Origin of the sequence: Sphingobacterium sp. SYP-B4668, from assembly GCF_027627455.1 — a bacterium.
Taxonomy (GTDB): Bacteria; Bacteroidota; Bacteroidia; order Sphingobacteriales; family Sphingobacteriaceae; genus Sphingobacterium.
The window spans coordinates 5,248,101-5,305,771 of the sequence record NZ_CP115483.1; the positions used below are offsets into that span (position 1 = coordinate 5,248,101).

The following is a 57,671-nucleotide window of genomic DNA, read 5'->3' on the forward strand; positions in this document are numbered from 1 at the left end:
GTTCAGATGTCTGTAAAGAACATCCTAGAAAACGCCAGTATGATGGGACAGGGTATTATGTCAAAGTACCGCAACCCGTTAATGCAGAAAAAATCAGTAAACGAAAACATAAACAAATAATAAAGGGAAGCTAAGCTTCCCTTTATTATTTGTTAACCTCTCCAGGCTTTGTATCTATTGATAAGCCCATTTGTAGAAGAATCATGTGTATTTATCTCTTGGCTACTTTCCAATTCTGGAAGTATTTGATTTGCAAGCTGCTTACCCAACTCTACGCCCCATTGATCGAACGAAAAAATATTCCAAATGATTCCTTGAGTAAAAATCTTATGCTCATAAAGTGCTATCAACGTTCCCAATGAACGAGGTGTAACCTCCTTCAATAAAATGGAGTTACTCGGTCTATTCCCTTCGAAGACTTTGAAGTTTTTCAGTCGTTCAATCTCTTCTTCAGATTTACCCACTTTCCTAAACTCAGCGACGACTTCCTCTTCAGATTTACCATTCATCAAAGCCTCGGTTTGGGCAAAGAAGTTAGACAGTAGCATTTGATGATGTTGTCCAATTGGATTATGGGAGATTGCCGGTGCTATAAAATCACAAGGAATCAATTTAGTTCCTTGGTGGATAAGCTGATAGAAGGCATGTTGCCCATTTGTTCCAGGCTCTCCCCAAATAATAGGTCCAGTTTGATAGTCTACGCGCTCGCCGTTTCTATCCACGTATTTTCCATTGCTCTCCATATCTCCTTGCTGAAAGTACGCTGCAAAACGATGTAAATATTGATCATACGGCAATATAGCTTGACTCTCTGCATCAAAGAAATTATTATACCAAATACCCAGTACCGCCAAAATGACTGGAATATTTTCCTCAAAAGGAGCCTGTTGAAAGTGTTGATCCGCTGTGTAAGCACCTTTAAGCAACTCGTTGAAATTGTCGAATCCAATACCTAATGCAATGGACAGCCCTATTGCCGACCATAATGAGTACCGTCCACCTACCCAATCCCAAAACTCAAACATATTTTTCGTGTCAATACCGAAAGCTGAAACAGCTTCAGCATTGGTGCTCAAGGCCACAAAATGCTTTGCAATATCTCCCTCTTTTGCTCCTTGGTCAAGTAGCCAAGCACGTGCAGTGCGGGCATTAGCCATGGTTTCTTGCGTAGTAAAAGTCTTCGAAGCAATTAAAAATAAAGTAGTTTCCGGATTTACGCCCTTTAAAGCTTCCGCAATATGGGTCCCATCCACATTCGATACAAAATGTAGATTCAAATGTGTCTTGTAGGCCTTAAGAGCTTCTGTCACCATCACTGGCCCTAAGTCCGACCCCCCTATGCCAATATTTACAACATCAGTAATGGCCTTCCCGGTAAACCCTTTCCAGTTGCCCGAAAGGATCTCATTTGTAAACTCACGCATATGCTCCAATACGCTCTGAATCTGTGGCATGATATCTTTTCCATCCACAAGAAGTGGATTTCCCCCTTTATTCCGAAGTGCCGTATGGAGTACCTGCCGTCCCTCTGTCTCATTAATTTTCTCCCCCGCAAACATTGCCCGGATAGCATCTTCCAATTTACATTCTTTAGCCAATTGCATCAAGAGCGCCATTGTCTCTTCGTTCACCCTATTTTTGGAGTAATCCAGCAGGATTTCCTCCAAATCGATGGAAAACTTATCAAAGCGTTGCGGATCCGCCTGAAACAACTCTTTTAAGCTGTATTGGTTAATATTGATATAGTGGTCAGTCAAATATCTAAATGCATCTGTCTGTGTAAAATCGATTCTTGGTAACATATTTTTTGTATTTGTTCAAAGATAACAAATTCCATTTTTCTAGCCTTTTTTAATTTGCAGTTTATAGGAATGGCGAAGGGTCGTGGGATTTAATTTTCAATTTTCGCTTTTTAATTTCTACTTTTGACATATGACCAAAGAACAAATTCAAGACTTGAGGGACCGTGTCACGTCCCTGAGGAGGCATCTTTGACATTGATGCCAAAAAAGACGAAATAAACCAAGAACAAGAGCAGACCCTTGCCCCCGACTTTTGGAATGATTCCAAAGCCGCAGAAAAAGTTCTACACGCTATCAAGACTAAGAAAGTTTGGACCGATCAATTCGATTCGGTTGCATCATCTGTAGAAGACACGATTGTATTGTACGATTTTTTTCAAAGCGGTGACGCGTCCGAGCAGGAGCTAGACGAGCAATATCAACTTGCGCGAGAGGGCATCGAAGAATTGGAGTTTAAGAACATGCTCAGTGCTGAAGAAGATCAGCTCGATGCCATTCTTCAAATTACGGCGGGAGCTGGAGGTACAGAAAGCTGCGATTGGGCTGCTATGTTGATGCGAATGTACATCATGTGGGGAGAAAAACACGGCTGTAAAGTTACCGAGCAAGATTCACAGGAAGGAGATGTTGCGGGGATAAAAACGGTTACATTACAATTTTCGGGAAATTTCTCTTATGGTTATTTAAAAGGAGAAAATGGCGTACATCGTCTGGTGCGCATCTCACCATTCGATTCTAACGCCAAAAGACATACTTCCTTTGCTTCCGTATATGTTTATCCGCTCATTGATGATAATATCGAAATTGAAGTAAAAGATTCCGAAATTGAATGGGATACCTTCCGCTCAGGTGGAGCCGGTGGACAAAATGTGAACAAGGTTGAAACAGCTGTGAGATTACACCACAAGCCTACCGGTATCATCATCAAGAACCAAGAATCCCGTTCACAATTACAAAATAAGGAAAATGCTTTTCGTTTGTTAAAATCCCAGCTGTATGAAATCGAGATGCGTAAGCGCCAAGAAGCCTCTGCCGTAATCGAGGGGTCCAAGAAAAAAATAGAGTGGGGATCACAGATTCGAAACTATGTCTTGCATCCATACAAATTGGTTAAAGACTTACGCACAAGCATAGAAACATCCAATACGCAGGCTGTATTAGATGGTGATATCGATTTGTTTTTAAAAGCATACCTTATGGAATTTGGAGGCTAGCTTCCCCAACAAAGATTTACAATCAAAGAGCAAGGAATAAAGATCAATTTTTTAAGTTCTTTACACCTTGCTCTTTTTATCTTCGCTCATTTGCGCCTGTTTGTAAACTCTTTACAAGCATTTTAAACAGGCTCTTCAGTCCTAAATAACTAAAATGAGTTTTTCCACATCATGCTCTCTACAGGACGGACGGTCTTACCGTTGTATTTTGCATTACCTTTTGTATTATAAAAAGTCTCAATATCACCTTCCACTGCAAAATAAATCAATTGTCCTATAGGCATTCCGGCATATATACGGACAGGCTGGGCGACAGAAATTTCTAGGGTCCAGGTATTACAAAAACCTACATCCCCCTTACCTGCAGTCGCGTGGATATCAATCCCCAATCGTCCAGTACTTGATTTCCCTTCCAAGAACGGGACGTGTTGATGCGTCTCTGTATACTCCAATGTCACCCCAAGATAAAGCGTGTTCGGTTCCAACACGTAGCCTTCCGCAGGGATTTCGAAATGTGTAATCTTATTGTGCTGCTTTGCATCCAATACTCGGTCAGTATAGGTTGCAAGATATTTCCCCAGGTGCACATCATAAGAATTTGTGCCTAGGCACCCGCGATCAAACGGCTCGATAACAATCGCTCCTGACTCAATTTCTTCCAGTATTCTTTTGTCCGATAAAATCATGATTTGTAAAAATAGACCAACTATGTTGGTAATTCACACATAGTCAGCCTTCAAAAATACAGTTTTAGCCAATAATTATCGTGAATTATTCCGAATTTATTTAATACCGACAAATTTCCAAACATTCTTCAAATCTGTTTGATTTTAATTTTTCGTCTGTGTAACTTGCATCTATCATACATCCATTATATTATCCCCACTATGCCCTTAGTATACTTACGAGAGTTGGACGAACACACCAAATTTGCAATCTGGAAGATTGAAGAATCTGCGGACGATTTATTGTCAAGTCTGCAATTAGACACCCGTGAGAAGGCAATACTAGATTCATTCGGTAAAGGAAAGCGCATATTACATTGGATGACTACACGCGTGCTATTACGCTATCTACTCCAAACAGACCAATATATTGACTGTCCCTCTGATTCGAATGGGAAGCCATATCTCGTCAACTTTCCCTATAAATTATCTTTAACCCACTCCTTTGACTATGCAGCGGTCATGCTCAGTTCTAAGGGTGAAGTCGGAATTGATCTAGAAATTGTAAAGGATAAAGTAGTACGCATCCAGCATAAATTCTTGAAACCAGAAGAACTGGCCTTCATTCAAGGTGAAAATACCATCGAGCAACTCTATGCATGTTGGTGCGCAAAAGAAGCTGTTTACAAACTCCAAGGCAACAGAGGTGTTTCTTTTTTAGACAACATGACCATTCAGCCATTTGAATATCAGGCACAGGGCGTATTGCAATTGCAATTGACAACCTCGACATACACACATACATACGATGTCCACTTTGAAAAATTTGGCGAGTACATGCTTGGTTATGCAGTAGAATAGCCTTATCGATTAAGCAATAAGGATAGAAAAATAACCGAGCAGTGACTTGAACGTCTTTACACTTTCTTCCTCGCCCATTTGCACCTCACCAGTTAAAATCTGGGTTTTCGCTTTTCCAAAAATGCGGCTACTCCTTCCTCAAAATCCGGAGTTTCAAAGCACTTCCCAAACTCTTCACTCTCCACTACATATCCATTCTTTTGCTTATCGCCATGCGCGTTAACAGCACGAATTGCGGCTGCCACTGCTGTTTTAGACCGTGAAAATATTTGATGGAGAATTTCTTCACATGTTGATATTAGTTCATGGGCAGCGACCACATGATTGACCAAGCCCCAACGATTGGCATCATCTGCTGAAATCATTCCTCCAGTCATAATCATTTCTAGCGCCTTTCCCCTTCCTACCAACTCTGTAAGCCGTTGTGTCCCCCCATAGCCAGGAATCAGTCCTAAAGAGACCTCTGGCAGGCCAACTTTCGCTTCCGCTACTGCTACTCTTAGGTGGCATGAAAGAGCCAATTCAAGCCCTCCCCCTAACGCATAGCCATTAATAGCCGCGATTACCGGCTTTTCAAAGTACTGAATACGATCCATTAGTTTTACACTCCCCAGCTGGGACAATTTCCTTCCTTCCTCTTCACCTAGTGATTGGAATTCTTTGATATCTGCCCCCGCAACAAATGCCTTTGCCCCGCTTCCCGTCACAATTATACCCCAGACGTCTATATCTGAAGCCAAATCAGTTAGGGTCAACATCAACTCTTCTATTGTTTTGGTATTCAATGCATTGAGTTGCTGCTCACGATTTATCGTGACATATGCAATTCGACCTTCCTTTTTGACTAAAATATTTTCAAAAACACTCATAATCAGCTGTTTAAAAATTAAAATGAACCGAAAAACGAACCCTTTCCTTTCGGATATTATCATATTCTCTATAGGAAAGTCGTTTAACGTACTCCACCGTAAAAAATCGGAATACATTCTCTAATCCCACCGTCGCCTCAAGATAGGGCTTTTCGCCGATGGTACGCGTTGCAATCTTACCCTCGTCATCGCGATCAAAATGTACCACCTCATTACTGATATACGGATTATTTTGTGGAGCTAAATCCCCGTAAAACATCCGAAGTCGCCACAATTCACGCCACTTTAACTTCTTAACAAGCGGTATTTTATTCAGGAAAAATCCATTCAATCGATGATCTACCCCGACCTTGACAAATCGATCCGCCACAAACTCCATCTTATTCATCATGAAATAATCAAAAGTATGGCGATCCAAGACAGTTTGCACATTTGGAATTTCCAATAATGGATACGGCAACGTTCCCCAAATCTTGCCTGCGACAGCGGTCATATCCATATAGCCCAACTGGTTTAAAAACCATCTTTTGGAAACCGAGAATCGAAGAGCATCGTAATTATATTCCCCGCCAATAAACCCTTCAATACCTCGATTGTATTGCAATGAAAAGACAGGATGCTGTTCGATAACCGTACTACGAGTCAAATTCCTATAATAGAATTTTTCATTCGGAGCCCAGCGCAGTATCATTTCAGCATCATTGGTAATAATACGAGGTAAAATTTGCCCGGACTGTGTCCCTGTTTTATTGAAAATCAATGTTCCAGCAGTTTCACGTCTGAAATAAGTAAAGCCCGTACTGATGCTAATGTGGTTTCCAAACTCCCAAACATGGTTCAATTTGTACGCATCATTGAACAAAAATTTATCTGGCTTATTACTACTTAACGAGCTGAAGAAACTATCCCCTTTTTTAAAGCCAATGCCTCTACCAGGCTCCATCAAATCATGTTGTACGATAGCCTCTACATAATGTGCTGGAAAAGTTGCGACTGATTCCCCATTCACGGACACCGCCGATCGTCCATAATACTTCATCTGCTGATCCTTGAGGCCATAGGCTACATATCCCTCCAAATAAATTTTATCCGACAGTATATTGGTCGTACGCCCTCCAAAACGGAGACGGTTTCCTTCGACTTCATTAAAACTATAGGTATATTCCAACGGGCCAAATTCCACGGGCCCCGCATTGTAGAAACCCTGTGCCAATAGATATCCCAATGCCATCAAGCGCTTGACACTTTTCATATTATTAAGCGAATCGGTATTGGAATACACCATCTGCTCAACCGTATTTAAAGGAATAGGTCGCTTGCGATTTAAGAATGCGCTATCTTGACTAGCGGTAGTCGTCATTTCTGTAGGAGCTCCTTTAAAGATATCCGAAGACACTGGCGTCTTGAAATCATAGTTAGAATTAAAAGAGACCCGACGACCAAAAAGAGCGTCCTCTTTACGGCCACCAAATAAAATCAATAAATCAGATCGACGCAATAACATAAAGCCATCTTCATTCGGATTATAATGTAGACTAATCAATATATCATTTATCCAGTTAATATTAGCCTCTTTCCCGACAATCAATTCTGCTTGACGGACGGCATATCGTCCATCTACCGTCACCTGTAGCGTTCCGCTAAAAAGTAAGTCTTGTTTATTCTTCGGTTCAAAGGCCAGTTCGATAAACTGTCCCTCGGACGTCTCGATAGTATCTAAGATATAATAACGGTAGAAAGTCTTCGCTTCATCAGCAATAGGACTTAGGAACAGCTTATTGACGACAAAAACATTAGCATCATAGATATCAACGGGCTGAAATTGGTAATTAAGGTATTGCTGGATATTTGCGTTATTGATATATCGAGGATCGAACTCAGTCTTTTTATGCGATCTAATCAATTTCTTAAACTTAGACGGATTTGTCTGCGAGTATACATCTGAAAAATTCTCTTCCATATACATCGGCAATAGTGCTTTCCCTTTGATAGAAGCCGTATCTAGGTTTTTAAAGATAAACCCCGCTTTGCCAAGCCGCTTTTCCATTGTTTTCCGTGGATCCACCAATCCAAATTGCACCTTCTCATATTCTTCAAAATGCACTTGCTCCAAGGATTTCAGCCGATTACCTTTCTTATGTTTGATGACCAGATCTATCAATTCCAATGCGGCGGTATCCCTCTTTGGCTTTCCCTTCTTTGAAATAGTCACCATTTCCAACATGTTGTCCGCATAGTCCAACTCAACAAGAAGTTGCTTGAGCGTATCGGTTGTAACAGGTAAGGTTACCGGACTAAAGCCCATTGCTCTAAAGTTGATCGAGGTATGTTTTGCATTCGCAAGCACCGAAAAGTTACCCGCAGTGTCGGTAGAAGTCCCAACATTCCCAGGGGAAAGCACCACGGTTGCCCTCGGAATTCCATATCCCGTATTCTTATCCACAACCCTTCCTTTGATTGAAAGCTGGCCAAACACAGGATAGGTCATCCACAATAGGTATCCTACAAGTAAAATATAGTTTAGTCGCTTCTGATATATCATACTTAAATCCTGCACATCTCCATAAATATACAATTTGTAACGGGAGAATAAAATAGATAACGAAGCCGAGATGTAAATAATTTCAACACATAGTGCAAATATTATTTACACCAGTCCGCATCGACACCTGATTTAATGAAAAATGCATGGTCTTATACCATGCATCGCAATGTTTTTCGAAAAGTACGTACTGTCTATAGCAATTCGACCGCCCAAATCATTTCAACAATCTTTCTGCCGACAGGTATATACCTCTTCTCTTCAACTCACTAAATCAGTTGGATCAAACAATCTGGATAAATTCCAATAAGAATTGTTAATACGATAGCGACAAAAAAGACCACACTATAATTTAAGGGTACCGAAAGACTAGATATGCTTGTTGATTCTGCCGCTTTAAAATACATAGCGATTACCACGCGTAGGTAATAAAAGACCCCTATTACCGCATTTATTGCCGCTAGGACAAGCAACGTAATATGGTAGTCATTCATAGCAATAGTAAACATCATGAACTTGCCGACAAACCCAGCTGTCAGGGGAATTCCGGCCAAAGACAGCATCGCAACAGTAATGGTCAATGCTAGCCAAGGATTACTTTTCCCTAACCCATTAAAAGAGCTGAAATGATCGGTACCATCCTGGCGTTTGACTAGAATCAAGGCCCCAAAAGCGACAACCGATGATAGGGAATACGCCACGACATACAAGAGCACGGCACTCGCAGACTGTGTACCTACTGAAACTATTGCAAACAACATATAGCCTGCATGAGCAATACTTGAATAAGCCAACATCCTTTTAAATGAATGCTGCATCATAGCGGAGATATTACCAATGAATAGGGTGATAATAGCGATGGTTAATAAAATCGGTGTCCAAAAATCATTTAACGGCACCAAAACGGTACTGAACAAGCGTAGCATACCTGCGAAGGAAGCAGCTTTCACAACAGTACTCATATAAGAGGTAATCAAAATCGGGGCCCCATCATACACATCTGGTGTCCAAAAGTGAAAAGGTGCCGCACCGACCTTGAAGCAAAGTCCAACAATTAAAAATAAAATTCCTGCATAAAACATCGGCGATATATCATGAGGATGTGCAATCACATATTCCTTAATAACCTCCAGATCAAAAGAAGCCGACGCCCCGTAAAGCAACGCAATCCCAAATAAAAGAAAGCCGGTAGAGAAAGCCCCCATCAAAAAGTATTTTAATGAGGCCTCATTAGATGCAAAATCCTTCTTACGGATACCTACCAGAATGTAAAGAGCAACGGACATAATCTCGATACCCATAAATAGCATGGCAAAGTTATGATACGAATTGACCAACAATGCCCCCGTAAGAGAAAATAGGATTAACGAATAATACTCCGCTACATGCTCACTTATAGCACCAAAATAGGCCCTCGAAAGCAATAGCACCAATGCGGTGATCACCACGCATAGCACAGAAAACGCCACCGAAAAATGATCAAAAATAATCATGCCGCTGTAGAGTGGCTCTGCTTCGGTATTCCATTCCATTAGGAGAAAGGCCAATACTCCACCCAGGCCCAATAAAGCCACGGGGAGAATAGCCTTTTTTGCTTTATAAAGGCCCAAATACAAAACTAATATTGCTAATAAAGACAGCGTGATAATCGCACCCATAATAAAACCGATCTAATATTTTTTCGCTATAATTCTAAAACTTTACCACATCAATCAACTGTTGGATTGACGCTTCCGACAAGCCTAACAGTCCATTGGGAGTAACACCAATATAAATAATTGCTATCGCAACAATGCTCAACAGCAACACCTCATGTCCGCTAATATCAGACACCATTGCATACTGCTCTTTCAAAGGCCCAAGCATCGACTTTTGAAAAAGTCTCAACATGTATACAGCCCCTAGTATCAAAGTCAAACCTGCAAACACAGCATACCAAAAACCATATTCGTAAACCCCAATCAAGAGTAAGAATTCACCAACAAATCCATTTGTCAATGGCAAACCTACAGCCCCCATAACAATGATTAGAAAAAACACCGCCAGATTAGGCATACGCTTAGCTAAGCCTCCCAAGTCAGCCAATGAGCGAGTTCCAGTTCTTGAACTGATGATGTCCAATACATAAAATAGGCCGATGACCGATATCCCGTGATTAATCATCTGAATCATAGCCCCTTGCAACCCCTGTAAGTTCCAAGAGAAGACACCCGCACTGATTAAGCCAACGTGAGCAATAGAAGAGTATGCGACCAATCTTTTGATATCCTTTTGTTGGATAGCAATGATAGAAGCATACACAATGCCTATTACTGAAAGAACCATGGCCAATTGTCCATAAGCGGCTACCCCCAAAGGAGCCACTGGAATGAGCCATCGGATCAATCCATACACGCCCATTTTTAACATAATCCCCGCCAGTAACATAGTACCCACTGTCGGTGCATTCGTATACGTATTAGGTTGCCAAGTATGGAACGGGAATAACGGAATCTTGATTGCAAATGCCAAAAAGAACGCCCAGAAGACCCACCTTTGAGCAGCATCCGACATTTGTAATCCGACAAATGAGGTCCATTCAAAATCCTTGGAGGCGGTCTGTTGTTGCAGATAAATAATTGCCACCAACATGAAAATACTTCCCAGAAAGGTATAAACAAAGAATTTGAGATTGACCTTAATACGATCGCCCTCTCCCCATAATGTACAAATAAAATAAATCGGAATCAAGGCAATTTCCCACCCAACGTAGAAAGTAAAGGCATCCAAAGCCAAGAAAACCAAAAGAAGGCCTGTCTGCATAAATGCAAGTAAAGCATATAGGTTGCCCTTGAACCCTTTTGAAAAAGTAGCTAAGATAATCAATGGCATCAAGCCATTTGTAAGCAATACCAAGGGAAGGCTAATTCCATCCAACCCGATATGAAAGTGGATTCCTAAGCTTTGGATCCAAACATAATTTTGCTCAAACTGTACCAGTGCGTTCGGTACGAATTGACACAGAAAAGGAATTGTAAAAGCCAACTGCACCAACGAAAGAACAAGTGCTATTCCCTTAGCAGTTTGAGATTTCTTGACGAATGCTAAGACAAAAGCACTGACCAGCGGTAATAAAAGCAGTATACAAAGATTAGTCATCTATACAATTATTTTTTTTTCTAAAAGCTGAAAACTCCATACACAAATAAGACAATTACGGCCACTACCATCATGAAGATATAGAATCCGACTTGGCCATTCTGCAACTGTCGAATCCCTTTACCTGACGTCACAAAAAATTGGGCTACCCCTTCGACTATACCATCTATTCCAGACCGATCCACTATCTTATATAAAAACTTAGAAAACGAATTGAGAGGCTTGACAATCACGCTATCATAAAGCTCGTCAACATACAATTTTTGGTAGGATAGACGGTGTAGACCATTATCCTCCAATGCATCCGATTTTGGTATGTACCCCTTCTTCACATATCTGATATAAGTGACAACCGCCATGATAATAGCTGCCAATGCGGATACCACCATTAGAACAATCTCTGTTTGATGATCGATGTGGATGGTTCCCTTGATCGATTGTCCCTCTGAGAATACAGGTGCAAGGAAGTTTGCCAGCTTATGCCCTCCACCAATCGCCTCTGGCACATTCATTACCCCACCGATAGCGGCTAGTATAGCCAATACAATTAGCGGGAATGTCATCGTGAGAGGAGACTCATGTAGATGTTCCTTTTGTTTTTGGCTGCCTCTGAATGTTCCAAAGAAAGTCAGATATAACAACCTGAACATATAGAAAGCAGTAAACAATGCGGCAATAAAACCAAATGTCCACAACAATTTATTTTCAGCAAAGGCAAAGGCCAAAATTTCATCTTTTGAGAAAAACCCAGATAATGGGGGTATTCCCGCAATGGCTATCGTTCCGATCAACATCGTGACATAGGTAATTGGCAGCTTCTTCTTGAGTCCACCCATTTTTCGCATATCCTGTTCATCACTCATGGCATGGATCACAGATCCTGCCCCTAAGAAAAGTAAGGCTTTAAAGAAGGCATGGGTAAGTACATGGAAGAAGGCTCCGGTAAATGCGCCGACACCCAATCCCAAGAACATGTATCCAAGCTGTGACACCGTAGAATAAGCCAACACCTTCTTAATATCATTTTGCGTCAATGCAATAAATGCGGCTATCACTGCAGTCGCCACACCCACAATTGCGATAATCTGCATAGTAAGTGGTGATAAGGTAAACATGATATTGGATCGAGCAATCATATAAATACCTGCCGTTACCATCGTCGCCGCATGGATTAGAGCCGATACAGGCGTTGGGCCAGCCATAGCATCTGGCAACCAGGTAAACAAGGGAATTTGAGCCGATTTACCAGTAGCTGCAATAAATAACAGAATGGTAATAACGGTCAATGTCATATCACCCACAGCAAATTCTTTCACCTGTGGGAATACGGTTGCGAACTCAAAGGACCCGAATGTATAGAAAATAAAAAAGATAGCTAAAAGAAAGCCCAAATCTCCAATTCTATTCATTACAAATGCTTTCTTAGCTGCAGAGGCATACGAATCATTGGTATACCAAAATCCGATAAGCAAATACGAGCATAAGCCAACTCCCTCCCAACCAATGAACATGACCAAAAAGTTGGATCCAAGCACCAATAACAACATGAAGAAGATAAAGAGATTCAGATAAGCGAAGAATTTACCAAATCCGCTATCTTTATGCATATATCCTATCGAGTAGAGGTGAATCAAAAATCCAATCCCAGTCACAATCAATAGCATGATTGCGCTGAGGGGATCTACTAAGAAGGACAAGGCAACGTTTAATTTACCAACTTGGATCCAATTGAAGATCTCTTGCGTAAATACACCGTTAGCACCCGCAGCCCGAGCATCGTATACCTCGCAGAACACGAAGCAACTCACCACAAAAGCCCCTAGTACAACACCACTTCCGATTATCCCGATAATCGACTTAGGAAGAATATGTTGCCCTATACCGTTTATTAAGAACCCGATCAGCGGGAGTAAAGGAATCAACCAAATTAATTCAATCATAATTTTCTATGCCTTAATCTTCAAAATATTACCAACGTAAGCGACTTAAAGACGCGATATCCACGGACTTGGTATTTCGGTATACCATAATAATGATGGCCAAACCTACTGCCACTTCCGCCGCCGCCAAAGCCATAATAAAAAAGACGAATACTTGTCCGCCTGGATCCCCATGATGAGAAGAAAATGCCGCCAAGAGCAAATTGACCGCATTTAACATCAATTCTATTGACATCATGATGATGATCACATTCCGTCTAATCAGTACCCCAATCACCCCTATTGCAAATATGATACTGCAAAAAATTAAATAATGATTTAAGGGTACTCCCTGTATCTGTTGAACAATATTATCCATCTGTACGCTGTGTATCTTTTTTAGCCAATAAAACTGCACCCACCATTGCGGTTAACAACAAGATGGAAGCAATCTCAAAAGGCAATAAAAATTTGTCAAATAATACCTTTCCTAACTCCTTCACCAACCCTATGGTTGGCTGAGCAAGCACTTGCCCATTATCAACTTCTAACACCCGTAGAGAGCCCAAGACGACAACAATCAGACACATACCAGCGATTGTCCCCATAATCTTGACGAGATGTGACCGCATAGGCTCCGTTTCCTTATTGAGATTCAAGAGCATCAATACAAAAAGAAACAATACCATAATGGCCCCCATGTAGACGATAAAGTTTACAATGGCCAAGAATTGGGCATTTAATAAAATATAATGTACTGTAAATGTAAAAAAAGTAATAACCAAGTACAGCACACTATGTACTGGATTCTTTGTGAAAATGGTCATTAACGCAAAGAAAATAGACAAAAAGGCTATAAAATAAAATATCGTCATCTGCTAATTAGGTTATGCTTTTTGGTGTATTGGATAGCTTTGTTATATCAAATTTAGGTTCCACCAACTTATCTTTGCCGTAGATGAAATCCTTTCGTACATAGTCCGCAGTCACATGAGGACCGTCCAAGTAAATCGCTTCCTTAGGACATGCCTCCTCACATAATCCGCAAAAAATACACCGGAGCATATTGATTTCATATACTGCAGCATATTTCTCCTCCCTATAAAGCCCTTCTTCTCCTTTTTTTCGTTCTGCCGACGTCATTGTAATGGCCTCCGCTGGACAAGATAGCGCACAAAGACCACATGCCGTGCATCGTTCCCTTCCTTGTTCATCACGTTTCAGAGAGTGTTGTCCTCTAAAATTTTTAGAATAAGGACGAATTTGCTCTGGATATTTAATCGTCGGTATCTTCCTAAAAAAGTGCTTCAATGTAATGGATAGCCCTTTAGCAATAGCAGGGAGATACATGCGCTCCCATATATTCATTGGCTTTTGTTCCAGTACTTTTTTTCTATTTGATAATGATTGCATAGCTTCTTCTTTTATTGTCACGTCGTGCGCTTGTTACCTTTCTGCTCTCTTCACTTAATAACGTTAACTCCATACCCCTAGCTCCACCACGTATCTTTTGCAATAGTGATAATACCTGTCAACACAATGTTGGCTATAGCCAATGGAATCAATACTTTCCAACCCAGATTCATCAACTGATCATAGCGAAAGCGCGGCAATGTCCAACGTATCCACATAAAGAAAAAGATGAATGCAAATATCTTGATAAAGAATACAATCACCCCGATGATAGTAATCCAATTTTGTGAAAGTCCAAGGTCATCCATAAATGGAAAATTATACCCACCGAAGTACAACGATGCCATCAATGCAGAAGACACAAACATATTGATATACTCAGAGAACATATATAGTCCAAGCTTCATAGATGAGTATTCCGTATGATATCCCCCGACCAATTCGGTCTCACATTCTGGCAAATCAAATGGCACTCGATTACATTCCGCAAACGAGCATACCATAAACAATAAGAAGCCCAGTGGTTGTACCCAAATGTTCCAATTGACAAAGCCGTGCTGTTGTGCAACGATATCACCCAATTTAAGCGACCCAGTGACCATCAGTAGTGCAATTAGCGACAAACCTAACGCGAGTTCATAACTAATACTCTGTGATGCGGCACGAATAGCTCCCATTAGGGAAAATTTATTGTTTGAAGCCCAGCCTCCCAACATAATACCGTAGACCCCCAACGCCACCACTCCAAAGATATAAAGCACCCCAACGTTAATATCGGCGACTTGTAGTATAATCGCCCTATCTCCGATTGTTAATGTTTGTCCCCAAGGAATTACTGCTGACGTAATACAAGCCGTGATAATAGCGATAGTAGGACCTAGGATAAAAAGCGTCTTATGTGCTCCCGCAGGAATAATTTCTTCTTTGAAGAAAAACTTACCGCCATCACACAATGGTTGAAGTAAGCCGTATAGTCCCGCTCGGTCAGGGCCATAACGGTCTTGCATAAATCCGGCAACTTTTCGCTCCGCCAATGTTGAATACATCGCAATCACAAGCGTGACAACGAAAATAATAACAACTAAAACTGATTTTTCTATAATGAAAGCTGTTTCCATGCTTATATCTTATACTATTTTAATCTTTCTGTACGCGCCAATTGTTCTTGATTTGCTTCCTGCAATTCCAAATCTTCCTTAATAACTGCTGGAGGATTGAAATCCAGGTAGTGATTCGCGCCAATGACCGAATCTTTATCGATCAAAGTTGGCTCATCCAATACCCAATCATCTGTATGTTTCTTATCGAATCGGCAAGTATTACAAATGAATTCCTCCACCTCTCCGTATTCGTCTTTACGAGCTGTTACACGCAATACTTCAGTCCCCTTATACCATAAAGTGACCTTACCTGCGCAGGTAGGACAATCCCGATGAGCATCTACAGGTTTAGTGAACCACACTCGATTCTTGAATCTGAATGTTTTATCAGTCAATGCACCGACCGGACAAACGTCGATCACGTTTCCTGAAAAATCATTATCCACAGCCTTTTGTATATATGTGGAAATCTCTGCATGATCGCCTCTGTTTACGATACCGTGAACACGTTTTTCAGTAAGTTGATCGGCAACGAATACACAACGATAACACAATATACAACGGTTCATATGCAACTGTATCTTATCGCCAATATCAATCCGTTCGAATGTACGTCGCTCAAACTCGTACCGCGTAGCCTCACTCCCATGTTCGTATCCCAAATCTTGAAGTTTACATTCTCCCGCCTGATCACAAATTGGGCAATCCAGCGGATGATTGATCAAGAGCATCTCCACGACACCCTTACGTGCCTCTACAACCTCTGGGGAAGTAATATTCAACACTTCCATCCCATCCATGACTGTCGTCCGACAAGATGCAACAAGCTTAGGCATCGGACGAGGGTCCTTCTCGGAGCCCTTACTGACTTTTACAAGACAGGTTCGGCATTTCCCGCCAGAACCCTCTAACTTGGAATAATAGCACATCGCTGGAGGAACAATATCTCCACCAATTTGACGGGCAGCATTCAAAATTGTCGTTCCTGGAACTACTTCTACAGGAATCCCATCTATGCTTACCTTGATTTTTACATCCTCTGCCATTTTTCTACTCTCTTTTAGTACGTTAATTAAACAACCGGTGTTAATGGATCCGCATAATGTGCAAGACCGAAGTTACGGCTTAATGCTTCATTGGGATGGGTGATGTGCCATTCAAATTCATCCCTAAAATGTCTTATTGCAGCTGCTACTGGCCATGCGGCGGCATCTCCCAAAGGACAGATGGTATTTCCTTCAATCTTACGCTGTATATCCCAAAGCAAATCTACGTCCTCCATCGAACCCTTTCCAGATTCAATCTTATGGAGGACTTTTTCCATCCATCCAGTCCCCTCCCGACATGGAGAACATTGTCCACAGCTCTCATGATGATAAAACCGCGTGAAATTCCACGTATTCCGAACAATACATTGATCTTCATCAAAGGCAACGAACCCACCCGACCCCAGCATTGTTCCAGTGGCAAAACCACCATCCGCAAGCGATTCATATGTCATCAGGCGACTTGCACCATTGATGGTCTTCGTAATCAAATTGGCAGGTAGGATAGGAACAGATGATCCCCCGGCAACTACCGCTTTTAATTTCTTTCCGTTCGCTATTCCGCCGCAATATTCATCTGAGTATATAAATTCCTCTACAGGAAGTCCCAATTCAATTTCATAAACACCTGGCTTTGCCAAATTCCCACCTGCCGAAATCAGTTTTGTACCGGTACTCCGGTCAATACCAATCTTAGCGTATTCTTCACCTCCGTCATTAATGATAGGCACTGTCGCAGCAATGGATTCCACATTATTCACGACTGTAGGACAGCCGTACAATCCTGCAACGGCAGGAAAGGGAGGTTTAATCCGCGGATTACCTCGTTTTCCTTCCAAAGACTCTAACAACGCGGTCTCTTCGCCACAGATGTAGGCTCCCCCTCCGGGTTGAACGTAAATCTCGAGATCATACCCAGTTCCCATAATATTCTTGCCTAAAAAGCCAGCATGCTTGGCTTCTAAGATAGCCTTCTCCAAAATGCGAATTTGTGGCATCATCTCACCCCGAACATAAATATAGGAGGTATGGGCACCTAAAGCATAGCTAGACACAATCATTCCCTCAATTAAGGCATGGGGAATATGTGTCATCAAGAAACGGTCTTTAAACGTACCAGGCTCAGATTCGTCTGCATTACACACCAAGTAACGAGATACACCTTCTGGTTTAGCCAGAAAACTCCATTTCATCCCAGTGGGGAAACCTGCTCCACCCCTTCCGCGGAGACCTGATTTTTTCACTTCCTCGACGACATCATCGGGAGACATGGTCTTCAACGCCTTTTCTACCGCACGGTAACCTCCGCGTTCACGATAGACATCGTAGGTGTTGATTCCCGGAACATTGATATGTGTTAGTAATAACTTACGAGCCATTTTTTATTCTTCTTGCAAGGTGATTTACTGTTTTTCTCGGAGATCCTGTATGAGTCGGTCCACACTTTCCTCGGTCAGGTTCTCATAAAATGTATACTCGGGTCCAATCTGCAATACAGGGCCATAGCCACAGGCAGCCACGCACTCGACTCCTCTCCAAGAGAAAAGACCGTCGGCGGTCACTTCTCCCTCTTTGACGCCCAATTTATTTTCAATATGTGTCATGATTCTCTCTGCTCCAACTAGACAGCATGGTCCGGTGCGACACACCTCCAACACATACTTCCCTTTGGGCGCTAAAAAATACATGGTATAAAAAGAGGCGACCTCATACACCTCTATGGGTTGAATGTCAAGGTAAGCGGCAACCTTATCCATCGCTTCTACACTTAGCCAGCCAAACTCGGCTTGCACTAGGTGTAAGATGGGCAATAGGGCCGATTTTTGCCTTCCTTCTGGATATCTTGATACCACTTCCGCAAACTTTTGTAAAAGCTCGGAAGAAAACTCTACGGGTTGACTGTCTCTTACACTAAGCATCTAACTCTCCTGCAATAACGTTTAAACTACTCATATTAATAATCGCATCAGATAGCAACATTCCACTGCTCATGGGTGCAAACATCTGATAATTGATAAATGACGGTCTTCTAAAATGTAGACGATAAGGCGTACGCCCTCCGTCATGGATGAGATAGAAACCCAATTCACCATTCCCCCCCTCGACAGCGTGATACACTTCGGATTTAGGGGTATCCCACTCACCCATCACAATCTTAAAATGATAGATAAGTGCTTCCATATTCGTATAGACCTGCTCTTTCGGCGGGAGGTAAAACTCAGGAACATCTGCATGGAATACACCCGCAGGCTCCTTCACTATTTTGTCGAGCGCCTGCTCTATAATACGCATAGATTGCCACATTTCTGCATTACGCACCATGAAACGGTCGTACACATCCCCAGTAGTACCTACAGGTATTTCAAAGTCGAACTCCTCGTAAGAGCAATACGGTTCTTGCGCCCGTACGTCGTAATCAACACCCGTAGCGCGCAGTATAGGTCCGGACCAACTATAGCTCAAAGCTTGCTCTGGGGTGACAGCAGCTACACCCGAGGTTCGCTCTATAAAAATCCTATTACGGACAAACAATTCTTCAAATTCTTTCAGCACAGGAGGAAACCGCTCTAAGAACTCGCGAATCTTAGCAAATGCAATCTCATTAAAATCTCGCTCAAAACCGCCGATACGACCGATATTGGTCGTTAAACGGGCACCACATATTTCTTCAAAGATTTCATAGATGAATTCCCGCTCTTGCATGACATATAGGAAGCCCGAAAAAGCACCTGTATCCACTCCTAAGATACCATTACAGATAATGTGATCAGCGATTCGCGCCAGTTCCATTACGATGACGCGCATGTACTGCACGCGCTTTGGAACCTCAATCTCCAAGAGCTTTTCAACAGTCATGTGCCACCCCATATTGTTAATCGGAGAGGAACAATAGTTTAGACGGTCTGTGAGCGTGGTAATTTGATAAAACGGACGATGCTCTGCAATTTTCTCAAATGCACGATGGATATAACCAATGGTAGAAACCCCACTAACGATACGCTCCCCATCAATCTGTATAACATTTTGAAAAACACCATGCGTAGCTGGGTGCGTAGGTCCAAGATTTAGGGTTATCAGTTCATCCTGCGGATCATTGTCCGAAAAAACAGGCTTATTTGGGGTTATCTTGGTTATGAAATCGCTCATCTTAAATATTAGTTATCGGCCAAAATAAAGGTCTTTTTTATCGATACGGTTTGGATCTTCCAGTGGATATTCCCTACGCATGGGGAACACTTCCATATCATCCACATTTAAAATCCGACGAAGATCGGGATGTCCTTCAAATTGAATCCCAAAGAAATCATATGTTTCTCTTTCCATCCAATTCGCCCCGTTCCAAAGAACAGTAGCCGAAGGGATAGTGGGCGTCTCGCCTCCTATAAAAACCTTGATTCGGATACGGACGTTGTGCACAAGGCTATGCACATGATAAACAATAGCAAAGGGCAATTCCTGATTTGGATAGTGCACTGCCGTAATATCGGTCAAGTAAGTAAACTGTAAGAGGGTATCGTCCTTGAGAAAAGACAACACATCTAAGATATGCTCTTTAGCTGTATGGAGGGTTAAAAGTCCATAAGGCTCCGACGCATTTTTGAGCTTGTCTCCAAACTGCGTCTGCAATCGCTCCCATAATTGTATATTAGTCAACTTATCCATTATCTGTAACTATTCCGTACCGTTCTAACAGGGCTTTATATTCAGGTGTATTTCTTCTATTCAGGGATTCATTCTTGACAATGTCCTGAAGACGCATCACGCCATCTAAAATAGCTTCTGGCCTAGGAGGACAACCAGGGACATAAACATCGACTGGGATAATTTCATCTATACCTTGAAGCACCGAATAGGTATCAAAAATCCCCCCACTAGAGGCACACGCACCTACTGCAATCACCCACCGTGGCTCAGCCATCTGTATATATACCTGCTTCAATACGGGTGCCATCTTTTTGGCGATAGTACCCATTACCAGCAACATATCTGCTTGCCTAGGCGAGAAACTAGGCCGTTCGGCACCAAATCGCGCCAAATCATAGGTCGAACCCATTGTCGCCATAAACTCAATACCACAGCATGACGTTGCAAAGGGTAATGGCCACAATGAATTTGCTCGAGCCAACCCAATCGCTTTATCTAAAGTAGTCGCAAAAAATCCGGATCCTTCTACTCCCGGGGGAGCCTCAGCCAACTTGACATTACTCATGATTTAGTCCTTATTGTTTATATTGATGTATTCTACATACTAAGAATACTCCTTAAAAATACTGTTATTTCCTGTCGTTATTACCGCAAAAAAACTATTTAGAATTATTCTAATCCCAATCCAGTGCCTTCTTCTTGATAATGTAGATGAAGCCCAAAAGCAATATGCCCATGAAAACAAACATCTCTATTAATCCTTGCATCCCAAATTCCCTAAAATTGACCGCCCAAGGGTACATAAAGATGACTTCGATATCGAAAATTACGAACAAGATTGCCACAACGAAGTACTTAATCGAAAAAGGTTGACGTGCATTCCCCTTGACCTCGACTCCCGATTCAAATGAAGAGAGCTTATTTTCAGTCTTAACTTTAGGTCCAATCATGTGTGTGATGATAATGGTACCAACACCAAATCCCACTGCCACAACAAGTTGGATCAATATGGGTAAATAGTCAATCGGAGCATTTGCGAGGTTTACAGTTTCCATGCGTTTATTTTTGGTTATTTACGCCCTAAACTTAAGCATTTATCCGCTAAAATACAAGGCTGTAGCAGTCTCAGTGATGTATTATCTACACTTACCCAAGACGCAGATGCGCAAGAGCATCATCGTGACTTTTACCCATTCAAATTTTTACACAAAAAAAGACGGCCGATAAAAAATCGGCCGTCTCTATCAATATGATTTTGTAAGAATTACAAAGCTTCAATATAAGACTTTGCAAACTCATCTTCTGGATTGATGCTCAACGTCGCTTGGAAATGCTCCTTTGCTTTAGCATTGTCACCTTTTGCGTAGTTGTAGTAACCAAGGTAGTTGTTTGCGTCTACCAAATATTCATTATATTTTGCATCAGCTGGCTTTGCCTTGATCACTTCAATCAACTTAGTAAATGAAGGAACAAATAATCCCTGTATTTTTTCAGGCTCAGCAATGTTGTCTAAACCTAATTGCGCAAATCCTCTGTAGTAAAGTGCTGGAATCAAATACTTATCTACAACTTCTTGTTTCGTAGCTGCAACAACAACTCCAAATCCTTTGTCCGCTTTATCAAAGTAAACTTTACCATCTTCTTCAGCAGCAACTTTTTTCTGTCCTAAATTATAGTTGATTTCGCCGATGTAGTAGTTCGCATCATAGTAGTACTCTGACTCTGGCATGGAAGCAGGAATCTCAAAAATCATAGCAGCAGCTGCCATATCTTGATCCTGGTACTTTGCAAATGCCGTTTCAGCAACTTCTGGCAACAACTCATCTTTATCCATCTCTATAGCTTTTTTCAAAAGCTCTATTCCTTTATCTCTATTTGCCACAGAAGCACCTGTAGTATCAGCTGCTGCTACACCAATATTAGCCAATCCAGCGAACAAGTAGTCACGGGAAATGATACGCTCTGGCTTCATTTTAGCAAATAGGGAGTTCAAATACTCCAATGATTTTGCATAGTCTTTATCCTGGTTATAAGCGCCATAACCTAAGTAACGATAGATTTTTGGATCTACATCAGGGTTTTGTGCCAATTCTTCAGAAACTTTTTTCAACTCCGCGTACTCACGTGCATATACCAAGAAATCCGCATATCTAATTTTGGCCTCTAAAGATTTATCTCCTGTAAGGTCCAAGTATTTTTTATATGCATCTACCCCCTGCTTGTTGATTGCTTTATATTTCTCCTCATCGTCTTCTTTTAAAGAAGATGCACGATACGTTTCCGCCAATTCACGGAAAGTCGGTGCATAGGCAGCAAACTCCTGTGTCAACGCATTTAATTGCTCAATAGCCACATCGTAAGCTTGTGCTCTACGTGTAATAACAGCCTGTCCGATTTTGGCCCGTAACAAACCTTCATCTAATGTAAGGGCATCACGATATTGAACATAAGCCAAGCTTGACTCATTCATGCCCGCATATGCATCACCTAGTGCTAAAGGAACCAATGCATCCTTTGCATTCTTGGCTTTGGCCTGAGTCAAGTATTCCAATGCTTTAGCAAAATCTGGCTTCGGAGCATCGATCAATGCACGACCTGAAAAATATAATGGGAGGTAGTCCTTCTTGCCTAAATCAGAAGTCGCTGTCGTGAATTTTTGTTCGGCTGCCGCTTGATTATTGTTCTTCAAATCAACAATTCCCAAACCAACTGTATTCAATTGAATGTTTTTCGGGTCATTTGTCAATCCATTGTTGAAGATAATAGCAGCAGAATCAACCCGATCATTCACAAGATAAATCTGACCTAAATAAAAATAATTCTCTCCATCCTTTGGTTTCTTTTGCACCAAATTCTCCAACATCACTTTTGCTTTATCATATTGCTCGGCCTCCATCGCTGCCTGAGCATCTTTCAAGCTCTGTGCACTTGCTGTTCCAACAGCTCCTGCAAATAATAGACTTAAAAATAATTTGCTTTTTGTCATAATCTATTTGTGTTCTATTTATATTTTCTAATTAACGAATTATTCCACTTTATCCCTAATAATAATTTCTCTTCCTGGCATTGTTGCCGGGACCAAATCTGCTTTAAGCATAATGCGTTGTCCACGATCTCCAGTTACGAAGGCGGAGAATCCCAGCCCAAGTCCCATGTCAGGTTGATAGTTCAAAATATACACTGGACGACTTAATGCATACAAACCTGCTGCCAAATTTGACTGATTAGGACGGTAAAATTTACCATCGCCATCTTTAGTCAGTGAATTTTGAACGCTTAAGGTACGAATTTTCTCTATATTTTTAAAAGATCGTTTTGCATTTAACCATTGATTGTATCCTATAACGCCTATACCGTCCGTATGTTGTGCGATATAAGAAAGCACTTCATCGCCATTTTCCATTGCTTTCACATACTGGGATGAAATCTTTTCCACCTTACCAATCTCTTTCAACTGCCTTAATGTACTAGAGTTTACATTATCCAATATTAACGAATAATCAGCGCCTATATTTTCCCCCTTTAAGATTCTTAACACGCTTTCTACGCTAATACTCGTGTCGGGACGGCTATCATTCACTACAAAAACTACAGCATCTGTTGCAATCTGAAATATTTTTGGAGTGACAGACTTCTTTTTAAAATAATCTTCTTCTACTTCGTTCAATGTCCGGGTCATAATAGCTGTCTTTGCGCGTCCCTGCAACATCAAATTGATACCCTTTACCTCCGGCGCGCCAATAAGCTGAATTTTTGATTCCTTATATGAATTTTGAAAAACATCAACCTGTTCCTTGACAATAGGTATCAAAGTCTCATCGACAATAACGGGTAGCTGCCCCTTCAATATATCGCCATGCTTTGCGTCATCCTCGTCTGCCGTTTTGCGATTAGCGCACGATGTACTGACTGTGACGAACAATATTAAAGACAAAATAATCTGAAAATTAATTTTACGTATCATATCGACTTATGACTATAGATTTAGTAAAAAGATTAAACAGGAATATTAATTCCTAAAGTTGTTCTGCCACAACCTTGCAAACCGCATGAAAGAATAAACGATCAGTAAGATTCCGAAGAACGTGCGATAAGTTGGGTTTATATCCAATGGAAACTTATTCCAAAAGATAATCAACAGGCCCAATGTAAAATAAAGGCCGAACATAAATAGTCCTAAAATGGACAGAAATCGCTTTAGAGGCGATTTCTGTCTATAATTTGAACTGTTAAAATTACTATTTGTCACCAAATTATTAATTAACAATATTTAATCGAATTGGTAGTGTGTAGGCCACACGCACCGGGCGTCCATTCTGGATGCCTGGAGACCATTTCTTTGCCTTTTTCAACAAAGTAACAGCAGCCTGTCCTGTACCGTACTGCAAGTCACGAATCACCTTGATATCTGTAAGGCTACCGTCTTTCTCCACGACAAATGAAACTTGTACCACACCATTTACACCTTGCTCCGTTGCCGCAGCTGGGTATTGGTAATTGTCACCAATCCACTTCATGAAGGACTTCATTCCACCTGGTGGCTCAGGGTTGACCTCTACCGCAGTAAAGATTTCATTTGTACCTGCTCCGTCAGGAGTTCCTTTCTCTGTACCTGTCACAGCACCATCAACTTTCTTAGGACCAAATTCTCCGGTTGGGACACCAGAAGCTCCTTTAGTACCTTTCAAAGTAAGGCGTGCAGGGGTCTTCTTGTCATCCTTGAATTCTTCCTGAGCAGCAACCTCTTCCTTTACTTGGTTTTTAGGTACTACCTTCGGCTCCGGGAAACGTATAAGGTCTTCCGCTGGTGGCTCCTGAGCGATACGCTGAGGCTGTTCTTCCACCGGAAGAGGCTCTTCTTCCTCTTCTGGCTCCGGAATCACCAAGTCTTCCAATGTCACTTCTGTGATCACAGGAGGTGGTTCGACCGGCTTATCAGGAATCAACTTGATGTTGAAAATCTTTGGAATACTCAAGAGAATAACCACTCCAATTACGATTACTAAACCAATGTTAGTAGCTCTTGGCGCCAGTTTACGTAGCTGGTAAGCTCCGTACTCTCTATTTCTATTCGCAAAAACAACGTCTAGCCATTCCTTTTTGAATAAATCTAATTTTGAACCAAACATAATTTCTTATTTTTTTGCGTTTAAGTATCTATAATACTAATCGTTATACAAATTCTCACGCTTTAACAAATCTATTTCCTCTGGAGTGATTTTAGAAATCATATAGCGTTTGATATCTACAATTTTCATCTCGTCCAATACATCGACTAGATTACGTTGTACAGATTTCTCACTTGGTCTGATTACTACGATCAAATCCTTTCCTCCAGCGGCAGCCGGAACTTTTGCTTTCATTTCAGTAATGACTTTACGCAATCCCTCTGTGCTATAATCTATAGCTGTCGGAGGTGTTATCGGACTTTTTAATTGTCCGTAATACCATAAAATCTTATTATCTGAACCCAATAGTAAGGTAATAGAACGATTATCCGCAATCTCTAAATTGTCGGAAGCATCCATCTTATTCTTATCAGGCATCGCAACGTCCATCGCTTGAGGCTTGTTTAAAGACGTGGTCAACATGAAGAAGGTAATCAATAAAAACGCAAGATCTACCATGGCGGTCAAATCGACCTTACCACCGGATTTCTTACTTCTTACTTTGCCACCTTTCCCCTTTTTACCGGAGTCTTGATTTAATTCTGCCATTTTTCTTTTATCTATTTAATGAGACCCCGATTATTCATTACCTTTCAACCCAGTTACAAAACTGAATTTATTTTGTTTCTGATTACGAAGTGTCTCAATGACTAAATTAACGGATGGATATTTTTCATTAGCATCTGCTTTGATTGCAATCTTCATCGGTCCTGGATCAACGAAATTCTTTTCGCCTTCCTTTTCCTTTGTGATTTCAGCAGTAGCTAGTCTTGCTGACTGTACCCAATGATACAATTCGTTCGTATTATTCTCCGTGCTATCTACAGGAATTCCCGTTTGCACGCCCGGTAGTACTCGTTGACTCGACTCAAGGGTCAACAACTGACGCAGATTCTTAATTGGAACACCGAAATCTTCGCTAAGCTCAAATTTCTCGTAATCCTCTGCAGAGAACTGGACATTGTATTTTGCGGACATTCTTTCCAACATCCTTTTGCGGACTTCACGTTCCTTTACTCCGAAGAATACTTTACCTTCCCCACCGATTGTGATAACTCCAAGATTGGTATCTGGTAATTTATCTTTTGTAGTGGAAGCAGGAGTATCAACAGGGAACGCTTCTGGTTGACGCGCTGTAGATGTCAATACGAAGAATGTAAGAAGCAAGAACGATACGTCACACATCGCCGTCATGTCGATGGACGTACTTGATCTTTTTACTTTTGCTTTTCCCATTTTTCTTTACTTCTAAAATTAATTACTCAATCCTTTGACTATATGATGCTTTTAGTTTTCAGATTCCATAAAGAATCTGAAAAAAAGCAAATCTTATTTGTGGTTAGCAGCGTACGTTTGTACGATTGAGAAACCAGCCTCGTCAATTGAGTAAGTTAATTTGTCGATTTTTGCAGTCAAGATGTTGTACATAACGATTGCAAAAGTTGAAGTTGCGATACCTGTTGCTGTATTGATAAGGGCCTCAGAGATACCGTTTGCTAATTTAGCTGAATCTGGAGCACCACCTGTTGCCAAAGCTGAGAAGGCCTTGATCATACCTGTTACTGTACCCAATAGACCTGTCAATGTACCAATAGAAACTAATGTAGCGATAACGTTCAAGTTTTTCTCTAACATTGGCATTTCCAATGCTGTAGTCTCTTCAATTTCTTTTTGGATAGCTACAGCTGATTTTTCAGCATCTAATCCTGTGTTTGCAGATACATCTTTGTATTTCAACAATCCTGCTTTGATTACGTTCGCTACTGAACCTTTTTGTTTGTCACATTCCGCAATAGCTGTGTCAATATTACCACCGTTGATTAATACTTGTACTTTTCTTACGAAGTTTCCAACATTACCAGTACCTGAAGCTTTGTTGATAACGATAAAGCGTTCGATAGAGAATACCCAAACCATCAAGAACAACCCGATCAGAACCGGTACTACTGCTCCTGCGTGGTAAACCATTCCTAAGTAATTTCCTTGTAGTGGTTGATTTTCTGGGTTTCCTTCTTGGAAGTTAGATGGAGCTCCCATCACATATTTCCATACGATGAAACCAACAATGAAACAAATGATGATTGCTAAACTTGCAAATAGGGAACCTGAATTTCCGCTCTCTTGCTTTGCAGGACTAGTTGTTTTTGGTGCGTTTGCCATTTTTACTAAATTTTAGATTTTTTACTGTTGTTTAATATAATGTTTAATTCAATTATGTGCAATTCAATTCTCTATTTGTTGTCCATATGAGAAACAAATATAGCATTTTGTAGTAAAAACAAAATTAATGCTGCATTAAAATACAATTTATTAAATTCTGCATTTAACTTTGAACTCTAATTACGAACAATCCATCAGCAGAATCATTGTCCATCAGTCTTATCATGTCAAAGCCATGCGTAATGCTGTAATATTTTACAATGAAAACCATTTTTTTTTTGATATCCAAATTAATAAATCATTAAGTGTTAAAAATAAGTAAGTGGTTACTCACACCAATCTTTCAAATACCAAGTGTTTTTTTAACGTCAAATTATGTGTTATATTATATCAAGGCCGTTACAAATACCAACAAACAAACGAAGAACCAAGGCTAAACCACTATCCACCAACCACTTTGACTTTATATCCTTCTGCGTTCAATAATTCAACTATTTTTTGTTTAAAATCTCCTTGTACCATTATTTCACCATTCTTAGCTGTACCCCCTACTCCACATTTTTGTTTGAGCTTCTTGCCTAGAATTTCCAAATCGGACTCAGCACCGATGAAACCAGCAACAATTGTAACAACTTTACCCTTTCTCATCTTCTTATCCAGCATCACTTTGAGCTGCTGTTTGTTTGGGGGCAATGTATCAGCCTCCTCGGCCAACTCTCCCCCTAGATACTCAAAGTCATCAGAGGTAGAATATACTATTCCTTCAAATCGTTGTTTCTTTTGTTTACTCATAATACTAATTTAGCAAATTATTCGAAGTGACTTAGGTAAAATTTTGATATCCAATTTTTTTCCTAGTTCAAAAGGCTCACCATCTACATGCGCCGCACCATCCTGCTCGCGCTCGATATAAATCTCCTTTCCGGGAATAATCTCGACATATTCAGATTGATCGGCAGATTTATTGAAAAGGTGAAAAACCATCATTGGCAATGTATAAAGTGGGAATTTATGCACAATACAGACATCCAGCAATCCGTCATTAACCGACGCTTGTGGAGCAATATAAGCGTTATTGCCATATTGCGGAGAATTGGCCACACTAATCATAAAAGCCTCACGTTCATATGGCACTCCGTCAATGGTGAGCTTGTATGTGCAGGGCTTATAATTTGTCAATACGTTGATAACGGATTTTAAATAGCCGATTGGCCCTCTGATATTTTCATTTGCAAATCTATCGCTAACGGATGCATCAAAACCAATTCCTGCAATATTGAAAAAATTCCGACCATTAATAATTCCAGAATCCACTTCGACTGATTCAAATCGATTCAACCTCCTCAGTGCCGCACTTTCATTCATAGGAATTCCCAAATAAAGGGCAAGGCCATTCCCAGAGCCTTCGGGAATAATCCCTAATGGGATCCCAGAACCGACCAATGCTGACCCCAGCTCATTGATGGTGCCGTCCCCTCCGACAGCAACTACCGCATCATAGCCCTCTTGAATGGCTTTCAAACCCAATTCATATGCGTGATTGGGGTGATTTGTCTGTTGAAAAGTAGGATTAAACTTCTCTAAATCTAAAACTTCCAACACCTGCTTATTGAATGCAGTCTTCCTTCGTCCTCCGGAGATAGGGTTGATTACAAATAATATTCGCTTTCTTTCGGCCATACAGGTGTCTCTTAAACTTTTACCGGATAAAGATAGACAAAAGCCCCTATATTAGGCGAAAGGATGTACAATATCAAGTCACTTTCATATCTATTTGATTCGTTCTCCAATTGCGACAGACCCTACTTGATTTGTGAGATGGAATATCAAACGATTTTTCATTCGTGTTTGTGTAATCTATACTATAGGGGTATTTCAAGTGTTCACGCCATTCGAAAAAGAATATTCAAATCCTTGCTTTAGACTAACGGTTTCATTTTGACTTGCTGACTACAAAATTGAATTTTAAAATTCGGTAAAGAGTCGTAGATTTGCGCAACAATTTGTGGATTGATTTGCGTCAATGGATAATATTCCATGACTGGAGATTGCAACCACAGTAAAAAAGTGCTAAGACCTATCAACTTCTGTGTTTTTCACTTATCTGTGATTTTTTTCCCTTGCCGAATCATCTTACATTAATTAAGATACTTATGGCTTATTTATTTACTTCAGAATCGGTCTCAGAAGGACACCCAGACAAAGTTGCCGATCAAATTTCAGATGCTTTAATAGACAACTTTCTTGCTTGGGATGAGGATGCGCGTGTTGCCATCGAGACACTTGTGACTACAGGTCAAGTGGTACTTGCCGGCGAAGTTAAATCCAAGATATATTTAGATGTGCAGAAAATCGCCCGCAATGTAATCGAAAAGATAGGTTACACCAAGTCCGCGTACATGTTTGAAGCGAATTCCTGTGGCGTATTATCTGCTATCCATGAGCAGTCTGCAGATATTAACCAAGGAGTGGACCGCAAGTCAAAACAAGACCAAGGAGCTGGAGATCAAGGAATCATGTTCGGATATGCGACCAACGAAACGGAGAACTACATGCCTCTAGCGCTTGACCTATCTCATCGATTGTTGTATGAACTTGCGGCCTTGCGCCGAGAGAACGAAGAAATTACATATTTACGTCCCGATGCAAAATCTCAGGTGACCTTAGAATATGACAGTCACCACAAACCTGTCCGCATCGATACAATCGTCATTTCGACTCAACATGACGACTTCGACGAAGAGTCTGCAATGTTGAAAAAAATCACGGAAGATATCAAAGCGATATTGATCCCTCGAGTGAAAGAACAGCTCAAACCCGAGTTACAACTTTTATTTGATGACAACATCAAGTTTCATATCAATCCTACAGGCAAATTTGTCATTGGAGGCCCACATGGTGATACGGGCTTGACAGGAAGAAAAATTATTGTAGATACCTACGGTGGTAAAGGGGCGCATGGTGGAGGCGCTTTTTCCGGAAAAGACCCATCCAAAGTAGATCGTTCAGCAGCATACGCCACACGTCACATTGCCAAAAACCTAGTAGCTGCTGGGGTAGCAGAAGAAATCCTCGTGCAGGTGTCCTATGCTATTGGAGTAAAAGATCCAATGGGAATCTATGTCAACACGTATGGAACAAGCAAAGTGAATTTATCAGATGGACAGATTGCGCAAGAAATAGCAAATCTATTCGATATGACGCCATACGGTATTGAAACTAGGCTCGGGCTTCGCAACCCAATATACTCGGAGACGGCAGCATACGGTCACATGGGTAGAACGCCACTGACCGTCACCAAGACGTTTGAAAATAGCAATGGTGAGCAGAAAGTTGTCGAAGTCAACCTGTTCACTTGGGAAAAATTAGATTACGTAGATAAAATAAAAGAAGCTTTCAAGCTTTGATAACACGATACCGAAAAAAGAAGCCTCCAAGATAGGCTTCTTTTTTTGATATAATTCCTCTTTTATCCCTATCTTTATTGTATACAGCAAAACCTTCAAAACGATGAAAAGAAGAACATTTATCCAATCTACCGCTAGTTTAATCGGCACTACGGCATTGACCACTACGGTATCTGCGGATAGCAATAACGTCGTCAAATCTCAAATCGTACATTCGGTATATTTTTGGTTGAAAGAAGGGTCAACAGAAAAAGAAATCACCGCCTTCGCAGCTTTTTTCGAAGCGCTCAAAACAATACCCGATGTCGTAAGTTTAAAATATGGCCGACCGGCTCCTACCAATCCTAGGCCTGTGGTGGATCAAACTTGGACATACAATTTAATTGTTGTATTTGACCATATGGACCATATCAACACCTATGAAAATCATCCTATACACTTAAAGGCTATAAAAGATTATAGTAGCAATTGGACTAAAGTAGTCGTATATGATACGTTATTAGATTAATCCTCGAGCTTTAATCTCCAAATATTTGTTAATCGAATTAATCGTCAACTGCTCAGGAGCCGTATAAATGGTCTGAATCCCGTGGCGGTGTAGTTCCTGTATAATCAGGCTCTTCTCGTAAACGAATTTTTCGGCTATAATTTGGTTGTATATATCAATCGTACGGTGTCCAGCCTCCTTGGCCATTTGAATCAATTCTGTATTCTTAAAGACGACAACAACGATGATGTGTGTCTTATTCAACATCTTTAGATAGGCTATCTGTCTATTAAGGCTATCCTGTGTTTCAAAATTCGTGTAGACAAAGATAAGTGACCGCTTATTGATATGCTTGTTGGCAAAGGCATACAGATTCCCAAATTCAGACTCTTCAAATAGCGTATTGATACCATAAAGAGCCTCTGAAATCTTTTGCATTTGTTTATTCCGCTTCTCTGGGGGAATATGATTACCCACCTGCTTTGAAAAGGTCAACATTCCCGCCCTGTCCTCTTTGAGAATCGCGGCATTAGAGAGCACCAATGTCGCATTTATCGCATAATCCAATAAAGTCATCTCTTCAAAAGGCATACGCATCACCCTCCCCACATCGATGAAAGCGTAGATGGGTTGTGATTTCTCTTCTTGATACTGATTGACCATGAGCTTCTTATGCTTTGCAGAAGCTTTCCAATTCATAAATCTATACTCATCGCCCCGCACATATTCGCGAACATGGTCAAACTCCAGGGTAGACCCAATCTTTCTGATGCGTTTCACACCCAATTCTTTCAACCGATCGGTGGTAGCCATCAATTGATATTTACGCATCTGTATAAACGAAGGGTAACAAGGAATGGAAAGCGGCTGCTCTAACACAAACTTTCTTTCAAAAAAACCCAAATGCCTGATCAGTGCATGGCAACGGTTGAAAATGTATATCCCCCGTGTTGTTGGGCGAAGTTGGTAAGTAAGGTGTTTGTGCAATTGGGGGCGAAGGGAAAAACTAAATTCATTTTTCCGAACTTGCAATTGTATGGGATATTCCTCCAGTACCCGAACACGCACAGTAATGGGGTAAGTGCTGAAAACCTCCAACTCGAAGGTATTTAAGTCCCCATTGGACAGTTTTTCTGGATATTTACGCGTTAGAAAAACACTATTCTTACCAAAATGTAGAAACAGAATATCCCAGATACAGGCTACAAAAAGCAACCAAAATACAGCTGTAGCGCCCCATATAAAAAGGGGCATAAAAAAAGAAGCGGCAAACAGGAAAGCCATTCCCAAAAGGGAGTAGAAAAACTGGTTGGTAAAATAGAGTCTTCTTATAAATGTTATCATCGTGGAATTTCTACACCATCAACAATTTGCTTAATCATATATTCAGTCGTAAATCCCTCCATCTCCTTCTCTGGCGTTAGCATGACCCGATGACCTAAGATTGCAGGCGCTACATATTTTACATCGTCTGGTGTAATAAAGTCTCGCCCCAAAAGAGCGGCAGAAGATTTTGACGCCTCGAGAATAGCAATCGAGGCCCGAGGGGAGGCGCCCAATGTAAGGTTAGGATTGACCCTCGTTTGCACGATAATCTGGGCAATATAATTCAATACCTCTTCATGGGCGTACACTGCCTTTACGATATTTTGAAAAGCGATAATCTCATCACCGGTAACAACGGGATGTACCAGGGCCTCTTTATCGCCTGCTTTCTGCGCTTGATGTTCCTGTAAGATTCTCAATTCATGGCTGAACTCCGGATAATTGATGACAATCTTAAAAAGAAAACGATCTAACTGAGCTTCGGGAAGACGATAAGTACCTTCATGCTCAATAGGATTTTGTGTCGCAAATACAAGAAAAGGGCTAGGCATGCGGTACGTATGTCCGTCTACAGTGACCTGCTGCTCAGACATACACTCGAATAATGAGGCCTGTGTCTTAGCTGGAGCGCGATTAATCTCGTCGATTAGAATGATGTTGCCAAAAATCGGTCCACGCTTAAATTCAAATTCATTGGACTTGAGGTCCAATATGGAGGAACCCGTTACATCCGAGGGCATCAAATCAGGGGTAAATTGAATACGTTTGAACTCACTTTGGATGCTTTTGGCAATCAATTTTGCGGTAAGGGTCTTCGCAACCCCAGGCAAGCCCTCGATCAATGAATGGCCAGATGCCAAAATCGACATCAACAACATATTGATGACTTGATCCTGTCCTACGATTACCTTTTTAACTTCACGCTTCACGCCTTCCATTTTTTCCTGTAGCCCAGATAGGTCTAAGCGACTTTCAAAATCAGGCATATATCTTTCCAATCCATTCATATCATATTTGATTTGGTTTTAAACTCTTCTATTTTATAATGTAATGTCTTTAAATCATCTAATGTAAGACCACGTCGGGTACGATAGCTTGAAATTAAGGCCATCAGCTCTTGGGTATCTTCAAGAGGCACTCCGGACTTAAGTGCCAAACTTCTGACGAATTTTTCGTCCTCCATATCCATGGTGTCTAAGTGAAAAGACCGTCTCACGTCGAATAAAAAATAATCAATTTTCTTATCCACCATATTTCCAGGCTCGCCATTCTCATAATACAGCGTTGCAATGGTTTTGGCAAACTCCTTGGAAAGATTTGGCTCAGGTTCTACAATTTCAACGGCTTGTTGCTCACGCTTACTCTTAAACACTAAAAATAATAACAAGCCAAATAACAATAAGTACCAAGCTTCTCTCAACCCTTGATGTGAAAGAATCATCCGTAGAGGGGTGTCTGCTTGTCCTTCCTGATAATGACTATCGTACCAGATAATATCTTTTGCAGTCAACGTTTTTAACGCTGCTGAGGCATACTCATAATTATTCCGTTTGAGCATGTAATAATTAGTAAACACTTCAGGCTCTAGATGCAGATATACCTTCCCTTTGCCCCAGGAAATCTGCACAAAATTGGGCATGGCATGCTGCTGTACAGACGCAGTACCGACGATGCTAATATTCGTACTATCGATTAAATCAAAGATATTGGTATATTCTATTTTGTCATATCTTAATCTTTTGCCCTTATAGCCAAGCGAAAAACTTACATCTTCGAAAAGCAAATTGGATGATATTTTGAACGCGTCTAGATTCGTAGCCGAAAGCTTCAATGTATCCAACAGCTCGGCATCAAAGTCTTTGCTTGAAATAAAAACCTCTCCGCCACTGGCCGCAAATTCCAAAAGTTTTTTGGCAGCCGTGGCACCCACATGAAAATAATCGTCAATGTAAATAAATGCCGTTTGGTCATTTACAAGTGTATCCTCCTCCAAGAGTTCATATATAGATTTTTTGGTATCAGTGATACTGACCTTATTCCCCAAGATATGAGCAAGCTCTTCTCGTGCAACATACAATCCGTACGGAATCTTGTCCCGCTGATTATAGGTTTTGGCCCAATCAATAGGTTTTTTACTGATGGCGTCAATGATACCAATCGTGAGCAAGACCAACAGGACTATCCATATACCGAATTTGCTATTATTTGTCATGCCCATTTCATTTGAAATTCACGGAATAAAACGGTATACTTTTCATACTCAGCTTTCGATATTGGAAAACTGCCAAACCAAACGTGATTAAACAAATTGCTGCATAGCTCAAAATCTCTTCTCAACTCGACGTTTTCCATCGCTGCCATAAGCTCTATGGAACTCTTGGTGTGACTCCATTCAATTAAACCCTTATTAGCCAAAAGTTGGATATTAAGCAAATTTTGATAGCGGATAGCCAAAGCATAATCTTCATCACGAAGAGCTTGATCTATAAAAGTCTTCACGTCCACTCGCAAAAGATTGCGCTCTACAAATTCGACACCCGTCATATCCTCATGCTCTTCAGTATGCTTGATGTAAACCTTTCGACCAGTAAAGATTAATCGATAGATAATCAATACGAGCAATAAAACGCCAACAGCTCCTAGAACCTTATAGAACCAGTCAGGATTACGAAAATAAAAATCAGGAAATAGGGAGTTCAGAAAGTTGCTAACCCGTCGCTTTAGCCGATCCCAAAACCCAATTTTATCGGATATTTTTTCGATATAAAGAAAATCATCCGTTTGGTAGTGCGCAAAGGCAGTGTCAAATTCATGCGGTTGCACCTTGTGGATATGTGGCACATAAGGCACGGCATCGTAGTGACCCTTTTCCCAATAGGGGTGGGTATTATAGTTAACAATCGTGGTATCTGTCTCTGGGTCCAGCACTAAGTCCTCCAGCACAACCTCTTCACTACTTTCGGTTTGGGCACTATCAGTGGTCTGCGCACAACCAATCCAAGGTAGGCCGAGCATCAACAATGTAAGTACACCTATATACATCTCCCTAATGACCATCTACGCCCTTCCCGATATTAGCAATGGTCTCATAAATATTTTCACCAAAGCGAAGTTCTTTTGCCGATTCATATATCAATCCAGAGATTAGCACGGAAAACATATAACTAGCAATCATAATCATGGCAAAAATAGTCCCACCAAGGGATGCAATCAATTTACCGTAAAACGTATCGAAAAAACGTTCATCAAAACCAATCGTATTATAAGCGATCAATCCTAGAACAAGTACAGGGACTAAGCTCATCATCATCAATAAAATTTGAAAGATTGCACTCACGATATAAGAAGAGACGCCATAGTCAAATATCTTCTTTCTCAGCATATCAAAAGCCGAAGTAAAAGAATCGGCAAGTGTGTAATATCCTTCCCTATACAGCATAAACGCGCAGAAAAACCAGACACTTACACAGGACGTCAAAATACCAGCAGCAAAACTGCCTATAATGGGAATAAAAGAAGCAATAGCAAATGCAATGAATAGCGGAATGGAGATAATGGCCGTCGCAATAATCGCAGCTCCAAAGAACCGAAGGTAGGTCCCAATATGTGCCTTAAAGCTAGACCAGACCTCAGCCGAGCCAAATTTAGTATTGTTGTGATTGCGAAGCAAAATAAAGTACTCGATGGCTATTCCGAAAAAAACAAGTACCAAAATCATCAGTACACCTAATATCCCAAAAAATAATCCCCAAATGCCAAACTCATCGGTCGCGCTAAAATCGCCGCTGAAACTTACCTTCGTGGTCAGATAATAAAATAAAAGGAGCATAATCGCGAGGGGCACCACCGCAAGTCTAAACAAGGTCACGCAGAAATGACGAATGACCATTTTCAGCAGGTCTACAAAATCTTGAACGAACTCCCCGAGCTTACGTTCTTTCTTGAACTCAAAGTTTAACTCCATCCAAATCTTCGCGCTAATTGATAAGGTCTTAAAACATAAAAATAAAGAATCGCTAGCAAGGATAAAACAATAATCATCACACACATAGCGACAGAAGATTGATAGTATCGGGTCACAAAGCCCTCAAGCGTACCTGCCACAATAAAAAAGGGGACAGTGCTGATCAACACTTTACTGGCTCGCTTTGCGGCTTGCTTAAATGATTCTAGGCGAGTATACGATTTTGGAAAAAGGATACTATTGCCCAATGTGAGCCCACAGGCTCCCGCAATAATAATGACAGCAATCTCAATAGTACCGTGTATCCAAATAGCTGACATCGCCTCTGTCATAACACCATACTTGAAAAACATATAGTGAAAAGCGCCTAGCATGATACCATTCGAAAAAAGGATATAACCTGTACCAATGCTGTAAAAAATTCCAAAAATAAATGCGTTGAATGCCACCTTAATATTGTTGATGGTAATGGCAATAGCTGAACCCATCATCCCTCCTTCATCGTAGATGGCTGCCGGATCTCCCTGTTTAATTTTTTCAATCGTGAAATCAACATAGGAATGACCCAGTATCAGACGGACAAATTGGTCATCATAATGAGCGGATAGGAATCCTATCGCTACAGCTAAACAAAAAATAAGAAGCGAATAGAGCATCTGCTTCCTGATCTGCCAAATAGCTAACGGGATATCGTAATTAAGGAAGTGAAAAAATTGATTGTTGGAAGATTTTTGATCCTTATATATTTTTTGGTGGGCAAGCAATGAAAGCCCATTTAGATATTCCTTTGTTTTACTTTGTGGATAAAATGTTTGGGCATATGCCAAATCATTTGTAAGTTCGATATAGTTTGAAGCTAACTCATCGGGGTCGACCTGGCTTTTATTTGCTAGATTCTGCTCGATAGAGACCCATTTTTCCTTATTTCGTTCGATAAATGAAGCTTCTCTCATAATTAATTTATCACCTTTGACACTCAAATATATGAATAAGCTGTTAATAAATACCCCACAAAACGTAAAATTTGAATATAATTTAGCGACTCTTGGGGCTCGAATCTTGGCATTCGGAATTGATCAGCTTATCATTATATCCTATATGCTACTCATGCTATTCTTATTGCTTTATAGCGGGGTATTTAACCTTAGTGACAGCTGGACTACATTTGGATTATATAGCCTTTTCAGCCTCCCTGCGCTTTTCTATCCTCTTATATTGGAAACCTTTCTCTCTGGGCAGACACTGGGAAAGAAATTAATGCATCTAAAAGTCGTCAAAATAGACGGTACCCGAGCGACTGCCTATCAATACTTTATCAGATGGGTATGCTCAATTATTGACGTTTTCCTATGCTTTGGCGCGATAGGGCTAAGTAGCATCATATTATCAAAAAAGGGCCAGCGCATTGGAGATCTGGCAGCTGAAACAACAGTAATCAGCACGAAGGTAAATACAACCTTAAATCACACCTTATTTGCCGAGATTACAACTGAGCGTAGTCTTACCTATCCACAAGTGATTAAATTAAGTGATTTCGATGCAAATGCCATTAAGGATATATTCGACAAAGGATATAAACGAAAGGATTATAATATTATCCTAGCTTTAGCTACTAGGATTGAAGAACTACTCGGTGTCAAACGTGAAAAAAGTCCAGAAGAATTTATTGATACAGTTATCAAGGATCACTACGCCCTATTCAGAGACAAATAGACTGTACTTCTCCCAAGGAGCTAAGCGATTTACATATGATAACCAACTAATTAACGAGACTCCTTCACAAAAAAAGGCCGTATCACAATAAAACTTTTCTCGCAATGATGTTTTTATGATACAGCCTTTCGAAAGATACGTTATTAGTACGGCAACTAGGCGACCGTAGCTGCTGAAGTCGGCATTTGACGATCGACTTTCTTAACCAGTCCTTGCAATACATTTCCTGGACCTACTTCAACAAATCCCTCAACACCATCAGCAATTATTTGTTGAACGGTTTGCGTCCAGCGAACAGCACCAGTCAACTGGGCTATTAAATTTTCCTTGATCACTTCGGGAGCTGTCTGAGGTTGCGCATTGATATTCTGATAAATCGGACATATGGGGCTCTGAATTTCAACGGCTTCTATCGCTGCTTGAAGCTCCAATCGTGCTGGCTCCATTAAAGGAGAATGGAAAGCACCACCCACGTTTAATTTCAACGCGCGCTTTGCCCCAGCTTCCAACAACAATTCACATGCTTTGTCTACCCCTGCTACAGTGCCGGAGATAACGACTTGCCCTGGGCAATTGTAGTTTGCAGCGACAACAGTGTCTTCTACTTTAGCACAAATTTCCTCAACGATGCCATCTTCTAATCCCAGGATCGCTGCCATGGTAGAAGGCTCCAATTCGGTAGCTTTTTGCATAGCGTTAGCGCGTTTGGCGACAAGCTTCAACCCATCTTCAAAGGACAGTGCTCCTGCTGATACAAGTGCCGAAAACTCTCCAAGTGAATGTCCCGCAACCATACTGGGTTGAAAACTATCGCCTAAAGCTTTGGCCAATATAACGGAGTGTAAGAAAATCGCAGGCTGAGTGACTTTGGTCTGTTTCAACTCTTCGTCTGTACCCGAAAACATAATATCTGTAATGCGAAATCCAAGGATATCATTTGCTTGCTCGAATAGCGCCTTTGTATCATCGTTCAAATTGTATAAATCTTGGCCCATACCCACAAATTGAGCTCCCTGACCCGGAAAAACGTAAGCTGTTTTCATCATTATTATCTTTTTTTTAATTTGTTGATGAGAGCTCTTCCGACAAGCGGACTCGGTTTCATCATTATTATCTTTTTTTTAATTTGTTGATGAGTGCTCTTCCCATAAATGGATTAGACAGCACTGTTCTGTTGAGCAAATTTACATTAACTTTTTGAATTCTAAACTTGAACGTAAAAATCAACCAATCATCTAAAATAGAGCCAGCAGATAGGAGATAACTGGGATATAAGTGGGTATCAACTTAAATATTAATCGGTAGTTTAATCGTTTTTTAAACGTATTAAAATCGGATATTATTCGCTTTTATCCGAATGAAGTCCGTATAAAGTCCGCATTATATCCGTATTAAATCCCTATTTATATGCCTATTAAACCCAAGTTGTACCCTATCATGTGCAAATCAGCCACACAATGGATTAAAGGATTAATTCGAAAAGAAATAGATTTTAGGACTCGTCCGTAGGTATAAAACTCAAGGAACACATCTTATCAGGGTCAAAAATATCTGCACAAATCTCCTGTGCTTGCAACAATGTCACTTGATCTATTTTGTAAAAGACTTCCTCCAAAGGCACCACACGATCATAGTCCAGTACATTTTTAGCGACGGCGATAATCATGCTCATGCGATTCTCTTCGGCGAGGGCAATCTGTCCCTTGAATTTATCCTTAGACTTTTGCAGCTGACTTGCAGAGAGCGCCCTACTACGAAGCTTGTGCAGTTCCTTAAAAACAAGGGATTTCGCTTTTTTCACCTTCTCTTCATCTGTCCCTAAATAAATAGAAAATATACCGGTATCCGAAAACATAGTGTAGTTGGACTCGATGGTATAGGCAATCCCATGTTTCTCGCGTATGGAGAGATTCAATATCGAGCTCATTCCCAATCCGCCCAACATATTATTGAGTAATAGCAAGCCTGTCTTTCGTTCGTCACGAATGCTGTAGGCCTGCCTACCTAACATATAATGCACTTGATTGATAGGCTTTGCCGATACTAGATGCTGTGTATTTTCAGTGTATAATCCCTCCCGTTGACGTACTCCTTTTGTAGAAGCAATGTTCCCGAATAGACGTTCGACCATTCGTTCTATAGATGTTCGCGTATAGTCACCTGTGATTCCAATAACAATCTCGTGGGTACTGTAATTGCGTTGGATGAACTGTCTGATATCTTCTATATTCAATCCTACCAATTGCTCTTCTACTCCCAAAATATTATGCCCAAGGCCAGAGCCTGCGAACATCAAATCTTCAAAATCATCGATTATAGCATCTTCGGGACTGTCCAAATAAGAGGCCATTTCATCCTGGATGACGCCCTTTTCCTTTTCCATTTCCACTTCGGGAAAGGTAGAATGAAAAATTAAATCTTCGAATAAATCTAATGCTCGACTTAAATAAGGATTTAATATGGACGCATGGATACATGTATATTCTTTTGTAGTATAGGCATTCAAATCTCCCCCCACTGCCTCAAGGCGGTTAAGAATCTGAGTGGTATTCCGCCTCTCTGTCTGCTTGAAAAGTAGATGTTCAATAAAATGCGCGACGCCAAACTTACCCTCCTCCTCATCCCGTGACCCTGCATTTACAATCAAACAAGTATGCGTAATGGGTGTGGACTGGGGGTATAATACCACCCTTATACCATTTGATAAACGAATAATCTCATATTCCATTTGCTGTATTCAATTTGTGTTGGGCGAGTACACTATCTATCTCAGGAATAGTGTTCATTAGTAATAAAGATGCAAAGCTACGTAATATAAAACAAAACGGTTGCGGTGTATCCTACCGCAACCGTTTTGTAGCGAACTTATTTGCGACTACATGCGAGGTCTACGCATTCCACCAGGGAAACCGCTATCCTCCTGCGGAGCTACTCCACCTGCAAATTTGGACAGTTTGTACGTAAACATCAGAATGAAATAGCGCCCTAATCTATTGGTGCGACTATCAGTAATCTGAATATCGTTGATGGTTCGCGAAATATTAGTCTGTTCATTCAGCAAATCATAGGCCTGCAACCTTAGCGTTGCCCGATTGGCCTTCAAAAATTTCTTCTCGACGTAGGTATTGATAATAAAGGGATTTTCACTATAAGCGTTCCCGTCGTTAAAGGTCTTAGAAAGATCCGCACCAAAAATTAGAGTTGGCGAAATATTGACGGACCCTATCAAGGTCGGGGCATAAGACTGCATCACGACAGTACGATTGTTAAGGGTATTGTTGTTGTGATTTAAAGAGTATCTAAAACCAGGGCCAATTTCCAGGTTTTCAGAAGGGTTATATCGAAACATTACGCCTTGGTTCAACGTCCAGTTTTTAGCAAGATTTAATTCGCCGTCGGTATAGGAAGGGTTGTTGTTATATCCAATGCCACCCATAAAATTTAGATTGTAGGTCTTACTCTTAAAGGAACGTCCATAATGATAGAAACTGTTTAAACTAAATGCGCCATCTTCATTTAAATAATTTATCTCTTGTATGATACCCAGTTCTGGATCCCTCGCTCTTAGATTATTGGAAACAATCTTATCCTGTGTCAATGTACCATTTAGCATGACGAAAAACGTCTTTCCTTTCTGGAAATCTGAAGCATTGTACCGAAACCTCAGATTGTGGCGAAATTCGGCAGCCAAATCGGGGTTACCGGTGACGATACTTGTGGGATTGGAATTGTCTGTAAAGGGTTGTATCTGTGTAATGGAAGGTTCATTTGAATTTCCAGAGTAGTTGATTTGAAGATTTTTTTGACGATTGAATTTGTATTCAAAACGAGCTATTGGGATAAAATTGAATCCTTTGCGGTTGATATTGATAGTATTACCATCGACTTGCGCTTCTCCATCGAGAATAGAAGGTTGGACGGAGGCACCAATAGCATACTTAATCTTGTCGTTGTTAAAATTGTAATTGGCACCGAAGCGGTGGGTACTGAACGAATAGTCATAAACGCGCTCGAAGGTATAAATATCATCTTCCAAAGAAGACCCATCTTCATTAAAGGCTTCCTGAGTACGATTGTTGTCATACGTATTAACGTTGTAATCATAAGAAACCTCAATCTTTCCAAATTGACTTACTGGCTCGATATAGGATAGGCTTGCGCCTCCATTCCAACTTTTATTGTCAAGCTCCAATAATGTCTTTCGATACAAGCTATCCATCGTCATATTGGCATTGTTGGGATCACCGACCAATGTTTCAATAATACGATCTTGATCTTGCTTCGTTCCTGATGAATTGATATTCATATTGAAGAAGATATTCCGCCCCTTATCATTTAATTTCCTATTGTAAAGGCCACTGAACCCTAGATTAGGATTCTTTGCAATACTGTTGGAAGTATTGGCTTCGGTATTATAGAGGACATCGTTCAGCAAATTTTCATTATAGCTGTAGCCATCCGTCGTTGTCCTGCCATAGGACAATTGGGGAGTGATCTTAATATAATCGTTTTGTGTAGGTTTCCACTCTAGATTGGCTTCCAATCTGTGCGAATTACCTATTGTATTAGTGGTCGACTCCGTATTCCTATTCAGCACGGAGTCTGGATAAGTGAATTTGTTTAAACTAGAAGATATCACATCGTTATCGTCATGACTAAAGCTATAACTACCGTATACGGTCACTTTATCATTGAAATCCTGACGGTAGTTCAAACCGAAGGACCGTGTATTGGTGATTCCGTTAGATCCGCCAAACATACCACCACCTCGAGACCCACCACCACCTTGGCGTCTTCGAGCACCGCCTCCCTGTGTGTTGAAATCAAAAAGCGGAGCATTGATATTATTCAAGTTACCAATAGCAGAAATCTGCATGCCTTCTTTCATTTTCATAAACATTCCCGTAGCTTGATACCGATCGTCAGTACCATAACCCATCCGCAACATGGTGGTATATCCATTGTTTTTCTCGGGATCGATCTGGATATTCAAGATTTTCTCCGCATCTCCGGTTTTATTACCTGTCAGATTAGCCATATCACCATAATCATCGATTACTTGAATCTTCTCGATGATATCAGCGGGTAAATTTTGAGTAGCCGTCTTGACATCTCCACCAAAAAAGTCCTTACCATTGATTCGGATACGCTTAATCTGCTCGCCTTGCGCGGTCACCGTGCCATCTTTATCCACTTCGACACCTTCCAGTTTTTTCAATGCGTCTTCTACTAATGCCCCATCTCTCAGTTTAAGATTGCGCGTGGTGTATTCCAACGTGTCAGTCTTGACTACCACCGTTGGGACCCCATCGACCACTACTTCTTCGAGCATGGTACTCATCGGAATCAATTCGAAACTGGGAATAGTCAAATTGGATTGACCTGTCGTGAACGTGTACTCGTTTTCAAAAGGTTCATAGCCGATACTGCTGACCTTAATCCTAAATTTTTCGCCCTTGATATTGTTAAAAGAATATAGACCTGCCATCGACGAACTCGTCGAGACGGAGTCTTTATCCGACACGAGGGTCACCGATGCACCAGCGACTACCCGAGATTTTTTGTCCCGTAAAAATCCCTGAACGGTCTTATTCGTCTGTCCGAAAGTGGTCAAAATCGTGAAGCAAAAGAGAATAAAAATGGATGAACAATGTTTAAGCATATGAAGTGTGATAAGTATTAGTCCAGGTATTATAAAGAAGTCAATATCCAGACTTCGGTTTGTATTTTATTATTTTTCTTAGCCTGCTGTTGCCCTCCATAGGGTCTAGCGACAGCATTGGTCCGTTGGCGCACCTTTTTATCGAGCAGCGACCACATGTCATTTACACGCAGTTGAATCGCGACAACCCCACTCTGATCGGAATTCCAGTTAAGTTGCTTTAGAGGTATCGCAGCTTCATAGCATAGGTTGTCCTGTGCATCGACTTCCATGCGGGCAATGATTCCATAACTATTTTGAAAAGATAGATTACCATCCACTACGGTTGGAAAACCTTTTACATGATACCCTTTGGCGGTATTGATTAAAAGTTTGCGGGTATCTTTCCCTTTGTGCTCTCCCGTCTGTGCAAATTCACGTATATCCTCTCTATCGGCAAGGGGATAGATTAACATGGCCTCTTCTTTCTTTTTTCCAGTCAAGTTTACACCAAATGTAAGGCCCAGCCGAACAGCTTCTCGTTGCAGATTTTTGTCCTTAATACGTATACTGGTATAAAGATGGGTTTCATCGCGAGCGACTGCATAACTCCAAGAGGAATCAGGATCCACGGGTTGAAGTCTATTGTTCCAATCGCTTAAGTCAGCATCCAGCACCAATCCGCTAACACGTGGGATAGGAAGGATAACATCCTTAGACTTTTTCTGCGCATGAACGATTGTTGAAGTCAGACAGATTAGGGATAGCAACAGGACACTTCTCATATAGTTTATTCTGTAATGGATATGGTATGGACGAAAACAAACAGCGAAGGTTTGATAAGTCCTCATATTTGTTACAAAACAACAGATAAGAAGTGTTAATAAGTGTAAATGCATGTTAATCACAGAGAAGTTACACGAGGAAAACGGTATGAAAACCCATATCTCGAGATGTCAGAGTTGCGGAGAAAAGCTATCCTTACGTATTTATTTTCGCTTAGATACTCGTGAATACAAGGCATTTTATCTAAGTTTGAGGCAAAATTTGGAGCAAAGACGGAAGGATTTGGAGGAAAGGGACGAAATAATTGTACACACGTCTTAGCCCTTAATTCACGTAATAACGAAGTCTTTGACCCTTAATCTAAATAAAATGTTATTATCTACTTTTCAGGATCTCTTAGTGGAGGCAGGGTGCGATGAGGCTGGAAGGGGCTGCCTAGCAGGTCCAGTATTTGCTGCTGCGGTCATTTTTCCTAAAAACTATCACCATGAATTGCTCAATGATTCCAAAAAATTGAGCGAAAAAAAAAGAATGGCTTTGCGCCCAATCATTGAAAAAGAGGCTCTTGCATATGCTGTGGCTAGCGTATCTGCGGAGGAAATTGACAAAATCAATATCCACAATGCCTCGTACTTGGCCATGCATAGAGCGCTTGACCAATTAGAGATCAAAGCGGAGTACATTATTGTGGATGGTAATCGATTCATTCCCTACCCAGACCTTGCGCATACGTGTATTATCAAAGGGGACGGGAAGTATTTATCTATTGCGGCGGCATCAATCTTAGCAAAGACCTATAGGGACGAATACATGATGAATATAGCGGCGGAATATCCAACGTATGATTGGCTACAAAACAAAGGCTACCCGACAGTGAAGCACCGCAACGCGGTCTTGGAACACGGGCTGACCCCACATCACAGAAAAACCTTTAGAATAACCGATCCGCAGCTCAAGTTATTCTAAAGGTCTTCCGATATTATTTGTACAAATGAGTCCTTTAAATACTTATTTGGTCTTTATATTCTTCTTTTTTTGATTGTTGACTGCAATCCATACGGCGCCAAGTAATCCCAATACCAAAATTACCGAGGCTATCGCGGAAAGAAGATTGGTGACTTGAACCGATTGTGGAGCGAAGATAAATTCAATCTTATGATTACCACCCGGTACTTGCAATGCTCTTAAGATGTAATCTGCACGAATGATGGGCACTTCTTTTCCATCAATATATGCCTTCCATCCTTTTTCATAAAACACTTCTGAGAACACGGCAAGTGCATCATTTGGAGCGGAGTACTCATACTTCAAGGTATCTGGATGATAAGAGGTCAATGCTATGGTTGAATTGGTTGGCCTTCCTAAGCGACTAGCATCTATCCTATCCTTAAATTCTTGATTGATAAAAGCTTCTTTTTTAGGATCAAAGCTACCAATAGCTTGCATCTCTTCGGCATTGTCTTTGACAAACGTGACCTTCTCCACAAACCAAGCATTGCCTGGTGCTGTGCTTCTCCGCACCACCTTTTGCGACCCATTGGAAGGGTCTGCTGTAATCAAATAACGTACATTAAACATGTCGAGAACATCTTCGTTTAACGCTCCATTGAATTGATGTTCTAGAATTTCCTGAAACCGCATCATTTTGGCAGCGTGATATCCACCTAAATTCTTATGAAAGTAAGAGGCAGTGGCATCCGAAAATGCACTGGTCGTCAAATCTAATACACGATAGCTTGGATCTGCATCCAAACGGATGAGCTGATCAACTTCTCGCTCAGCAATACGAGCTGTAGATGGATTTGAAAAGGAATCGTCATTTAAATAACGCTTATCGACCGACCAAAGATCTGTCAAAAACACAATTCCTAAGCCTGCTACAAGAACTGCATAACTAAGTTTTTTCTTTAAAAAGAACCAGACTAGACCAAACGTAATGGCGACAATAAATAAAGAACGCCATGCATCTTTACTAGCGAGAGCCGCACGATCCTTCACAATAGCAGTAACAGTCTCATTGGCAAGGGCGCGATCACCAATCTCCCGTGTCAGCCCATCCACTAGTGCTTGATGGTTCGAATTGCGGAGGGCTAAAAACATATCAGGCATCAAGGCAACCAATAGACAAAGTCCACCAATTCCTATAAAAGTATATAAGGTTTTTTTCTGTATGCTTTTATCCTCAGCTGTCTGATTAAGTAATTCATTTACACACAAAATAGCTAATACAGGAATCAACAAAGCAGCTATGACCAGAATGGATTCTACGGCTCTAAACTTGTTATACATCGGAAAGTAATCGAAGAATAAATCCGATATAAATGGTAGATGGCGTCCAAAGGACAAGAAAATAATAAGTACGGTAGCACTGAATATCCACCATTTTATCCGCCCCTTAACAACGAAGAGCCCCAATATAAAGAGGAATAATACTCCAGCCCCGAAATACCATGGTCCAGCGGTAATCCGCTTTTCGCCCCAATATGACGGCATTTGACGCGCTATCTGGGCAGCCTGTACTGTGGGGGTTCCTTTAGATTCGAAAAGCTTAGCGACATTGGATTTTTCGTCGAAGACACCTTGTGTACGACCTCCATAAGCATTTGGAATCAAAAAGGTCATAGTCTCACCGACACCCTGGCTCCAATCATAAGCATAACTGCGATCTAGGCCTTTCTGCTCATTGGTCTCATCGACTTTAATTATATTCGCCTTTCCTCGAGTCGAATATTTGCTATATTCATAGGTGGGATACAAAACCGAAGCATTGACCAAAATAGCCAAGGCTACAGCAATGACTTGTACGCCGGTAGCTTGTAGAAATCCTTTTATTCGCTTTTCTTTGATAGCATGATACAATTCGATGCCAACCAAGATTAAAAGCGCTATGAAAAGATAGTAAGTGACCTGAATGTGATTGACCCGTATCTCTAAAGCCATGGTCAGCGCCAAAATAGACCCACCGAGTAAATACTTACCTCGATAACAGAGAATAATAGCACCTATAATGGGAGCCATATAGGCAATGGCATAGGCTTTATTGACGTGCCCTGCTTCAATATAAATGAAATTATAGGACGTAAATGCTACGGCTATGGCTCCGACCGCAGCCAACCATGGCCTAACACGGAGTACGGAAAAGAGAAAATATGCCCCGAAAAGATACAGCAACACCACATCAATGGGGGTAGGAAAGACCGTCTTGAGCGCTCTGGAAATATATGTCCCGACATTGCTACTGTGTTCGGCCCAAATCTGATATGTCGGCATACCGCCAAACATGGAATTTGTCCAATTAGGGGCATGGCCATCTTTTGCCCTATAATCAAAAAGCTCCTTCTGACTTGCCTCTGCTTGTAGCACATCGTGCTGCGCCAAGGTCTTCCCTTGCCAGATCGGTGTGAAATAAAAAAACACCAGGACGATGAATATTCCAATAATCGCAAAGTGTACCGCGTTTTCCTTAAACCAATTTTTCATCCGTATAAATTTGTCTTTAGTAGGTGCTGAAGCTATCAGATGTATTCTGCCACTATGTGGTTTGAAAAATCATGATCGTTTCATTTGTTCTTTAAATAGGTTGTATTTAATGATTAAGGCTCAAAAATATACAAATCATTTTAAAATTCGCTAGAATTAAAAAAAGGATTTAGGCGATATGTCTGCCTAAATCCTCTTTTCGCAAATATAAACGCTCTAGGTGTCTATTATTCTCCTTTTTGAATCAGTTTTTTGATATTTGAAAACTCGCCAAATAGCACCAATATATCAGCCTCTCTGAGCAAAGTATCAGATTTTGCAATGCCCGTAGCTTCTTTTACCAACACCGTCTTGCCTTTTTCATTGACCTCGTTTTGGCTGACTGTTGTCAGAACAATAACGCCATAAGTATTGGTCAAGTTGGCTTCTTGCAATGTCATGCCAACATATTTGGGTGGTACCTTCGTCTCGACGATGCTATATTTGTCCGAAATTTTGAAAGAATCCACGATATCCACATTGTCCAGCCTCATCGCCAAACGTTCTGCAGCCTCTTCTTCTGGCATAATGTATTCATCAATAGCCATGGCTTCCATCACGGTTTTTTGAAGATCCGAAACGACTCGTCCAATGATGCGTTTCACGTGAAGCTGCTTCAAAAGTGCGGTGGTCAACATGGAGGCTCCCTCGTCTTCGCCAATCGCTACAATAACGGCATGGCTATCCCGCAACGGTAAAGAGCTAACGGACTCTCGATCGGTCGTATCCATACAAACGGTGTGTGTGACTCGATCTTTGAGTTGCTCGACAATGGCAATATTTCGATCAGCACCGATTACTTCGTGCCCCAGTTCAGTAAGATGAATGGCTAATGACCGTCCAAAGTGTCCCAATCCCAATACTATATATTTCATCTAATTATTTGTTTTTTAGTTGTTGATGAGAGCTCGAGTCAATAATATTGTCCTTCGTGTCAATATTATTCACTTCTCGGTTTCATCTAATTATTTGTTTTTTAGTTGTTGATGAGAGCTCTCATCTCTAAATGATATTATTTTGTCCGCAACTGCTAATAGGATGTCTTCCTAAACACTAAAATAGAATTTTTTCGCTCGGATATACATAATTCCGATTTCGGATATTTTTAATAAAGGCCACAAGTAAGGTGAGCGTGCCCACACGTCCAACAAACATGGTGGTAATGATAATGATTTTACTTGCTGGACTTAAAGATGGGGTCACGCCCAAAGAAAGTCCACAAGTGGTATAGGCAGAAACGGCTTCGAAAAGCAGCTCCTTCATACTCCTACTTGGGTCAGAAAAATTAAGTAACACAAAAGATAATCCAATTGTCAAAACAGAAAGTAGAATGATAGCAAAAGCCTTATTAACAGATTCCGGAATAATGCGCCGTCTAAATAAATCGATAGAATCCTTACCTCTGGCTAAGGAGAAAATATTGAGAATAGCGATGGCAACTGTCGTTACCTTGACTCCCCCTCCTGTCGAACCAGGAGAAGCTCCAATCCACATCAGAGAGGTGATCATAATCAAGGTGGGGCCGCTTAAAAAATTAAGGTCTATACTGTTGAACCCTGCCGATCTGGAGGCATTTGTCATAAAAAAAGCGGATACCATCTTCCCATATAGATTATGATCTTGATTCAAGGTCTTGGTGTACTCAAATAAAAAGTAGGAACTCGTCGCAAGGACTACTACAACTAAGTTACAGATAAGAATAAACTTCGAATTGAAGCTAAATGTCCAAGGCTTGTGGACAAAATTACGTTTAAGAACAATCTTATAGAATAGTGCCTGGAGCTTGGTCTTGGTGTAGGTATAAAAATTATAAACAGTCCCAAACCCTAACCCGCCAAAAACAAAAATCATCGCCAAAGCTAGTTGAAAGTTATAATTATAGCGATAGTCCGTATGTTGAATACCGTTCTCCAAAATAGAAAATCCTGCATTACAAAACGAAGATACGGCATGAAAAACGGAGAAAAAAATCTGCTCGCCGACAGAATCGAATAGCCGAGCATCTAGGGTGAAGTAAATAGAAATGGCTCCAATAAATTCAAAAAGTAACGTAATGAAGATAATGGTAAGCAAAGTGCTAATCACCGAATTGAGCTTATTCTCTTCAAGAATCTCACCAAACATCAATTGGTTCTTAAAGGAAAATCCACCTGAGAAAAAATAACCAAAAAAACCTGTAAATGTCATGATGCCAAGCCCTCCGACCTGAATCAGAACAAGAACAACGGTCTGCCCAAACATCGAAAAATTGGTCGAAATATCGGTGACAGACAACCCGGTGATACATACGGCGCTCGTCGCCATGAATAAGGCGTCAATAAAGGAGAGGGGGGCTACAAGTGTGGTTCGGGGCAACATCAAAAGCAACGTGCCTATCAGAATGAAAACTAAAAAACTGATGACAAATAAAATGGTAGGGTTGAAATAGAAATTATCAAAGAAGAGACTATTCTTGGATAAAGCGGACAAAAATATAAGATAAATGCCGAGATATACCCATTCTTCCTGCCTTAGATAGGATAAGGACTCACTACCAGAAAGTCTAGCAATGATGATGACAAAGAAATAAACGATAATTGTCAATCCAGCGATATGTTGAATTTTGACTTTCTTTTGGACCAAAATAGAGGACAAGGTCTGAAAGGTCTCTAATGTAAAAAGACCATAAAACATGGCATGTATGACATTCTCGAAAATGTTGGCAAGCTTGGCGTCAGTAATATATCCCACGTGGAGAATAACGGCAAAAGCACAAATCATGCTCACGTAAAACATGATGATATCTACAACCCGATTATTATACTTGAAAATAAACTTTAAGAAACTTAACATCCTCTACTTCTTATCTTTTTCTTTATCCTTCTTCTTAAATAGCTTGTTAAAGAATGTTTTGGTCTTGCTTACAGTGCCTGTAGCCTTCTCCGCTGTGCCCATTAATTTGGCCTCCCGTTCAGGACTCATCCCTACACACTCCTTAATACCTGCAAGCAAGCTTTGCCAAAGGGTCTTGAAAAATGTGTGCTGCGCTACACGTTTATAGTTGACATGTCCCACATGATAGATCTTATTCGCATCGGGATTGCTGTCATTCAGCAGAATATTATTGACGAGAAAGGAAACGGCCAACTTGGTCGAAGCTTTTTTCTCGGCCAATTCAATCAAATTAATCTTCAAATGATTATAATCAAACTTAAATGTACCCCAATTGCGATGGTCATTGGCTTGAAAATCAAATTCAATCTTTTGAATATTGCCTGAGGCAATTTCTACGTTGAGGAGTGGTCTTAAAATTCGGTTGAATGCTGTTGCATTCATTGCTCCAAGACTACCACTATAGGTGTGCTCACCATTTTTACTTAGCATATCGAACCCAAACTTGACATGTAAGACCCCTCTATCCATCACTTTGGCAAAGAGATCTGCCCGCATCCATTTATTCTTGACAAGAGCCACAGAATCGTTGGTCACATTTGTCAAATATCCTCGGGCCTGATTGAAGGAAATGGAGCCTTCACGCATATATTTTTTACTAAATTCGGAATAGGTCACGTCAACATGCTCTAAAAAAACAGTATCTAGTCGAATCAAACTTTTCATCTGCAGAATGCGCTGATGAGGGGCCTGTCCGATTTTACTTGTCGGAGGTCCTGGAAATCTTTTGTCCGCAGCAATGCGTACGGAACCATTCTTTACTTGCATACGCCTTGCAATAACCTGCTTATTACGCATGAGACTTTTAAAATCCAACTGCTCCAACCGTAAGGTATCAAATTGAATGGTGCTGATGCTTCCGCCTTTTCCTTTCTTTTGATAGAAAGCTTCTTTTTTGAGTGCTGGAGCATAAGAGACCTTGGTCAACAATATATTTTGCTCTTCGGTATTGATCTTCAATTTTTCAAACTTGGCCTTATAAAGTCCGCCGGGGAGGGTATATTCAAACTCAGGAATCTCCAAATCTATCATCTTGGTATGATAGAATCGAGCGGAATCATCTATCGATGTCGAGTCAATGAGGACATCACGCACTTTAAGATTGACCTTCTTGATTTCCATGTTGGTCGATTTTCCTTTATCGAGTTGACTATATTTAAAGTCGATATCAGCCACTTCGACCCCGCCGACCTGTATAGCATTTAAGAATTTCTTGACACTTTCGTAAAGTGTTTTCTGAGGCTTAGTGGACAGGGTATCATTATAGGCATGGAACTCATTCATGAGATGTATCTTTGGGCTCTCAAATGCTATTGTCTTTATTTTTAACTTCTTATTAACCAATATTTCGCGAATACTAAAATTGAGTATCTTAATCTTGGAGACCTTGATATGCACCCTATTATTAGGGGCTTCTTTTCGGAGGTCCATTTCTTTGTAGATTGTTGAGTCAGGAATGAGCTCAGCATTGGTAACGATTACATTCCCCAATCCTAAGCTGATATCTAAATCATCATACTTTAATGTATAAAGACTATCGCTAGCATTTTTGATGGCCTCTTTAAGTTGATCTTCAACGATAGGTTTCCAGCGTGTACTGAGGTACCACGTAGCACTCATCAACCCAATGATGATAAACGCAACTATTCCTATAACCCATTTCCAAACTGGTCTCATTGTTCTGAACAATTTAAGTTAATCTGATATAAAAACAACGGCGCTAATATTATGTTTTGTTACTAAGTACTATTTTTGTGCTTGTTAAGGTAAATATCTTAATTTTATGCAATAATGAGTTATACCCTTCTCCGAAATTATCTGTCCTTTGCTATTATATTGTTGGTCACACTGACGGGATGTCAACGACACCATAAAGAAACCTCGTTTTACTACTGGAAAACAACGTACGCATCAGACTCCCTCCTGCAAACGAATATACAACATTTGGGTGTTAAAAAACTCTATATGCGTATCATGGACATAGATATGGACATGATGGGGCGAGAAGCCGTGCCAATTTCGCCGATAAGCTTTACAGATACATTACCTCCAGACGTAGGCATGGTACCAGTAGTATTTATCAACACGAAGATATTTCAACACATGGACAGCCTAGGCATCAGGAGCTTAGCGCATAAAATCGTTCCGTTTGTTCGTGAAAAGGTCAAACAAAGCGGGGCAAATTCCTTTAACGAACTGCAGCTGGACTGTGACTGGACGACTTCTTCTAGAGATAAGTTTTTCTACCTCATCGAATTCATGAAGACTTTTCCCGAATTGGCCAATGTGGAGGTAACTTCGACTTTAAGACTTCATCAAATCAAGAACATCAAAAGCAGTGGGATACCGCCAGTATCTCGAGCCACCTTAATGTGCTACAATATGGGCAATCTCCGAAAGTTTGGTCCACAAAACTCAATATTAAACCAAGAGGACCTCCACCTGTATCTCAAAGATCATCTCGGCAACTATCCTTTAAAACTGGATGTGGCGCTTCCGCTATTTGAGTGGTTTGTGGTATTTCGCAATCAGGAATATGCTGGGATTTCCAAAAGAATAGACCGTGAGGACCTCGAAAACAAAGCTTTATTCGCTCATAATCCAAATACCAACCTATATGTACTACGAGAGGATTTTCCGGAAAAGGGTTTATTGAAAAATGATATTATCCGATATGAAACCATTAGTCAGCAAGAGTTGATGAAAACGGCGTCATTTTTGAAGAGAGAATTGAAAAATGAAGATCGGAAGATTATATTCTACCATTTAGATAAAACAATAATAACAAGCTATCCTAATGATGTCCTACAAAAAATCGTTGATATTCTTTAGTCTTTTTCTCGCGGCTTATTTCGGCGAAATAGCTGTCAATATAGCCTGCGGTCCTGAAATAGACCCGTATGACAACCAAACGACTTATTTTCTACCTAATATTGAGACTGGTAGCTATTCTGCCTTTCAATATATACCTTACAAATTCCTTTATACTGAAAATGAACCGCAAAGTGAAGCGGCAATCAACTTGGACGAGTGGAGAGACTACTTGGGGAAAAGAGTGAAAAAAGAGGATATCCAATTCTTGATGTATCAAGCTGATAGTCTTACCATCGCGACATTGAACCAAGCAATCGGAGTTGAACACCTAGCAGACTCGGTGGCTCAAAATACTTTTGCCCAGACGTTATTAAAGAAAAAATATTCGAACGCAAAAGCATATTTTTTATTTACAAAAAAGGCTGAGTATCTCACTTTCATACCCTATAATTATTGGGACCCTTCGCCAGTAAATTATTCGGAAATCTTATCATTAGCGGAAGAAGCGGAGGAAAAAATAGGAACAGTGCAGGGGGACCGTTTCTTAAAACTGCGATATGCCTATCAAGCGGCCAGACTATACTTGTATGCAAAGGAATATGAGAAGTCGATGAGCATCTATGAACATTACATCGCTCCTACTCACTCTAAAAGTGCAGTAATGGGCTGGGCAATGTCCAACTATGCTGGTGCAAAGCGATGGAATGGACAGCTAGCAGAGGCGGCTTTCTTGTATGCTAAAGTCTTCAGCTCGAATCCCGAAAGAAGGGTACTGGCCTATAAAAACTTTAACTATATAGACGTCCCGATAGATGAAGTCGAATCACTCACGACGACGAATGCTGACCGAATCAGCTTGGCTGCAATTCTAGGCTTCTCCACGTCTGACATGACGATGGAGTACTTACAGACTTGCTTCGACTTGGATAAACGAAATGAAGCGATAGGCATGCTTCTAACCCGCGAAATCAATAAAATCGAGGGACAGCTGATTACGCCCTATTCCCTGAGCTGGCCAAACTATAACCTCTATATTCAACAAGAAGATAAGGATAGGGTGACTCAACATGCTGAAGAGGTTAAAAATTTTGCATTAAAACTCTCTGGCAAGCAGAAAGGGCTAGGCGTACTATCGGCAAGTTATATCAGTTGGTTACAGGGAAATAATGATGAGGCAAAAGTACTACTCAAACGGATTGATATCAACAAACTGGCATCCCCACAATCGGACCAATATCAAGTCAACAAAATGTTGACCCAATTAACGGATTGGCAAAAAGATGCCACTGTCCATCAAGAAGGTCTAGTCGAGACCTTGGCATGGCTATCCGAAAAATCGAAGACTGAAGCTACGGGGAAAGATAATCCCCGAGATTACTATTCGGCATACTTTGCGGATGCACCATACAGTCTCATTGGAAAGAATATCTTAAGTAATATACTCGTGCCGCAATATCTGGCCAAGGGGGACACGGCAATGGCAAGCTTATCTGCACTAAAAGCGGATGTATTTAGTAATCACGGTATTGTTCAAGATACGTTAGAAAAGAATTTTTCGTATGGTACGGAGCTTTTTTGGAAGAAATACCTGAGTCCAAAATCTATCTTAGAGATACGAGACTATCTAGAAAGCCCGGAAAAACAACAGGGCGTCACAAAGTATATATTAGACGGAATTACCAAGACTGACCAGAATGCCCTCACGGAGCTCCTAGGGACGGCTTATCTTCGAATACATGATTACGCGAATGCAGTAAAGAGTCTTAAGCAACTGCCCAAAACGTATGTATACCAGTCTTTCAACGACTACTATGCTGACCAAGAGGTGTACGCTAAGCCTTTTATAACGATGAACAATGATTACCCTAAAGATAGGGGCAGTCAGCCATACTATAAATTGGACTTCGCCAAGCAGATGCTCCAACTGCAGGAGAAAGCAAATGCGGAAAAGGATCTTGACAAATTGGCAAATATCTTCTTTATGATGGCCAATGGAGTCTATCAAACCTCTACTTTTGGAAATTCATGGATGATGGTGAGCTATGAGTGGAGCAGTACGGACGCGCACAGCAAACCTGAATTGGGTTGGGAGTATGACTATCTACAAGCTAGACAGGCCAAGGTTTGGTATGAGAAGGCACGATCTTTAAGTAAGAACCAAGAATTTAGGGCGAGGTGTACATTTATGCTGGCAAAATGCGAACAGAAAGAATTCGTATACCCACAGGAAGGAAGGTGGGCATACTACGAAATATTCTCTCAATCACCTTTCTACCAATATAGTGTGCACAACAAATACTTTGCGGAATTACAAAAGGGATATGCTCAAACAGAATTCTATCAATCAGCTATGCGGGCTTGCTCATATTTAAGAGACTTTATCAACTAATTTAATTTCGACTATTCTCGTTACGGTAGACGCTGAGGTAGCTGTCGTAACGGGATGATTCAATCTGCCCCAATTCAACGGCCTCCATGACTGCACAGCCCGGTTCATTGATATGCCTACAGTTATTGAACCTACATTGATTCAATAATGCTCGCATCTCTGGGAAGAAATGAGAAAGTTCATTTGCTTGTATATCGACGATCCCGAGCTCTCGAATACCAGGGGTGTCAATCAGCTTGCCCCCAAAGGGTAAATCTAGCATTTCTGCAAAAGTAGTCGTGTGCTTTCCTTTATCGGACCAGTCGGAAATACTTCCCGTCTTGAGATAGGCATCGGGAATCAGCGCATTGATCAGTGTGGACTTGCCGACACCTGAATGACCTGAGACAAGCGTTACTTTATCTTTTAAGAGTTCCTTTAGTTGGTCAACATTGATATTTTCCAAAGCAGAAACTTCATAACACGGGTAACCAATGGACTCGTATATATGTTCGTATTCTTTAAGTATATCGAGTCCTTCGTCACTGAATAAATCCAGTTTATTAAAAACCAAAACTGCAGGAATACCGTAGGCCTCTGCCGTAATCAGAAAACGATCGATAAAACCTAAGGATGTCGGTGGTGATGCGAGGGTGACTACTAAGACTGCTTGATCCAAGTTTGCTCCAATAATCTGGGTCTGCTTGGATAAATTGATAGAGCGTCGAATAATATAGTTGCGACGAGGTTCCAAATGGGTAATTACGGCGCTTTCCTGTCCGGGCTCGACTTCAAAAGAGACCCAATCGCCTACTGCTACTGGATTGGTGGTCTTAATATCATGGGTCCTAAATTTTCCTTTTATCCGACATTCATAGCGAGTGCCATCTTCTCCCTCAACTTGGTACCAACTACCGGTCGATTTAGTTACCAATCCTCTCATATCTGTCTTAAAATGGCAAAACCTAATTCTCTCATGTTACAAAAGTCGTAAAAATTTATTAATCTGAAGACGTATTGAATTTATTACCTTTGTGTGTACACTGCTAAATAAGATTTTGTGAAAAAATTATTTCTTTTAGATGGAATGGCGCTCATTTACCGAGCGTACTTTGCGCTGAGTAAGACACCAAGGCTAACTTCGAATGGCTTGAATACGGGTGCGATCATGGG

51 protein-coding genes (2 of these 51 cut by a window edge) are annotated in these 57,671 nt (G+C 40.8%); 10 read left to right on the forward strand and 41 right to left on the reverse strand.

Annotated elements, in window-relative coordinates; genetic code table 11:
* A protein-coding gene (gene trhO, locus OQ289_RS21335; protein ID WP_270088741.1) for an oxygen-dependent tRNA uridine(34) hydroxylase TrhO crosses the window boundary here: on the forward strand, positions 1-134 show its 3' end. It extends 847 nt beyond the left edge of the window; the window shows 134 of its 981 coding nt (coding positions 848-981); its start codon lies beyond the left edge, outside the window; the stop codon is at positions 132-134.
* A gap of 18 nt (positions 135-152) precedes the next feature.
* Here the strand turns inward: trhO and pgi are convergent, their stop codons facing one another.
* A complete protein-coding gene (gene pgi, locus OQ289_RS21340) occupies positions 153-1,802 on the reverse strand; it encodes a glucose-6-phosphate isomerase (protein WP_270088742.1) in 1,650 nt (549 codons plus the stop codon).
* A gap of 130 nt (positions 1,803-1,932) precedes the next feature.
* On the opposite strand from pgi, the gene prfB reads away from it, so the two are divergent.
* A protein-coding gene (gene prfB, locus OQ289_RS21345; RefSeq protein ID WP_270088743.1) for a peptide chain release factor 2 occupies positions 1,933-3,016 on the forward strand; the annotation gives its coding sequence in 2 pieces (ribosomal slippage) (positions 1,933-1,992 and positions 1,994-3,016; 1,083 coding nt in all).
* Positions 3,017-3,165: 149 nt separating this feature from the next.
* Here prfB and dcd read toward each other — a convergent pair.
* A complete protein-coding gene (dcd, locus tag OQ289_RS21350; protein ID WP_033565673.1) occupies positions 3,166-3,702 on the reverse strand; it encodes a dCTP deaminase in 537 nt (178 codons plus the stop codon).
* Between the two features lie 201 nt (positions 3,703-3,903).
* Between dcd and OQ289_RS21355 the strand changes: the two genes are divergently transcribed.
* The gene (locus OQ289_RS21355; protein WP_270088744.1) at positions 3,904-4,542 is read left to right on the forward strand and encodes a 4'-phosphopantetheinyl transferase family protein; all 639 of its coding nucleotides are present in this window, start codon (positions 3,904-3,906) and stop codon (positions 4,540-4,542) included.
* A 92-nt stretch (positions 4,543-4,634) separates the two neighbouring features.
* On the opposite strand, the gene OQ289_RS21360 is transcribed toward OQ289_RS21355, so the two are convergent.
* The 24 genes from OQ289_RS21360 to OQ289_RS21475 form a co-directional block, all read right to left on the reverse strand.
* Positions 4,635-5,411 carry an enoyl-CoA hydratase/isomerase family protein gene (locus OQ289_RS21360; protein WP_270088745.1) on the reverse strand — a complete coding sequence of 259 codons (777 nt, stop codon included), beginning with the start codon at positions 5,409-5,411 and terminating at the stop codon, positions 4,635-4,637.
* 10 nt (positions 5,412-5,421) lie between these two features.
* Positions 5,422-7,953 (reverse strand): DUF5686 family protein, encoded by a 2,532-nt coding sequence (locus OQ289_RS21365; protein ID WP_270088746.1) that lies wholly within the window; start codon positions 7,951-7,953, stop codon positions 5,422-5,424.
* Positions 7,954-8,222: 269 nt separating this feature from the next.
* Entirely contained in the window at positions 8,223-9,611 is a 1,389-nt protein-coding gene (locus OQ289_RS21370) for an NADH-quinone oxidoreductase subunit N (protein WP_270088747.1), read from the reverse strand.
* A 34-nt stretch (positions 9,612-9,645) separates the two neighbouring features.
* Positions 9,646-11,091, reverse strand: a complete 1,446-nt coding sequence (locus OQ289_RS21375) for a complex I subunit 4 family protein (RefSeq protein WP_270088748.1) — start codon at positions 11,089-11,091, stop codon at positions 9,646-9,648.
* Positions 11,092-11,111: 20 nt separating this feature from the next.
* Positions 11,112-13,031 carry an NADH-quinone oxidoreductase subunit L gene (gene nuoL, locus OQ289_RS21380; RefSeq protein WP_270088749.1) on the reverse strand — a complete coding sequence of 640 codons (1,920 nt, stop codon included), beginning with the start codon at positions 13,029-13,031 and terminating at the stop codon, positions 11,112-11,114.
* Positions 13,032-13,059: 28 nt separating this feature from the next.
* Positions 13,060-13,389, reverse strand: coding sequence for an NADH-quinone oxidoreductase subunit NuoK (gene nuoK, locus OQ289_RS21385; RefSeq protein WP_033565680.1), 330 nt, complete (start codon positions 13,387-13,389; stop codon positions 13,060-13,062).
* The gene (locus OQ289_RS21390) at positions 13,382-13,885 is read right to left on the reverse strand and encodes an NADH-quinone oxidoreductase subunit J family protein (protein ID WP_033565681.1); all 504 of its coding nucleotides are present in this window, start codon (positions 13,883-13,885) and stop codon (positions 13,382-13,384) included. Before OQ289_RS21390 ends, nuoK begins: the two co-directional genes overlap by 8 nt.
* Positions 13,886-13,892: 7 nt before the next feature.
* Positions 13,893-14,423 (reverse strand): NuoI/complex I 23 kDa subunit family protein, encoded by a 531-nt coding sequence (locus OQ289_RS21395; RefSeq protein WP_033565756.1) that lies wholly within the window; start codon positions 14,421-14,423, stop codon positions 13,893-13,895.
* A gap of 77 nt (positions 14,424-14,500) precedes the next feature.
* The gene (nuoH, locus tag OQ289_RS21400) at positions 14,501-15,541 is read right to left on the reverse strand and encodes an NADH-quinone oxidoreductase subunit NuoH (protein ID WP_033565682.1); all 1,041 of its coding nucleotides are present in this window, start codon (positions 15,539-15,541) and stop codon (positions 14,501-14,503) included.
* Between the two features lie 14 nt (positions 15,542-15,555).
* Positions 15,556-16,569, reverse strand: coding sequence for a 2Fe-2S iron-sulfur cluster-binding protein (locus OQ289_RS21405; protein WP_033565683.1), 1,014 nt, complete (start codon positions 16,567-16,569; stop codon positions 15,556-15,558).
* 26 nt (positions 16,570-16,595) lie between these two features.
* On the reverse strand, positions 16,596-17,948 hold the full coding sequence (gene nuoF, locus OQ289_RS21410; protein ID WP_270088750.1) for an NADH-quinone oxidoreductase subunit NuoF: 1,353 nt from the start codon (positions 17,946-17,948) through the stop codon (positions 16,596-16,598).
* A gap of 24 nt (positions 17,949-17,972) precedes the next feature.
* Positions 17,973-18,488 (reverse strand): NADH-quinone oxidoreductase subunit NuoE family protein, encoded by a 516-nt coding sequence (locus OQ289_RS21415; protein ID WP_033565685.1) that lies wholly within the window; start codon positions 18,486-18,488, stop codon positions 17,973-17,975.
* Positions 18,481-19,716 carry an NADH-quinone oxidoreductase subunit D gene (locus tag OQ289_RS21420; RefSeq protein WP_270088751.1) on the reverse strand — a complete coding sequence of 412 codons (1,236 nt, stop codon included), beginning with the start codon at positions 19,714-19,716 and terminating at the stop codon, positions 18,481-18,483. The genes OQ289_RS21415 and OQ289_RS21420 overlap by 8 nt, the downstream gene beginning before the upstream one ends.
* Positions 19,717-19,728: 12 nt before the next feature.
* Complete coding sequence (locus OQ289_RS21425) at positions 19,729-20,232, reverse strand: NADH-quinone oxidoreductase subunit C (RefSeq protein WP_033565687.1); 504 nt, start codon at positions 20,230-20,232, stop codon at positions 19,729-19,731.
* A complete protein-coding gene (locus tag OQ289_RS21430) occupies positions 20,225-20,779 on the reverse strand; it encodes an NADH-quinone oxidoreductase subunit B (RefSeq protein ID WP_033565688.1) in 555 nt (184 codons plus the stop codon). Before OQ289_RS21430 ends, OQ289_RS21425 begins: the two co-directional genes overlap by 8 nt.
* Before the next feature lie 109 nt (positions 20,780-20,888).
* On the reverse strand, positions 20,889-21,269 hold the full coding sequence (locus OQ289_RS21435) for an NADH-quinone oxidoreductase subunit A (protein ID WP_270088752.1): 381 nt from the start codon (positions 21,267-21,269) through the stop codon (positions 20,889-20,891).
* A gap of 209 nt (positions 21,270-21,478) precedes the next feature.
* Positions 21,479-23,200 carry a tetratricopeptide repeat protein gene (locus OQ289_RS21440; protein WP_270088753.1) on the reverse strand — a complete coding sequence of 574 codons (1,722 nt, stop codon included), beginning with the start codon at positions 23,198-23,200 and terminating at the stop codon, positions 21,479-21,481.
* A gap of 39 nt (positions 23,201-23,239) precedes the next feature.
* Positions 23,240-24,178 (reverse strand): PstS family phosphate ABC transporter substrate-binding protein, encoded by a 939-nt coding sequence (locus OQ289_RS21445; protein WP_270088754.1) that lies wholly within the window; start codon positions 24,176-24,178, stop codon positions 23,240-23,242.
* A 292-nt stretch (positions 24,179-24,470) separates the two neighbouring features.
* Entirely contained in the window at positions 24,471-25,343 is an 873-nt protein-coding gene (locus OQ289_RS21450; protein ID WP_033565692.1) for an energy transducer TonB, read from the reverse strand.
* A 36-nt stretch (positions 25,344-25,379) separates the two neighbouring features.
* On the reverse strand, positions 25,380-25,931 hold the full coding sequence (locus OQ289_RS21455) for an ExbD/TolR family protein (RefSeq protein ID WP_033565693.1): 552 nt from the start codon (positions 25,929-25,931) through the stop codon (positions 25,380-25,382).
* Between the two features lie 30 nt (positions 25,932-25,961).
* Complete coding sequence (locus OQ289_RS21460) at positions 25,962-26,618, reverse strand: ExbD/TolR family protein (RefSeq protein WP_270088755.1); 657 nt, start codon at positions 26,616-26,618, stop codon at positions 25,962-25,964.
* Positions 26,619-26,711: 93 nt separating this feature from the next.
* Complete coding sequence (locus tag OQ289_RS21465; RefSeq protein WP_033565695.1) at positions 26,712-27,542, reverse strand: MotA/TolQ/ExbB proton channel family protein; 831 nt, start codon at positions 27,540-27,542, stop codon at positions 26,712-26,714.
* Positions 27,543-27,983: 441 nt separating this feature from the next.
* Entirely contained in the window at positions 27,984-28,334 is a 351-nt protein-coding gene (locus OQ289_RS21470; protein WP_270088756.1) for a translation initiation factor, read from the reverse strand.
* Between the two features lie 9 nt (positions 28,335-28,343).
* Complete coding sequence (locus OQ289_RS21475; RefSeq protein ID WP_033565697.1) at positions 28,344-29,222, reverse strand: diacylglycerol/lipid kinase family protein; 879 nt, start codon at positions 29,220-29,222, stop codon at positions 28,344-28,346.
* A 473-nt stretch (positions 29,223-29,695) separates the two neighbouring features.
* Here OQ289_RS21475 and metK point away from each other — a divergent pair, with 473 nt between their 5' ends.
* Together metK and OQ289_RS21485 are read left to right on the forward strand one after the other, a co-directional pair.
* A complete protein-coding gene (gene metK, locus OQ289_RS21480) occupies positions 29,696-30,949 on the forward strand; it encodes a methionine adenosyltransferase (protein ID WP_033565698.1) in 1,254 nt (417 codons plus the stop codon).
* Between the two features lie 103 nt (positions 30,950-31,052).
* A complete protein-coding gene (locus tag OQ289_RS21485) occupies positions 31,053-31,457 on the forward strand; it encodes a Dabb family protein (protein WP_270088757.1) in 405 nt (134 codons plus the stop codon).
* Here the strand turns inward: OQ289_RS21485 and OQ289_RS21490 are convergent.
* From OQ289_RS21490 to OQ289_RS21515, 6 genes are read right to left on the reverse strand one after another with little or no spacing between them, the layout of a single operon-like run.
* A complete protein-coding gene (locus OQ289_RS21490) occupies positions 31,449-32,780 on the reverse strand; it encodes a DUF58 domain-containing protein (RefSeq protein ID WP_270088758.1) in 1,332 nt (443 codons plus the stop codon). The genes OQ289_RS21485 and OQ289_RS21490 overlap by 9 nt on opposite strands.
* Complete coding sequence (locus OQ289_RS21495) at positions 32,777-33,769, reverse strand: AAA family ATPase (protein WP_270088759.1); 993 nt, start codon at positions 33,767-33,769, stop codon at positions 32,777-32,779. The genes OQ289_RS21490 and OQ289_RS21495 overlap by 4 nt, the downstream gene beginning before the upstream one ends.
* A complete protein-coding gene (locus OQ289_RS21500) occupies positions 33,766-34,974 on the reverse strand; it encodes a DUF4350 domain-containing protein (protein WP_270088760.1) in 1,209 nt (402 codons plus the stop codon). Before OQ289_RS21500 ends, OQ289_RS21495 begins: the two co-directional genes overlap by 4 nt.
* Positions 34,971-35,819: a hypothetical protein gene (locus tag OQ289_RS21505; protein WP_270088761.1), complete on the reverse strand. Its 849-nt coding sequence runs from the start codon at positions 35,817-35,819 to the stop codon at positions 34,971-34,973. Before OQ289_RS21505 ends, OQ289_RS21500 begins: the two co-directional genes overlap by 4 nt.
* Positions 35,809-36,726 (reverse strand): ABC transporter permease, encoded by a 918-nt coding sequence (locus OQ289_RS21510; protein WP_270088762.1) that lies wholly within the window; start codon positions 36,724-36,726, stop codon positions 35,809-35,811. Before OQ289_RS21510 ends, OQ289_RS21505 begins: the two co-directional genes overlap by 11 nt.
* On the reverse strand, positions 36,717-37,679 hold the full coding sequence (locus OQ289_RS21515; RefSeq protein ID WP_270088763.1) for a stage II sporulation protein M: 963 nt from the start codon (positions 37,677-37,679) through the stop codon (positions 36,717-36,719). Before OQ289_RS21515 ends, OQ289_RS21510 begins: the two co-directional genes overlap by 10 nt.
* 31 nt (positions 37,680-37,710) lie before the next feature.
* Here OQ289_RS21515 and OQ289_RS21520 point away from each other — a divergent pair, with 31 nt between their 5' ends.
* Entirely contained in the window at positions 37,711-38,439 is a 729-nt protein-coding gene (locus tag OQ289_RS21520) for an RDD family protein (protein WP_270088764.1), read from the forward strand.
* A 155-nt stretch (positions 38,440-38,594) separates the two neighbouring features.
* Here the strand turns inward: OQ289_RS21520 and fabD are convergent, their stop codons facing one another.
* From fabD to OQ289_RS21540, 4 genes are all read right to left on the reverse strand, one after another.
* Positions 38,595-39,482 (reverse strand): ACP S-malonyltransferase, encoded by an 888-nt coding sequence (gene fabD / locus OQ289_RS21525; protein ID WP_270090885.1) that lies wholly within the window; start codon positions 39,480-39,482, stop codon positions 38,595-38,597.
* Positions 39,483-39,931: 449 nt separating this feature from the next.
* On the reverse strand, positions 39,932-41,167 hold the full coding sequence (locus OQ289_RS21530) for a M16 family metallopeptidase (protein WP_270088765.1): 1,236 nt from the start codon (positions 41,165-41,167) through the stop codon (positions 39,932-39,934).
* Positions 41,168-41,314: 147 nt separating this feature from the next.
* Positions 41,315-44,101, reverse strand: a complete 2,787-nt coding sequence (locus OQ289_RS21535; protein ID WP_270088766.1) for a TonB-dependent receptor — start codon at positions 44,099-44,101, stop codon at positions 41,315-41,317.
* A 29-nt stretch (positions 44,102-44,130) separates the two neighbouring features.
* Positions 44,131-44,865, reverse strand: coding sequence for a hypothetical protein (locus tag OQ289_RS21540; RefSeq protein WP_270088767.1), 735 nt, complete (start codon positions 44,863-44,865; stop codon positions 44,131-44,133).
* 370 nt (positions 44,866-45,235) lie between these two features.
* Between OQ289_RS21540 and OQ289_RS21545 the strand changes: the two genes are divergently transcribed.
* A complete protein-coding gene (locus tag OQ289_RS21545; RefSeq protein ID WP_270088768.1) occupies positions 45,236-45,832 on the forward strand; it encodes a ribonuclease HII in 597 nt (198 codons plus the stop codon).
* A gap of 42 nt (positions 45,833-45,874) precedes the next feature.
* On the opposite strand, the gene OQ289_RS21550 is transcribed toward OQ289_RS21545, so the two are convergent.
* The 4 genes from OQ289_RS21550 to OQ289_RS21565 all read right to left on the reverse strand — a co-directional run bounded on the left by OQ289_RS21550 (position 45,875) and on the right by OQ289_RS21565 (position 52,993).
* Positions 45,875-48,346, reverse strand: coding sequence for a YfhO family protein (locus OQ289_RS21550; RefSeq protein WP_270088769.1), 2,472 nt, complete (start codon positions 48,344-48,346; stop codon positions 45,875-45,877).
* Between the two features lie 227 nt (positions 48,347-48,573).
* Positions 48,574-49,260, reverse strand: coding sequence for a potassium channel family protein (locus tag OQ289_RS21555; RefSeq protein WP_270088770.1), 687 nt, complete (start codon positions 49,258-49,260; stop codon positions 48,574-48,576).
* A gap of 178 nt (positions 49,261-49,438) precedes the next feature.
* On the reverse strand, positions 49,439-51,217 hold the full coding sequence (locus OQ289_RS21560) for a TrkH family potassium uptake protein (protein ID WP_270088771.1): 1,779 nt from the start codon (positions 51,215-51,217) through the stop codon (positions 49,439-49,441).
* A 3-nt stretch (positions 51,218-51,220) separates the two neighbouring features.
* Positions 51,221-52,993, reverse strand: coding sequence for a hypothetical protein (locus tag OQ289_RS21565; RefSeq protein ID WP_270088772.1), 1,773 nt, complete (start codon positions 52,991-52,993; stop codon positions 51,221-51,223).
* Positions 52,994-53,107: 114 nt separating this feature from the next.
* Here OQ289_RS21565 and OQ289_RS21570 point away from each other — a divergent pair, with 114 nt between their 5' ends.
* A complete protein-coding gene (locus OQ289_RS21570; protein ID WP_270088773.1) occupies positions 53,108-54,148 on the forward strand; it encodes a hypothetical protein in 1,041 nt (346 codons plus the stop codon).
* Positions 54,114-56,519 carry a hypothetical protein gene (locus OQ289_RS21575; RefSeq protein WP_270088774.1) on the forward strand — a complete coding sequence of 802 codons (2,406 nt, stop codon included), beginning with the start codon at positions 54,114-54,116 and terminating at the stop codon, positions 56,517-56,519. The genes OQ289_RS21570 and OQ289_RS21575 overlap by 35 nt, the downstream gene beginning before the upstream one ends.
* A 1-nt stretch (position 56,520) precedes the next feature.
* Here the strand turns inward: OQ289_RS21575 and rsgA are convergent, their stop codons facing one another.
* Positions 56,521-57,441: a ribosome small subunit-dependent GTPase A gene (gene rsgA / locus OQ289_RS21580; protein ID WP_270088775.1), complete on the reverse strand. Its 921-nt coding sequence runs from the start codon at positions 57,439-57,441 to the stop codon at positions 56,521-56,523.
* A 117-nt stretch (positions 57,442-57,558) separates the two neighbouring features.
* Here rsgA and polA point away from each other — a divergent pair, with 117 nt between their 5' ends.
* Positions 57,559-57,671, forward strand: the start of a protein-coding gene (polA, locus tag OQ289_RS21585; RefSeq protein ID WP_270088776.1) for a DNA polymerase I. The gene runs 2,680 nt beyond the window's last position; 113 of the gene's 2,793 nt are visible here — the first part of the coding sequence; it begins with the start codon at positions 57,559-57,561; the stop codon falls past the right edge of the window.

Bases quoted from the DNA above. Each gene is read 5' to 3' on its own strand.
- pgi (WP_270088742.1), bottom strand. From the start codon at position 1,802: ATGTTACCAAGAATCGATTTTACACAGACAGATGCATTTAGATATTTG.
- OQ289_RS21565 (WP_270088772.1), bottom strand. From the start codon at position 52,993: ATGAGACCAGTTTGGAAATGGGTTATAGGAATAGTTGCGTTTATCATC.
- OQ289_RS21550 (WP_270088769.1), bottom strand. From the start codon at position 48,346: ATGAAAAATTGGTTTAAGGAAAACGCGGTACACTTTGCGATTATTGGA.
- OQ289_RS21540 (WP_270088767.1), bottom strand. From the start codon at position 44,865: ATGAGAAGTGTCCTGTTGCTATCCCTAATCTGTCTGACTTCAACAATC.
- nuoK (WP_033565680.1), bottom strand. From the start codon at position 13,389: ATGGATAATATTGTTCAACAGATACAGGGAGTACCCTTAAATCATTAT.
- OQ289_RS21365 (WP_270088746.1), bottom strand. From the start codon at position 7,953: ATGATATATCAGAAGCGACTAAACTATATTTTACTTGTAGGATACCTA.
- OQ289_RS21510 (WP_270088762.1), bottom strand. From the start codon at position 36,726: ATGGAGTTAAACTTTGAGTTCAAGAAAGAACGTAAGCTCGGGGAGTTC.
- OQ289_RS21395 (WP_033565756.1), bottom strand. From the start codon at position 14,423: ATGCAATCATTATCAAATAGAAAAAAAGTACTGGAACAAAAGCCAATG.
- OQ289_RS21355 (WP_270088744.1), top strand. From the start codon at position 3,904: ATGCCCTTAGTATACTTACGAGAGTTGGACGAACACACCAAATTTGCA.
- OQ289_RS21405 (WP_033565683.1), bottom strand. From the start codon at position 16,569: ATGGCAGAGGATGTAAAAATCAAGGTAAGCATAGATGGGATTCCTGTA.
- OQ289_RS21495 (WP_270088759.1), bottom strand. From the start codon at position 33,769: ATGAATGGATTGGAAAGATATATGCCTGATTTTGAAAGTCGCTTAGAC.
- OQ289_RS21575 (WP_270088774.1), top strand. From the start codon at position 54,114: ATGATGTCCTACAAAAAATCGTTGATATTCTTTAGTCTTTTTCTCGCG.
- OQ289_RS21435 (WP_270088752.1), bottom strand. From the start codon at position 21,269: ATGGAAACTGTAAACCTCGCAAATGCTCCGATTGACTATTTACCCATA.
- OQ289_RS21535 (WP_270088766.1), bottom strand. From the start codon at position 44,101: ATGCTTAAACATTGTTCATCCATTTTTATTCTCTTTTGCTTCACGATT.
- OQ289_RS21570 (WP_270088773.1), top strand. From the start codon at position 53,108: ATGAGTTATACCCTTCTCCGAAATTATCTGTCCTTTGCTATTATATTG.
- metK (WP_033565698.1), top strand. From the start codon at position 29,696: ATGGCTTATTTATTTACTTCAGAATCGGTCTCAGAAGGACACCCAGAC.
- nuoL (WP_270088749.1), bottom strand. From the start codon at position 13,031: ATGATTGAATTAATTTGGTTGATTCCTTTACTCCCGCTGATCGGGTTC.
- OQ289_RS21545 (WP_270088768.1), top strand. From the start codon at position 45,236: ATGTTATTATCTACTTTTCAGGATCTCTTAGTGGAGGCAGGGTGCGAT.
- OQ289_RS21530 (WP_270088765.1), bottom strand. From the start codon at position 41,167: ATGGAATATGAGATTATTCGTTTATCAAATGGTATAAGGGTGGTATTA.
- OQ289_RS21455 (WP_033565693.1), bottom strand. From the start codon at position 25,931: ATGGCAGAATTAAATCAAGACTCCGGTAAAAAGGGGAAAGGTGGCAAA.
- OQ289_RS21520 (WP_270088764.1), top strand. From the start codon at position 37,711: ATGAATAAGCTGTTAATAAATACCCCACAAAACGTAAAATTTGAATAT.
- OQ289_RS21515 (WP_270088763.1), bottom strand. From the start codon at position 37,679: ATGAGAGAAGCTTCATTTATCGAACGAAATAAGGAAAAATGGGTCTCT.
- rsgA (WP_270088775.1), bottom strand. From the start codon at position 57,441: ATGAGAGGATTGGTAACTAAATCGACCGGTAGTTGGTACCAAGTTGAG.
- OQ289_RS21390 (WP_033565681.1), bottom strand. From the start codon at position 13,885: ATGACGATATTTTATTTTATAGCCTTTTTGTCTATTTTCTTTGCGTTA.
- OQ289_RS21560 (WP_270088771.1), bottom strand. From the start codon at position 51,217: ATGTTAAGTTTCTTAAAGTTTATTTTCAAGTATAATAATCGGGTTGTA.
- nuoH (WP_033565682.1), bottom strand. From the start codon at position 15,541: ATGGAAACAGCTTTCATTATAGAAAAATCAGTTTTAGTTGTTATTATT.
- fabD (WP_270090885.1), bottom strand. From the start codon at position 39,482: ATGAAAACAGCTTACGTTTTTCCGGGTCAGGGAGCTCAATTTGTGGGT.
- OQ289_RS21465 (WP_033565695.1), bottom strand. From the start codon at position 27,542: ATGGCAAACGCACCAAAAACAACTAGTCCTGCAAAGCAAGAGAGCGGA.
- OQ289_RS21485 (WP_270088757.1), top strand. From the start codon at position 31,053: ATGAAAAGAAGAACATTTATCCAATCTACCGCTAGTTTAATCGGCACT.
- OQ289_RS21555 (WP_270088770.1), bottom strand. From the start codon at position 49,260: ATGAAATATATAGTATTGGGATTGGGACACTTTGGACGGTCATTAGCC.
- OQ289_RS21500 (WP_270088760.1), bottom strand. From the start codon at position 34,974: ATGACAAATAATAGCAAATTCGGTATATGGATAGTCCTGTTGGTCTTG.
- OQ289_RS21470 (WP_270088756.1), bottom strand. From the start codon at position 28,334: ATGAGTAAACAAAAGAAACAACGATTTGAAGGAATAGTATATTCTACC.
- OQ289_RS21375 (WP_270088748.1), bottom strand. From the start codon at position 11,091: ATGACTAATCTTTGTATACTGCTTTTATTACCGCTGGTCAGTGCTTTT.
- dcd (WP_033565673.1), bottom strand. From the start codon at position 3,702: ATGATTTTATCGGACAAAAGAATACTGGAAGAAATTGAGTCAGGAGCG.
- OQ289_RS21505 (WP_270088761.1), bottom strand. From the start codon at position 35,819: ATGGTCATTAGGGAGATGTATATAGGTGTACTTACATTGTTGATGCTC.
- OQ289_RS21445 (WP_270088754.1), bottom strand. From the start codon at position 24,178: ATGATACGTAAAATTAATTTTCAGATTATTTTGTCTTTAATATTGTTC.
- OQ289_RS21490 (WP_270088758.1), bottom strand. From the start codon at position 32,780: ATGATAACATTTATAAGAAGACTCTATTTTACCAACCAGTTTTTCTAC.
- OQ289_RS21360 (WP_270088745.1), bottom strand. From the start codon at position 5,411: ATGAGTGTTTTTGAAAATATTTTAGTCAAAAAGGAAGGTCGAATTGCA.
- OQ289_RS21460 (WP_270088755.1), bottom strand. From the start codon at position 26,618: ATGGGAAAAGCAAAAGTAAAAAGATCAAGTACGTCCATCGACATGACG.
- OQ289_RS21440 (WP_270088753.1), bottom strand. From the start codon at position 23,200: ATGACAAAAAGCAAATTATTTTTAAGTCTATTATTTGCAGGAGCTGTT.
- OQ289_RS21370 (WP_270088747.1), bottom strand. From the start codon at position 9,611: ATGGGTGCGATTATCACGCTGTCTTTATTAGCAATATTAGTTTTGTAT.
- OQ289_RS21425 (WP_033565687.1), bottom strand. From the start codon at position 20,232: ATGGATAAGTTGACTAATATACAATTATGGGAGCGATTGCAGACGCAG.
- OQ289_RS21450 (WP_033565692.1), bottom strand. From the start codon at position 25,343: ATGTTTGGTTCAAAATTAGATTTATTCAAAAAGGAATGGCTAGACGTT.
- OQ289_RS21430 (WP_033565688.1), bottom strand. From the start codon at position 20,779: ATGAGTAATGTCAAGTTGGCTGAGGCTCCCCCGGGAGTAGAAGGATCC.
- OQ289_RS21475 (WP_033565697.1), bottom strand. From the start codon at position 29,222: ATGGCCGAAAGAAAGCGAATATTATTTGTAATCAACCCTATCTCCGGA.
- nuoF (WP_270088750.1), bottom strand. From the start codon at position 17,948: ATGGCTCGTAAGTTATTACTAACACATATCAATGTTCCGGGAATCAAC.
- OQ289_RS21420 (WP_270088751.1), bottom strand. From the start codon at position 19,716: ATGAGCGATTTCATAACCAAGATAACCCCAAATAAGCCTGTTTTTTCG.
- OQ289_RS21415 (WP_033565685.1), bottom strand. From the start codon at position 18,488: ATGCTTAGTGTAAGAGACAGTCAACCCGTAGAGTTTTCTTCCGAGCTT.